The following is a 57,671-nucleotide window of genomic DNA, read 5'->3' as shown; positions in this document are numbered from 1 at the left end:
GCTCCTCCATTAGGATCTGCGGTATCATATGTTCCTGTTCCATTACTCCAAACACCTCCAGATTCTGGCCCTCCATCTAATTCATCAAATAAATTAATAATACCTGTTCTACCACATAGAAACATCGTTGTATTTAAACCTGGATTTGGCACCTCTTCTACTGTAACCGTTACAGTACTTCTCACTGAACCCGAAGAACCTCCATTAACAGTAACCGTATACGTTGTTGTTTCTAATGGTGTTTCTCGATAAAACGAACAAGAACCGTCACCACTAGGAAATGGACAGTTTCTTATAAATGTTGGATTAACTGTTTTTTCCCATTGAACATTATAAGTGCTCGTTCCTCCAGAAGGTCTGGGGGGATCTATATCTAAATTTAGTTGGATTTCAGTCCCTTTACATACCGTTTTTGCGGTTAAGCCGTCATCAGTCTGAAAAGTAACAGTCTGACCATAACTAAAAGTAAATAAAAGTAGGGCTAGGCAACTAGAAAATAGTGTCCGTGTCATAATTGTTGGCATTTATTGAGTTGGTTTTTATAAAAGTACCATCAACATATAAATACTGTAATCCACAACAAATTATCGAACTAAAGAAGTCCATAGGTATATTTAAAGAGATTTGGGTATTGGGTATGTTTTCACGTTTTATCCTATGTACTTTCCGAATAATCTTCGAATGCAATTGTTTTTTACACCATAAATGGGAAAAAAATAAATGCGGTACCCATAAGGATATATTTGTGTTCACGATGGTTAAGTTTAGTGTATAGTAATAGCATCGTAGTTTACTTCAACATAGGGTGGGCGGATTATTGAAACAGACTACCAAAAAAAGAATAACGCATGATTGTATACAATATTTCTACACTTCTAAAGTATTCGACATCCTGCTATCAAAAATCGTTATGAGCACAATTTTTCGATATTTATTATTTTTATTGGCAAAAAATCCTACACATTAACTAGGATATTTTAACGCAATAATCCTTTATCAAAAACCTATCAAAATATACACTGTTAAAGCAGTGATTACGGTTTATCAGTAATTTAATTTTTGGGTAAAACAATAATCAACTATATTTGAACACATTAAAACCACAACTCATGCCTTATATCAGTGATGATGAACTACTGGATTTTCAAGTTCAAATCGACAATGCTAAAGAAGAAAAGAGAGCTACTAACTATACTCATACCAAAGCTCTTAGAGAAGAACAAGAAAATAGTAGAAAATTTAAAATTGCTACAATAATTTTAGGAATTATTGCCCTTTTAGGAGTTGCAGGAACCATCTATTTCATGAAATTCAATACTCCTGACAACCTAATTGCTAAAAGTGAATCTAAAGCGAAATCCGACATACTTAAAAATAAGATTGCCGAACTCGAAGAAACTATTAAGAATTTATCCATGGATCAAGAGATCAATGCAGCAAATAGTAATACTGGTGAACAGCAAGAAAAAGCATCTTTACAAGGAGAGCTTGTTTATGCAGTTCAGATCGGGGCTTTTGAAGAAAAAGATTTATCATTATACTCGGATAAGTTTGTGAACTTTAAACAAATCAAAGCAGGAAGTTTTAATAAATATGCGCTGGGTAATTTTGCTTCTTTAGCTGAAGCTAAAAAATTCCGCAGAGAATTAGTTGGCCTAGGTTTTAGAGGTGCGTTTATTGCTTCTTACCAAAACGGAAAGCGTATAAAGATTGAAGAAGCTTGGTAATAAAAAACCTTGAGATTTTTTTATTAAACCTCAAGGAATTTTCTTAACTAAACTAACCAACTCAATCTAAAACTTATTACACATTTACTACTACAAAAGTTCTTCCCGATTTTTTGTAGAATACTCCTTTATGCTTATAGTACCGCACACCTCTTACCTTAACAATTCTATATCCAGTAGGCAAAGTACTTACACGCACACCAACTGGAGCTGTAACTTTCACATATCTTCTATTCTTTTTTACATACCAGACACCATTATTTCTATAATACCTTACATTTTTATGTACTACAACTCTAGGCTTATGAACCTTAGTCACCACTACATTATTCGCTGGACTAACTTTTAACGTAGTTGCACAAGAGGCAGTTAATGTAAATAACATAATGCCAATTACTAATGTTTTCAATAATGTCTTCATAATAATCTTCTTTTAATGTTTTTCATTAATATGACCCAGATTATGAAGAAAGGTTTAATCTAATTCCTATATTTTATTTTTCTACATATTCTTTTATAGGTATATCATCTATCAAAACATCTTTAAGAACCACATGATCATCTTTGATATACACTAAAGCATATATATTATTAGATAAGCTATCTCTATTTGCCTCTACATAGGCCACCTCCGCATCATATGCTTTTGTTTCTTCCATATAATAAGTATTGAATGGAAGTTGAAAATTCACTTGACCATTATAATAATATGTTACTCTAGCGGTCACATAATCTTTTTCAGTTTTTACAGGTACTTTACTTATCTGTGAGGCCTCAGCAAATCCTTCATTATCATTCTTAAGATACACGTAGATCTCTTCTCCTACTACATAGGTAGTATCTTTTGTGTCAAAGTGATTCATCTCATATTGCAATGTGATATACTTTCCTCTAAAAGGATCTGTAGGATCAACAGGTCTTGTTTTAAATTTATACTCTGTTCCTGAAATTAATACATCCTCATTATTTACAATCATATGAATTGGAACAAAAATCTGCGCCAATGCAATCACAATAAATAGGATAAATAAATAAATGATTTTCATAGGTTTAATTTTTATAAATTAGAATTTTTCTGTTGTTTTTTTAGCATCATATAATTGGTAAGGAAAAAACCTACCCCTACAATCACAAATAGTAAACCTTTTATAATAAAACTCATATCTGTATCAAAAAACCTACAAATAATAAGTATAGAAACAATCAATAGTCCATAGTTAAGGATTCCGAAATTAAACTTATCCGTTCCAATCTTAATTGCTGTAATCCCTAAAGCAAAAACCAATATATTAGTTAAAATCATAGGAATTACTTCTGCACCAGAAAGCAAGAAGAATAATCCCCAGAATATTAGAAATGAAATTTGAAATAGGTTTATAGATCTAACACCTTTTTTGACGACAATATATCCCAAGGTGGAAATTGCTATACCTACTAAAAATAATGAAACATAGAATTCTTGTGCTTGATACATAGTTGTATCATACATCTCTTTCCAGGTCCATTTAAATGTAAATATCATTAGTAAAATGATAGTCCCCAAAGAACCTATTATTAAGAATCCATTTCTAAGTGTCCTTAATTCTTTGAATATTGATAATCTACCAATATTATAGAAAACCCCAAAAAGAGTCACATACATCACAAAACCCAACTCCTCATTACCTCTAATAAAAGCCCCTAAACCTATAGTAACACTTAAAGGAATAATCCAATTAAAAATTGTCGTTGCATTACTTGATATATTATTCTTGATCTGTAGCCAATAGTGTGGTATGATTCCCAACATAAAAATAAAATACCACCAAGGAACACTGTAGTTTCTATAATTCCATATACCAACCTCAGCTACATAATATGTACCTGATAAAATTACTAGAAGTGTTACCGCATGGGATCTAAGCAAGTAAATTAATGGAAGACATAGTATAGTCCAAGTTTTTAGAAACGAACCTAGATCACCTGATATATTATAAATCTGGCTTACTAAAGAAATACTAGCTCCTACTGCAAAAAACAGGAAAGTTCCTGAAGCCTCTTTCCAAGTGCTACTTTTATTTTTTAAAATAGAAAAACCAACAATAGACTGACCAATAACTAAAGGAACAAATGCCAGTATAGTTTTTGTTAGCCTAGAAAAATCATCCCAATTATGAGCTAACATTAAAATAATACCCGCCCCAATTAGTAATGCACCAAAAACCCCAAATATGGTAAACAGTTTGTTAGGTTTAGTTCCTTCTTTCTGACCATAATATTGAGATATCTTATCTGCAATTTCTGACGAAATCACTTGATCACTGACCAATTCTTTTAATTCTTTATTAAATTTTGAACTCATATTTTGATGATTAAAAAGTTGTAATTATTTAAAAGGAATAATTAATTTTATAAAAAAATTACCTCCCTCAAAATGACCTTATTACTTAGATACTAATCTGTTGAATATTATAACAGAGTAGAATAATTAAACTAAAGATTAATTCTAAAATTGAAAGCTTGAGAGGCTTTATCTGCTTTACCAAAATTCGATCGATTATAAAAAAAGGAATAAAAAGAATAACTCCACTTAAAATTAATACTCCTCCTAAACTAGCACCGCCATTAAGAGTTAGTCCATAAATTCCAGAAGGTATTCCTAGGGCAAAAACAATAATCCCTATCATAAAAAACAAAGTTGGTTTATTCTTTAAATTCTGTTTGGAGTTCTGCATTATGAATCGATGAAAATAACTTATTCTTTACTCTATTTCTTTTTACAATAAATATAAATCAGGTCTTCAATAGAAGTATCACCTAAGTCTCTGGCTTTCTTTAAATCCTCACAAGCACTTTTTGTTTCTTCTTTTGAAGGCTGAATATTGCCGTTCCCGGTTAACAAATTAATCTTAGCAGTACCCCTATTCGCATATGCCTGAAAATAATTTGGGTAAAATTCTATCGCGTTTGTATAATCTATAATTGATTGCTCAAAATTTCCAAGTATATCATTGGCAGTTCCTCTAATAAAATAAAGCTCAGGGTCCGTAGAATTAACTTTAAAGTATTCATCACAGTTCTTAATCACTTCTTGATATTTTCCCTGGGAATAGTTAATTCTCGCTGTCCAATAAATTGATGCTTCCATCATTTTACTATTACTATTTTTATCAATAACATACTTGTAATCTTCTTTGGCTTGATCTAGATATCCTGCATGCATTTTAGACAACCCTCTATCAACAAAAGAAGCCATATCGGTACTATCAAGTTTTATAGCCTCTGTAAAATCGAGAATAGCAAGATCATATTCCTTTAACTTATCTCTTGATAATCCCCTATTAATATATCCCGTTTTCTTAACAAGATCTACATCAATTTTTTCAATTAACTGAGTATAATTTTTTATCGCTTTCTTATACTTCCCCTTTTTAAAATTTTCATTCCCTTTTAAGTATATAGCGGTCCCTTTATCTTGTGAAAAAACTGCTATTGACATTAAACACACAATTCCTTTTACTATATTTTTATACATTTCTAACTTATTAATTCATTATCGAACTATACTAAAAAAAGGCAGCTACAGCCGTAGCTGCCTTTTCTAATCATCAAAACAAGGAACTACAATATTGTAGTCCCTCCTTTTGATTTACTCTCCAATTACACTTCTTTTGCCTCAATGAATTTTTTATCTCTTGTATTTTTCTGTACCGCAATCGCTGCAAATAAACTTAGCGTAAATGACATTCCGTAGAAGCCCTTTTCACTCAGATCTAGATCTGCATTCCACAATCCTATAATTAATAAAACAATAGATGCTAACGCTGCAAACCAACTAATTCCATAATAGATCTCTGTTACCTGTAACCCCTCTAATTTATCACGCACATTTTTCTGAACGGATACAGCAGAAAATAATCCGAATAGTAAAATAGTAAAGTAATATCCTTTCTCATTTAATAACATATCAGCATTCCATAAACCAGTACAGAATGATACCATACCCGCAAACAATGCTACCCAAGATGCTCCTATAAAAGCTGGTGTCGGTTTTTGATCATACGTTTTGACTTCATTTTTATCAACATGATCATTTACAATTTCTTCTGTTACTTCGTTGCTAAACTTGTAATCCATAATAATTAATTTTGATGATTAAATTTTATTTCAATTATTTGTTTTGAACAGGACAAATTTGCGATGACTTGATGAGTTTAAAAACTCAATTTTTACAAAAAACTTACGATATAATTGTGATTTTTATTTAAATTAGATCTATAAAAAAGAGCATTATCTTTAAAATACTTACGATATAATGAATCCACTTTCTTCTATAATAGCTACTTTATCTACTGAAGAAAAAAAGAGTTTTATTAATTATCTAAAACATAAAAACAAAAGAAACGACACCAAAAACATTCAGTTATTTAAGATTCTGGACACATCATCCAATCATAAAGATTTAGATGTGAAAATATATGGAAAGAGTGCTAAAGGTGCTTATCACGCGCTTTGCAAAAGATTACATGATAGCCTTATTGATTTTATTGCTACCAAAAGTTTTGAAACCGAAACTTCTGAAGAAATGGAGATTTTTAAGCTGCTTCTGGCAAGTAGAATTTTCTTTGAACAAAAACAATACAAAATAGCCTTAAAGACAATAAAAAAGGCAGAACTAAAAGCCAAAACATTTGATCTTTTTAGTGTATTACACGAGATACATTACACAAAAATCCAATATGCACATGTAGATCCAAATACAACTTTAGCATCCTTAATACAAGATTTTAAAAGAAATCAAACTTTATTACAACAAGAGGAGAATCTAAATCTTTTTTATGCTAACATTCAAAATGAGCTTACACAGAACAGTAATAATATATCGTTGATTATTAAAAACTCTTTAAATCAATTCGATATATCTATTACTAATGATTTAACTTTTCGATCACTATTTAAGATTCTTGATATTACCAATCGAGCAGCAAATGTTACTCGAAATTTCTATTCACTCCTTTCTTTTGTAGAAAAAACATATCAACAGATTGAATCAAAAGAACAACTTACAGATAAGCATCTATTCTACCACATTCAGATTCTCTATTATGTTGCTAATTCTTATTTCAGAAATAAAAACTTTACCACCTCCTACAAATACCTAAAGAAAATGGAGGTACAGATGCTTAAACAGAAGAAAAAATATTACAAAAGATTTCTCCCTCAACTCACACTCTTAAGGGTACTAAATGATAATTATACTGGAAAAGCCAAGGAAGCCATAGTACCCTTAGAAAATTTTAACTATAAGCTTTTTAAAGATCAAACCACTTATATCTTAGATTTAAAATTAACGCTAATTGTTTTTTATTTTCAACAATCACGTTCCAAAGAAGCACTAAGACTTCTAAATGAATTGCATCATAGCGATGTTTGGTACACAGAAAAAGCAGGGATTATCTGGGTTATAAAGAAAAATCTAACGGAAATACTATTACACATAGAGTTAGATCATTTGGATTTAGTGACTTCTAGAATAAAAAGTTTTAGAAAAAAGCACCGTTCTTATTTAATTAATAATAATGAACACAGAGTTTTAGAATTTTTATCCTTAGCTACCAGCTTCTATTTTAATAGCCATACCATAAAAACCGACGAATTTATATTAAAAATAGAACATTCTTTAATTCAGAACAGTCCGGATCGAGAGGATATTTTTGCGATGAGTTTTTATGCTTGGTTAAAGGCAAAAGTATTACAATTAGATTTATATGATACTACGCTGCAAGTTGTACATCAATCTCAAAAAGACTCATCTTCGATTTGAATATGCTTTTTTGGTTTGATAATCAAATCTAATAACAACACAAACAATACTGGTAACATCCATTGGTGATATATTAAATATCGACCAATACTATGCTGCACAATACAAATTAACAACACATTACTAAATGTCAGTAACAAGAATACAAAAGCCAGTAAAGCAATTTTTTCTTTTCGTTTTATCCAAATATAAAGTGAACTTATCAATAATAAAAGTGATAACCATATCATGTAAAATCCTCCAAAAGCATTCACTACATTTTTATAAAAGAGATCAACACATTTCCAAAAATTATCAAACAACAACGGTAGCCACATACTCATTAACATCTTGTCATTTTCGATCAAAGCTTCATGAGAATTTGGATTAGATGGCATTAAAAACTTTCTACCTTCAATTGAAAATATGCCATAAGATATATTCACAAAATTATAATCAAAATGATGAAATACATTATCATTTACGGGCTTATAAAAATCATCCAAAAGTTTACGCTCAAAAGCTAAGGAATACATATGCTTGTAATACTCCTGAATTTTAAGATTTTCATAAATTTTATAATCACTTTGATCAGCTACAAAAAACGGCATAATCATTACCTGAAGTCCTGTACTAGAAATATTTATATATTTATCATGAACTATATAATTAAAGGTTTTCTGTGTCACAGAAACCAGTAGCGGCATCAACAACACAAATACTATTGGAATCAAATATTGCTTAATTTTTTTACTCACATACCCTCTATATACCAATATTAAAAATAGTACTGGAAGTATAAAGAAAAACTGAGTTCGTATTAACAATCCAACAAAAATACTTAGCAATAACATCATTATTACTCTTTTACTTTTCAAGAAAAGATATTGTATCAAAAATGAAGAAATCATCAAAAAACAAGGAAAAGCTAATCCTTGCGTAACAATACGATTTACGGTCAAATATTCCGGAATAACCACGGGAGCCAATAACATCACTTCGATCAACAATATCAATCGATAATCTAAATCAAAAACCTTTTTAATCGTTTTAACCAGATACAAACAAGAAACAAAACTTAAAATTAATTGAATAAATACTATAACATAGTAATAATGAGCTTCTCCAAACAATTTTCTAAAAACAAATAAGAAAGTTCCATATCCTGGCGGTGTTATTAAAGAAAGACCAACGTAACTCATCGTATCTGGTTCTACAACTACTCCGACCCAAACAACATAGATGCAAACAAATAGATACAAAAACATTCTTAGTAAACGATGAATCAAAGTGTACTGCATAAACAACTTTATAATTGAGGATTAAATGTAGTGCAATTATTCTAATTATAAGAAATAGAAATTGGCAATCTACAGAACACTAATTGCCTTGATTTTAGGCTTTAACTTTCCTTTCACTACTACGACATAGTTATTTCTTTATCTTCGGCCGATAAAAATTAACTCATGCTCAAAAATACACTATACCTCTTATTGGTATTTACAGTAACGTTTTCCAGTTGCTCTTCATTACAAAACAAAAAAAATAAAAAGCCTGCTACCGCAGCCGCTAAAAAACCTAGCAAAGACAAAAATGCTATTAAACCTTATAAAGAGGTTATTACAAAAAAAGCTAAAAGTGACCCAGGACTTTTCACTGTTCATAACATAGAGGACAAATACTTTTATGAAATCCCGGACTCACTATTTAACAGAGAGATGTTGATGGTAACCAGAATTGCCAAAACCGCTACAGGTATTGGTTTTGGTGGTGGAAAACAAAACACCCAGGTACTTAGATGGCAAAGAAAGAATAAAAAAGTGTTACTAAGAGTAGTATCACATCAGATTTATGCCGCAGATTCTTTACCAATTCATGAAGCAGTAGAAAATTCTAACTTTGAACCTGTTCTATTTTCATTTCCAATAAAAGCTTTTCATAAAGATTCTGTAAATAATGCCACAGTAATTGATGTTACAGACTTATTTAAAAAAGATGTGAAAGCCATTGGTTTTCCAGCTTCAAGAAGAAAGCGATTTAAGATCACTCGATTAGATGCTAGCCTTTCCTATATCGACTCGATAAGAAGTTATCCTCTTAATATAGAAACGCGACACGTAAAAACATACAACGCCGGAGCACCACCTTCTAATGCAAGTACTGGAACTATTTCTTTAGAAATGAGTAATTCTATGATTTTACTTCCAGAAACACCTATGAAACGTAGAATATTTGACCAACGAGTTGGCTGGTTTGCACGAGGACAAACGGATTATGGACTTGAAGCACAAGAAAGTAAAACGATACGCTATTTAGATCGATGGAGATTAGAAGTTCGGGATGAAGATATTGAAAAATTCAAAAAAGGTGAATTGGTTATTCCTAAAAAACAAATTGTCTATTATATAGATCGTGCTACTCCTAAAAAATGGGTGAAATATATTAAACAAGGTATTGAAGATTGGCAAGTAGCCTTTGAAGAAGCTGGTTTTAAAGAAGCCATTATTGCTAAAGATCCTCCAACAAAAGAAGAAGATCCAGATTGGAGTCCAGAAGATGCGCGTTACTCTGTAGTGCGTTATTTAGCATCTCCTATACCTAATGCAAATGGACCACATGTAAGTGATCCAAGATCCGGAGAAATTTTAGAAAGTGACATCAACTGGTATCATAACGTAATGACTCTATTACGTAACTGGTTTTTTGTACAGACTGCAGCAATCAACCCAGACGCACAAGGCGTAGCTTTTAAAGATGAAGTTATGGGTAGATTAATACGATTCGTATCTTCTCATGAGGTAGGTCATACATTAGGATTGCCTCATAATATGGGAAGTAGTGTTGCATACCCAGTGGAATCATTACGTGACCCAGCTTTTACTAAAAAATATGGAACTGCACCATCTATAATGGATTACGCTCGTTTTAATTACATTGCGCAACCAGGTGATGGAGATGTCGCGCTAATGCCAGAAATTGGAATCTATGACAAATATTCTATCAAATGGGGATACCGACCAATTCTTAATACAACTGCGGAAGAAGAGAAAAAAACTTTGGATAGTTGGATATTAAAACACGCAGATGATCCTAAATATCGTTTTGGGAGACAACAATTTGGAGTAATTGATCCTAGTTCACAAACAGAAGATCTTGGTGATGATGCGGTAAAAGCTAGTACTTATGGTATTGCCAACTTAAAAAGAATTATTCCTAATTTAATCAAATGGACTGCAGAAGACGGTAAAAATTATAGCGACTTACAGACTATGTATGGACAAGTATTAAGTCAATATAATAGATATATGGGACATGTTTCTTCTAATATTGGTGGTGTATACGAATACTACAAGACCTATGATCAAGAAGGAGCTGTTTATACACATGTAACTAAAGAAAATCAAAAACGTGCCATGAAGTTCTTACAAGAGCAGTTATTTATTACTCCAGACTGGTTATTAGATGCTACCATTTTTAATAAAATAGAATCTGCAGGTAGCGTAGAGCGCGTTCGTGGATTTCAAACTAGAACATTAAACAATTTACTAGATCAAGGCAGAATGGCGCGGTTAATTGAAAATGAAGCTCTAAACGCAAGAAATGCATATTCGTTAATAGATATGATGACAGAATTGAGATCTGGTATTTGGAAAGAGTTAAGAACGGGAGCATCAATTGATGTATATCGTCGTAATTTACAACGTGCATACTTAGAAAGATTGGAGTTTTTGATGACAAAAGAGCAAACTCCAATTCCTGCTAACTTTAGACGTTTTGTACGACGTACTAATGTAGATGTTTCACAAAGTGACATCAGACCTATTGTTAGAGCAGAATTAAAAAACTTACAAAGAAATATTAATAGTGCAATAGGTAGAACATCTGATAGAATGACACGTTATCATTTACAGGATGCAACAGAAAGAATCTCACTAATACTGGAACCTAAAAAATAAATGATTAATCCATCGTTTATAAAAACAAAAAGCCGATCTAGATTAGATCGGCTTTTTGTTTTTATAAACTACCTGCTGTAACGGAGACTGCTTTTATAGTAGTATCTAAATCTTCATAAGTTAATGCCTCTGTGATAAACCAAGTTTCGAAAGCACTTGGTGCGATATATACACCTTGGCTTAGCATTCCATGAAAGAATTTCTTGAAAGCATCATTATTACCTTCTGCAGCACTTTCAAAATCTACTACAGGATTCTCAGAAAAATGAACAGAAATCATCGAGCCTACTCTGTTAATCGTATGCACTATATTTTTCTCTATTAATACCTTAGCAATACCTTCATGTAAATACTCAGTCTTTTTTGCGATACTATCAAAAATATTTGGATTTTCATGCAACTCAGTTAGCATTGCCAATCCAGCAGCCATTGCCAATGGATTACCACTTAAAGTTCCTGCTTGATATACTGGTCCCAAAGGTGCTAGGTGATTCATTATTTCTTCTCTAGCAGCAAAAGCACCTACCGGAAGACCTCCTCCAATTACCTTACCAAAAGTTACAATATCAGCTTTGATTCCATACAATTCTTGTACTCCTCCTTTTGCTAATCTAAACCCAGTCATCACCTCATCAAAAATCAACAAAATATTATGAGCATCACAAAGGGATCTTAACCCCTCTAAAAAACCTTTGACTGGAGGAATACATCCCATATTACCAGCTACCGGTTCTATAATGATGCACGCTATTTCATTCTTATTAGAATTAATAATTTCTTCAACATTACCTAGATCATTATATCTAGCAAGCAATGTATCTTTTGCTGTACCTTCAGTAACTCCAGGACTGTTTGGACTTCCAAAAGTAACTGCACCGCTACCTGCCTGAATCAAAAAAGAATCGCTATGGCCATGATAGCAACCTGCAAATTTGATTATTTTATCTTTTTTGGTAAATCCTCTTGCTAATCGAACAGCACTCATACAAGCTTCTGTTCCTGAATTCACAAAACGTATTTTATCTATATTAGGAACCATCGATACCGCCAACTCAGCAATCTTAGTTTCAATTTCTGTTGGCATTCCAAAACTGGTTCCTTTCTTAGCTTTTTCGACTACAGCATCTACAACTGGCGGATGCGCGTGACCAAGAATCATTGGCCCCCAAGAATTGATATAATCTATTAATCGATTACCATCTTCATCATACAAATAAGCTCCTTTTGCTTCTTTTACAAAAATTGGATCTCCCCCAACTGCTTTAAATGCGCGAACAGGAGAGTTAACTCCACCCGGAATTACTTTTTGAGCCTCTCTAAATAGAGCGCTACTTCTTTTATAAATCATATTGAATTAAAATTCTTCAGAATCATCATCAGGTTCTTGTACTTTAAGCACTTGCCCTATGGCGATTGCATTATCTTTTAAATTATTATATGCTTTTAACTCTGTAACTTTTAAATTGTACCTTCTCGATATGGAATATAATGTATCTCCTTTTTGCACGACATATTCTCCATTTTTCGATTTAGTAGTTGTTCTAACATTAGGTTTCTTCTTCTCTGTTACAGTATACAATTTTCCTAAAACCTCTGCATCGTATTTATCCAATTCATACCGCTCTATAATACTTATAAGTTTAACCGGATATTTCTTATCTGTTGCATAACCAGCAGCACGTAATCCATATGCCCAAGATTTATAATCATCTTGCTTGTAGGTGAAGAGTTTTGCATAGCGTTTTCTATTCTTTAAAAACAAAGAATGATCTCTGAAAGAGTGACTTGCTTCATCATATTTTCTAAAACACTCCTGGGATCGATCATCATCGTGATACACTCTATCACCTGTCCAATCATGGCATTTAATCCCAAAATGATTTTTTGCCTTACTGGTAAGATCTCCGTAACCAGCACCTGATTCTAAAATTCCCTGAGCCAATGTTATACTTGCAGGAATACCGTACTGAATCATCTCGTGCTTGGCAATACCTACATACTCAAATATATAATTCTGAACTTTTTCTTTGTAAGAAACTGTAGTAAGTGGTTTTTTCGGTTTAACTACCTCTTCTTTAACCTCTTTTACCTCTCTTTTTACTTCAGTTTTTCTAGAAGCAGTTTTGGTTCTTCTAGAAGTAGTTGCTTTTTTACTACCTCCACAAGAAACAATGAATGTAGCTATACAAAACAACGTTATAATTCTCCTCACGTTCATATCAAATTCTAATAAGCGGAAGCTTCTTTTTACCTAGCTTCTTATTCATACCCGAAATACCTTGCAACCCTCCAGTATGAATGGCTAAAATACGAGTATTTTTTGTAAAAAACCCTTTCTGTATTTTATCAAAAAGGCCATACATCATCTTTCCTGTATAGATTGGATCCAAAGCAATATTTTGTTCTTTGTAAAATCTATTAATAAACTCAATTAATGATAGATTTATTTTACCATATCCCCCAAAATGATACTCTTCTGTTAAACTCCAATTTGTTTTATGAGTGTATTTTTTAATTTCATCAGAAAGGAAATCTCCTTTTAACGCAGGAAATCCAATAATGTTCTGATGCTCGAGGCTAGCATTGATAATCCCAGAGATAGTTCCTCCGGTTCCCACCGCACAACATACATAATCGAATATCTCATCCTTACCAGTTAAAATTTCTTTACACCCTTCTATTGCTAACTCATTTGTACCTCCTTCTGGAACAGAGTAAAAAGAGCCAAATTCTTTTTTCAACATTTCCAAAAATGGTTCTGATGTTTTTTCTTTGTAATCTTTTCTGCTAACAAACTTTAGTCGCATACCATTATGTGATGCTAAACGTAAGGTATCATTCTGCGATAGCGTATGTGATAAATTTTTTGCTAATTCTTCTCCTCTAATAACCCCAACTGTATCTAACCCCACTAATTTACCTGCAGCTGCAGTAGCAGAAATATGGTTACTATAAGCTCCACCAAACGTAAGTATCCTATTAAAACCCTTTTTTTTAGCCTCTAAAAGATTGTATTTAAGTTTTCTGAATTTATTTCCCGAAATATGATCATGAATAAGATCTTCTCTTTTTATGTGAATAGACACTCCTGCTTGTTTTAAAATAGGATGCACTATTTCTTCATTTTTTGATTCTCTTACTACCGAAGAAAAAAAATTCATAGGGTATTATAAGTATTTAGTAAAACTCCAGAGTTTTCGGTTTTTTAGATAAGAAAGCTCAGCTTCCATTTCATACGCTTCTCTTTCAAAAGAAATATTACGGTAAGCTTCTCTAGAATTTTTATACTGAAGTAATCGGACAATATACTCTATTAGATACAAGAAGTAAAATGGTAATACCAACAACTCCAACTGCTGTTTTAGATGAATCTTCTCATGATTTATAAAAACTGCATCTTCCTTTAAATGGTGATTTTTAACCACAATAAAAGGCCAAAGTGCGATTCCCACAAAATGACGACCTATCAAATATTTGTTAACTACAATTGGCATCTTAGCGCAAGATAGTATTTTTGTATCGATGAGCAATCCAAAAAGAATACTAAAACCCGAAGAAGGAGACTATTATCTTACTCCAGAAGGGTACCGATGTTTTACGGAACAATACCATTTAAAAAGAGGTTATTGTTGCGAGAGCGGTTGTAGGCATTGTCCCTATGGCTATGACAAAAAAACAAATAAGTACACTAAAGAGTAACTCTATCTTACTCATGGTACGATTGTTGTGCATATTTTTAAAAAAATATTGTTGAACATTTAATACACAGGATTATGAAATTTTTCTCTCTTTTATCACTGATCCTTATCATTACACTTGGTTCTTGCTCTACTGTTAGAGTAGCATCTGATTATGATAAGCAAACTAATTTTAATGGTTACAAAAGCTATGCCTTTTTTAAACCAGGTATAGATAAAGCTGAAATCAGTGACCTAGACAAAAAACGCATTTTAAGAGCTATTGAATCTGATATGACCGCTAAAGGTTTTACAAAATCTGAAAACCCGGATGTATTGGTTAGCATCTTTACAAAAACAAAGGAAAACGTAAATATTTATCAAAATAATTTTGGATTTGGTTACGGCTGGGGCTGGAATCCTTGGTTTTGGAACAGCGGTTTTAATACTGTATCTAGAACGACAGAAGGAACATTATATATAGATCTTATTGATGCTTCAAAAAATGAATTAATTTGGCAAGGAATGGGAACAGCAGCCTTAACCGAAAAAGTAGACAAAAAACAGGAAAAAATGAATCAAATTGTATCTGCAATACTAGAGAAATACCCTCCAGAATTTAAATAATCATTTTATCCTTATTGATATCATAATAGCCTTTCTATCATGGAGAGGCTATTTTTTTATGTATTTTTATAAAAAACCTGACTTATAAAAATATGCGTAATTTTCTTCTTGGTGCCTTAATTGCTGCATTCATAGCAGTTGGCATTAGTTATTTTATCAATCAAGCTACATCCCAAAAAACTGAATTAGAGTCTTCTGATCTTATACTTGACCAGATAAAAAATGTTGGGAAATTAGTTGTTACCGAAGGGCATTTCTCCGAAGTTATTACCTATAAAGATGCCAAAAAATATTACTTGGATATTTTAACTGCTGAAAAAAAGGCTATTGTTGTGGTAAATGCTGGTGTTACCGTTTCCTATGACTTAAGCAAGATCAAACACCAAATCGATCAAACTAATAAGACACTTACAATTACCAGTATCCCTGAAGCTGAGATTAACATCAATCCCAACATAAAATATCACGATCTAGAAGAAGATTTTTTTAATCAATTCAGTCCTGAAGATCATAACCTCATACAAAAAGAAGTTACGAGACAGCTTAACAAAAAGATAGAAGCCTCTACACTAAAATCTAATGCAGAAAATCGTTTAATTAGTGAGCTACAAAAGATTTACATTCTTACCAATTCCTTAGGATGGAAACTAGTTTATAAAGGTAATTCTATTACTGACTCGGAGCAATTGATCCTCTAATAGTACTTTTAAGCATGGTTGGAACAATGAGTTTATGAAATGGTTTTACAGGTAAAAAATACAATTTCCCAAACCAATTATTAAAATTTACAATTGTCGAAATAGTAAGATTTTTACTCGAATTAGGTTTTGAATTTAAGAGTAGAGAAACTCTAAAATTAAGATGCGTATCGTCTTCTCCCAGAATAATTTCATTCTCCGATTTATCAAATACTTTAAAAATCCCTATTTTATCTCCGATCTCTCCTTTAAAATTATTTAATGTTTCTTTTCTCTTATCCAGGCTATCTCCAGTTTTAAGTCCAAAAACTGCAACTATCTGATTTCTTAACACAAATAGTTTTTCAATCCATTTAGGAGAAGTAGAAAAAAAGGATTTAGTGATTACTAAGATATCTACGACATCCTCTTTATCCGTAAACTCACTTTTAAAACTGTCAGAATAATCATACTTGTTTTTAAGTAGTAATGAAGTCTTAGGTAAACTTACTTTTTCAACTTTCATAGATTCTTAAATTTTTATAAGTACAGGATTAAAAGCTTTAGAAGCTACAACAACTTTATCTCCAATAGTTAGACTACTAATTTCCGATTCCTGTGCGATGACCTTAACTACATTATTACCAATAAGAACTGTAACTATGAATACAACATCTTCCGATTCTATGTTAATCACTTCTCCTGAAAACTGATATTTACCACTTAGTTGATTATCCGTAAAAACGGATAACGAATCTCCTACTTTAGTTATCTTACCATCTTCAAGACAATATACTTTATCAGACATCTTAATAATTTCTCCAATATCGTGACTTACCAAAATTGTGGTTAGCTCATATTCTCGATGTACTTTTAGTATATAATCCTGCAATTTGCTACGCATTTTTATATCAAGCGCAGACAAGGGTTCATCCAACAATAAAACCTTTGGTTTGCGAACCAATGCCCGAGCCAATGCCACTCTTTGCTGTTGACCTCCTGATAACGTATTTGGTTTTCTATTCTTAAGTTTATCCAAAGCTACTATAGAAATCAATTCTTCAATAACACTTTTGTCTTGACCTTTTCCTAAGGCAAATTCTAGATTTTCTTGCACTGTCATATTTGGAAATAAGGCATAATCTTGAAAAACATATCCAATTCTACGTTGTTGAGGACTAAAACTGATCTTTCTATTATCATCTAACCAATATGTACCGTCTACTACAATCTGTCCACTATCTGCCGAAAGCAACCCAGCGATGATTCTAAGAATTGATGTCTTTCCTGCTCCAGAAGCCCCATATAAAGTAACCAATTGCCCTTTCTCTATACTCAATCGAATATCAAGCTTCATATTTCCTTCAGCCGTTTGGAGCTTCTTATCAATGGTAACTTCTATCATTTCCAAAACCGTTTTAAATATCCTCCGTTAATTAAATACACCAATAATAAAATCACAAAGGTTACTATAAACAATAGCAATGAATACATATTTGCACCGCTATAATTTAATGCTTCAACTTCGTCATATATTGCTATTGAAACCACTTTCGTTTTATCAGGAATATTACCCCCAATCATTAGAACAACCCCAAATTCACCAACAGTATGAGCAAAAGCCAATACAATCCCTGTTAATATAGAAGGTTTTATATTTGGTAATAAAACACTAATAAGTGTTTTCATTTTAGATTTACCTAACACATAGGAAGCCTCCTGTAGAGAACTAGGTAAACCAGATAAACCAGATTGAATAGGTCCAACCATAAAAGGAAGGCTATAAATAACTGATCCTATCACTAATCCTGAAAATGAAAAAATTAATCGAATTCCAAAAACATCTTGTAGCCAACTACCAAAACTGTTTCCCGGACTAAATACCATTAATAGATAAAACCCTAATACAGTCGGCGGCAATACCAACGGCATACTTACTAGAGTTTCTACAATCGGTTTAATCCTTGATTTAGAATATGCTAACCAATAGGCCAATGGAATTGAAATTACTAGCAAAACAACTGTCGTTACTAATGCAAGTTTAGTAGTTAGTATGATTGGTGCCCAATCTATCATTTAGAAAGCATTATTTCGTTTGCCTTAATCATCACAATTACTGCTAAATTTTCTTTCAACTCGAGTTCATTTAAAATTTCTGTAGTAATTATGGCGACAATATCTCCTATTGCTGTATGTAAAACTATCTTACTTAATAAAACTCCACTGTCACACTTTTTTATTGTCGCGGGAATTTTATTTTGAATGCTAATTAAAGATGAATCATCTTTACTAATGATTACTTCGGTTTCTTTAAACAATAACTTTACTGAGTTCCCTTTGTGCAGATAAGAAGCAGTATCAGGAGTTTCAACTAAAATAGTTTTGAGCTTTGTATGCTCATTTATTTCAATAGAAACCATCGATAAATTTTTGCTTACCTGTATATCTGATATATGCCCCGAGAAAACATTCATTATTCAGCTACTAAATATCCGAAATCTTCTAGTATTTCTCTAGCATCTTTAGAAAAAAGAAACTCATAAAATTTTCTACTGTTTGTAGAATCTTGAATTTCTCTTTTAATCAAAACGACTCCTTGTTCGATTGGAGTGTACTCTTTTTTATCAATAGGAATCCATCGACCTTTATCTTTTATCTTTTTAGATAACACTACCGACATTGCGGTAAAACCAATTTCGGAAGATTTAGAAATAATAAATTGGTTCGTTTGAGAAATACTTTCTCCATAAACCAATTTGTCTGCTACAGCATCATATATGTTATTTTTGTTTAGCACCTCTACCGCGGATTGACCATATGGTGCTGTTCTAGGGTTTGCTATGGCAATGTGAACAACACGGCTATCAGTTAACATCTCCAATGAAGGTACTAATTCTTGATCCATAGACCATAACACTAATTGTCCATGGGCATAAACTTTGGGAGCTTCAAGGGCTAATTTATTCTCATAAATTTCATTTGGGTATTTCATATTTGCAGAAACAAAAATATCATAGGGAGCGCCTTCTATTATTTGCGCTGTCAATTTTCCTGAAGAACTAATTACTAATTCACAAAGTACTCCTGTTTTTTCTGTAAATGCATTAGAAATCTCCTCAATTGCATATTGCATATTAGCCGCAGCAGCAATTGTAATCACATTTTTTTTTGGTTGTTTACATCCGCTTACAATCAAAAGAATAATTACAAAAACTTTAAACTTAAAATTCTGAAATTCTATAAAAATAACTTTTAGCACTTTCTAATTTTTATCATAATACCTTTCTAATATTTCATCGATAGTATCTACTACTTCTTTTGCATTTTCTTTAGTAAAACACAAAGGAGGTTTCGTTTTCAAGACACTATCATCTGGTCCATCTGTACTAATTAGTATAAACTTATTTCGCAGTTCGTTCTTAATATGATGTGCTAATGTCTTATTCGTTTCGCTATTTTCTGCTTTTATAATTTCTATACCTAAAAACAATCCTGACCCTCTTACATCTCCAATGCAATCATATTTATTTTGAAGTTCGCATAGTAGAAATTTATAGTAATCTCCTACTTGTTTAGCATTATGCTGTAATTTCTCTTCTTCTATAACATCTAAGACTGATAATCCAATTGCACAAGAAACAGGATTCCCCCCAAAAGAACTAAAAAACTCTACTCCTTTGCTAAAAGATTCCGCTATTTCATTGGTTGTTATCACCGCTCCCATTGGATGACCATTAGCTATGGGTTTACCGACAATCACCATATCAGGAACAACATCCTGTGACTCATATCCCCAGAAATAGTCTCCTAAACGTCCAAAACCTGTCTGCACCTCATCACTGACACAAACTCCTCCTTGTTTTCTAATTGCTGGATATACTTTTTTTAGATATCCAGCAGCAAGAGGTACTTGTCCTCCGCACCCCACAACTGGTTCTGTTATAAAAGCCCCAATCGGAGTACTAGAATTTTCTATTTGTTTCACTGCATCTTCTGCATATAACTCACCTGCATTTTGTCCAGTATATTTCCCTCTATACGTATCAGGAATTGGAGTTTTTAGAATATTTCCTTTCTGTCCTTGACCTTTTGGGTTATTAAATTTATAATCACTTATATCAATAGAAATCTGCGTATTACCGTGATACCCATGTTCCATAACCATTGTTTTTTTATATCCCGTATGAGCATATACCATTCGCATTGCTAAATCACTAGCTGCACTTCCTGAGTTTACAAAAAATACTTTAGTAAGTGAATCCGGAAATTTTGACAATAACTTTTCGGCATAAGTAGGTAGCAAATCATATAAATACCTCGTATTGGTATTCAATCTCGCCATTTGTTTCTGTCCTGCTTGCACTACGCTTGGGTGTGAATGTCCAACATGTGGAATATTATTATATGCATCCAAAAAGGTATTCCCATCGGTATCATACATATACTGAAAAGCGGAACGACTCATCGAGATAGGTTCTTCATAACTTAAACTGACGATAGGACTTATATTGGCATACCTTCTTTTTACTTGTTCTTCTGTAGTTAAGGGTTTTTCAATAGGTAAAAGACCTATTGCTTTTCTAAAAACATTCTCCGCCTTAATAGGATTAATTCTTATCCATTTATATAACATTTGCCAAGCATACTTTTCGCTTACAGTAGCATATATATTCTCTGGATTTATTTTTCGGGAATGCGCAGAGTTACATACACTAGTACAAAGTCTAGTAGCAATAAGATAATACAGCGCTTTTATTTCTTTATCTTTTAAAGGAAAAACGCTATGATATCCCTTTAAAATAAAAGGCATCCAATCCAAAGGATTTTCTTTATCATAACACGCATAAGTAATTGCAATTGCCAATTCATTTATTAGTTGTGAATATGCCAAATCACCAAAATCAATAACTGCTGAAACTTTTCCTTTTTCCGTTAGGATATTCCATTCATTTGCATCATTATGTATTACCTGCTTTCTTAATTCTGGTAGTAACGGAATTACGTTTTCTTCAAATTGTTGAAAAAAATAACGAACTACATTTCGATTATGCGGATCAACGATATCATTTAGATATTTCTTGTTCAAGTGCGCATACTGAATATCCCACTCCCATTGTCTAGCTTTTAGGACATAACTATCAAATTTTTGAAACTTAAGATTCATTTCAGCAAGAAAATTTCCTAAACTATAAAATAGTTCTTCTGTAGCTTCAACATCACCTAAAAACTTTCCATCTAGAAACGAAAGCATCCGGCAAATAGTTTTAACCCCATCAACCTCTATTACTTTTATAAAAGTACCATCCGTAAACGGAATAGGGTCAGGAAACATATCTACATCTTTACCCTTAAGATGAAGAAGTAATTCATTTTCTGCTTGAAGAATAGAAAACAATTCTTTATCATAAGAATATGTTTTAAAAATATATTTCGTGGAATTATTCTTGACTATATAATTGACGTTATCGTAGCCATTCAACGTTTTAACTTCGGGCTGATTAAAAGAAAATTCAGCTTCTAAGAGTTTATCTATCATTGTGTGAATGAAAAAAAAATTTCTTGGACATCTATTTTTAAAACCTTATGATAAAGATACTGTATCTGCCCTGCAATCCCACAAAGAATCAATTATAAATTTTGATACTTTTAATCACTTAAGAATTATTGTTAAACGATAGTTCCATTAGATACAGATCCAATCCTAGTCCCCAATAATCTTTCTCTATTTTATCCAATACAAATCCAAACTTCTCAAAAAATTTATACGCGAGTTGAGATGTAGTTACTACTACTTTTTCTAATTCCGAACTTAATTTCAAGATAGATAATGAATGCTCTATTGCTTTTTTTCCTAATCCCAATCCAGTATATTTTGGATGAAAAAATATCCATGTTATTCTACCTATTCTATTTTTACCCTCTAAATAACATCCTACTCCTCCTACTATTTTCTTTTTATAAAAGATTGTATAATAATAGGCACTATACTTTTGTAAGTAATCTTGAAAATCTTTTACCTCTTTGAGGTCAAAATATGTTGGTATATTTTGCTTAAAAACATCAATTAATTCTTTTTTATCCTTCAATTTATAGGGTCGTATCATTGAGGTAGTTTAATTGTTTTTTTTAGGTTTTATTCATAATAGCAAAAACCTTCACTTAATTCTAACAAATTAATCATATAATCTTTCTACAATCATTGATGAAAAATAATTTACTCCTGTTTTAATACAGCTCTCATCAATTGCAAAATTTGGAGCATGAGGCATCGAGATAATTCCTTTTTCAAAATTAGACCCTCCTAAGAAAAAATATACTCCAGGTACTCGTTCTTGAAAATACGCAAAATCATCACCTCTTCCATCTGGCATTTCTCCATATAATCGAATTACATTTTGTTGACCATAAAGTTTAGAAATAGAATTCATAACCTCATTAGTTAACTTTTTATCATTCATTAGGTTTGCACGGTCTCCAGAATACGATACATTTATCAACTTCGTTTTATATTTTGATGACTTGATTTTCTGCTGCACTAGAGGTAAAATCTTATCTAATTCATTAAAAATACTAGAGCCCACATACGTTTTAATTGATATTAAATCACTTATTTCTTTAACACTGAAATTATCACTTACCGTTGTATAATCTTTAAAAATAGTATTGGGATTTGCTAAGCCGATAGTTGGGCTTAATAAACTTTGCGGATCAAAAAATTCACTACCTGATTTAACATTCTGAAAACTTTTAAGCAATGTTTTGGTATACTCAATCATTGCATCATCATCAGTTGAGTTCATATACACCACTTCTATCATTTTATAATCAGCAAATAACCATTCTGGCTTAGTGGAAATCATTGTTGCCGGCAATGGTGCAATATGCGCTCCATATATCTCATCTGGTTTGATCAGATCAAACAAACCATCTTTTATCATTGCTTGAGCTCCTTTATAATTCTCTTCTGAGGGTTGAAAAATAAAATAAACTGTTCCTTCTAATTGTTCTTTTTGGCTTGCTAATACGTTAGCAATTCCTAATGCAATTGTAGTGTGTACATCATGCCCACATATATGGCGTACACCTTCTGTCTTAGATTTAAAATCTACCACATCAGGTATTTCTGAAGGCATTGCATCAATATCAGCTCTCCAAGCTATTTTCTTTCCTTCTTTAGCTCCCTTTAAAACACCAACTACACCATTTCCTCCAATATCAGTTTTAACTTCTAACCCTATAGAAAGTAAATATTCTTTGATTTTCTGCGCTGTTCTTTTTTCCTGTTCCGAGACTTCAGGATTCATATGAAAATCTCTACGAATTTTCACAAGACTATCAAAAATATCATCTGTTCGTTGTTGTATGCCTTTATGGATAGAAGATGTAATTGATACTTCTTGTCCAAAAGCTACCAATCCACAAAAAAGAAATACTATAAGGAATGTTATATTCAATACTGCTTTGTAACAAATCATTTTTACTGTGTTTAAGATTATAATGTAAAAATGAGATATAATTAAATGATGTACCTGACACATATGTGACAAAAACTATCTTTTCGCAATTTTACTTCTAATTCTGCTTAATGATTGACGTTCAATCCCTAAATAGGTAGATAAATGAGATAAGCTTATCCTATTGATAATATCTTTATTGTGTTCTATAAAATCTAAATATCTTTCTTCAGCATTTTTGAATAAAAAGCTTTCTACTCTATCTGTCTGAAAGGTCAATACATATTCTGCGATTAGCCTTCCATACATTTCACTTGTCTTATACTTTTTATACCCTTCTTGAATTTTATTATATGGTAACTTTATAATTACTGATGGTTCAAGGCATTCAATAAAATACTTAGACGGTATTTGCCTAATAAAAGCAGGATAATCTGTTGCATAATTATTTTCACTTACGAAACCAGTAGTTATCTTATTTCCTTTTTCGTTAATATAATAACGTCTTAAAAGACCTTTGCACACAAATCCAACTTCTTTTTGAACTTCTCCGCTTTTAAAAAGAAATTCTTTCTTTTCATACGTTTCTATTGTAAGGTATGATTCTAAAAACTCTAATTCTTCTGAGTTTAAGTCAGGAAATGTTTCGAGATATGATTCATAATATTTTTTTAACTCTTTTTCTGAATTCACGTATTTGTAATTATTATGTTTTGTAAAAATGCATCTTCATACAAACTAATTATTATCTACAGTTAATACTTAATTGAACTTCTTTAAGTTGTTTCCAAATTAGATGATCCATATCTTTTGGTGATAAATAAAACCATACAAAATGTTGTTTTCTAGTAGTACAATATTCATATTGGATATCAGCATTTAAGGTAGTCATATCTTTAGCAAAAAACTCATCATACATTTTTATAGAACCTCTATACATATGATCATTTAATTGCCGTATTGAAGACTGGGTTTCTGGAATATTTTTAAAAAAACTAAAATTGGTGATGGCACCTGTATTCATAAGTCCGTCAAAATAGACATCCATAATGTTTTCTAGTTCCGTAGCATTCAATTTTGGATCTTCTTCTAAAACCCATAAAAAAACATATGAAAAATAATCTTCACTATTGGTATCTCCCCAACCTGGTGCAAATCGTATATGTTCTTCTCCATTGTACTCTAAATCTCCAGCAAATATCAATGGAAATTCTAAAACCTCGCTTCTCCAATCATCTTCAGCTTCTAAAACATTATCTATATTATTATGTAATCTAAAATAAAGATACCCTGCACCAATCCCTACAAGGATTATCAAAACAAGTATTATTTTCAATAGTTTTTTTAACATTTCCGGTTGGATCAGGTGTCAGGTTATTATCAATTTAAACATCTAATATTCTTCTATGATAATTGATTTGGCCTAAATGGTACGTTAAATGAGTTGCCAAGTGCACCAGAAATCTATGGGTACTAGGGTTCTTATCCATAAGTATTCTAGGATATTCTTTTTGTAAATCTTCTTTAGTTATCATATCTAATGAATCCATTACAATCTTCATCGTATCATCTATCATAGATAGTAGTTCTATTCTAGAAACATTTTTTAAAGAAAATTCCTGTTCTCTTTGCCTTATGTATCCAGTTTTACCGAATTCTGCACCAATATAGGTATTGAGATTCCCGACAAGGTGTAAGCAAAGATTCCCTGCCGAATTACTTATATCTGGTGTTTCAATCCATATATGTTCTTCTTTAGTATAAGATTCTATTTCCGTTTTTAATTTTGTTAAATCTCTATCGAATATAGTTTTTAATATTTCTATGATTGAATCATTCATTAGATAACATTTTTTTAATTAAAGTAATTTGACCTAAGTGATAATAACTATGCTCTATCATCGCTTCAATATTTCTCTGATAGGTACCATATTTTTCATCTACAAAATAATTATCCAATTCTTCGTCTGACATAGTATCGATCAGGCTTGCAAATTCTTCTGCATTATCCAATAAGCTGTTCAATAATATTTTCCAATCTTCCTCGGAGGTTATTTTAGGAGCATCAAAACTATATTTATCTCTTATTTCCAAGGCTCCCCCCTTTAACACATTCAAAACTCCTTCTATATAATAATTAATATGAAAAGTAAGCAATGCAATTGTATTTAATGATTCTACTCTAGTAGTGGCTTGTTCCCAAGTTATATTTGATAATTGATCTTTATAATTGGTATTAGCTATCCAAACACCGTTTAATATCACTTCTCTAAATCGATTTGCTATCTGTTTTGTTCTCATTGACTATCATTTAGTAAACCATTGATACACTATTAGTTTTAAAATTATTATTTAAAAATAGCTTTTTAAAATCATATTTCACAATACGATAAAACCATCTTTTAGTCAAAAACAAACGACTACAAACGTTTACAACCGAAAATAAACACTTCCTAACCGAATCTTATTTGGAACTGCATCTATGTTTGCCTTGTCGAAATAAAAGAAAAATCGATACCAAAAAATTGTTTCATCTACCTGTAAAAAACAGGAACTAAAATTAAAAAACATGAACACGTTAAAAAACAAAGTACAGTTAATAGGAAACTTAGGACAAGAACCAGAAATCGTTAATCTTGATTCAGGGAAGAAACTTGCAAAATTCTCTATCGCTACTAACGACTATTACTATAATAAAGCTGGTGATAAAATTACCGATACTCAATGGCACAATATTGTAGCTTGGGGTAAAACCGCAGAAATTATTGAGAAATACGTAAACAAAGGACAAGAAGTAGCTATAGAAGGAAAACTTACATCTCGCAGTTACGATGATAACGAAGGAAACAAAAGGTATATTACCGAAGTAGTTTGTAACGAATTCCTGATGCTGGGAAATAAATAAATTTATTTGGAATACCATTATTAAATTAATCTAGAGATTGGTTTCTCTAGATTAATTTATCTTCATATCTATTAACAATTCATTTTAAAAACTACTCGCTATCAGTTCTAAAAACGTATTATTAAAGTGTCTCCTTCGGAGTTATGCCACTGGTATGATATTAATCGATTACTAAAAATAGTAGCGGTATAAAGAAAAAGGATTGTAATAAAAGAAATTTTAAAAACGCCTAAAGAGGATAGAAGAAATAATATCGGATTATCAAAAGTCCTGAGAAGATTTAAAAATGTGGAGTACTAATTTCAATATATTCTCATAAACTTTTACGACCTATTCCAGTAAACCGATAACTACCTATAAACTGTAAGAAAAATCTATAATTGTCGTCTAAAGTAACTTCTCATAATTTATTAATAATGAGTACTATTAAAAATCCTTACATTTAACAATACTAACTAAACTCACACTTCATTGAACACATATACCAAATATTGGTTTTTAGAAGGTTTTAATTTATTTAATAAACTTGGTAGAATTACCATGATGCGAATGTGTGAAATTCTTGAGATGAAAAACATCGATAAAGGATCAACTGTTGAACTAATTAATAATGATCATAAAAGTATCTTTTTTCTAAAAAAAGGAACCGTTAAGATTATCGATACTACTACAGATAGTGTTAAATACATTGTTAAAAAGGGACACATCTTTGGCGAGCTATCACTCTACGATGAACATGATAATATAGAAGAACAAGCTATTGCACTCGAAGATTGTATTGTCTGTTATATAGAATCTTTTAGAATGAAACAAATTATGGAGAAACATAAATCTCTTAAAAACGGTGTTCTAAAGATATATGGTTTACGAATCAAAAAACTAGAGAGACGATTACAAGATTTATTATATAAAGATAGTACAACTCGAATCAAAGAGTTTGTAATAGATTATATCAAAGAGTTTGGAGAACGAACAGAAAAAAATATAATAGCAAAAAACCTGTTAACGCATAAAGACATTGCCAATTTAACCAATACTTCTAGACAAACAGTTAGTAACACTTTAAGCATTTTACGCAAAGAAGGTATTATAGATTATAACACACAATCTATTTCTATACTTAATACAACAAAGCAACACACAATTCAAAATTAACATACACTCATGAAAAAACCAGTAGCAATTGCTCAGATTAGTAATTTAGAAAACAAACAACCTACTCATGCTTTAGTAAATGGATTAGATTTAGTTATTGTAAAATTTGATGAAGAAATTTCGGTCCTATATGGTAGATGTTTACATCGAGGTGCATTGATGTCCGATGGACATGTAGATGGTCATAACTTAATATGCGGTGTTCACGGTTGGGATTACAGAGTAGACACCGGTGTTTCTGAATACAATAACAAGGAGGTTTTACATAAATTTAGCACTAAAATTGATGGAGATACTTTATATGTAGATGAATCTGAAATTGATGATTACCTTCTTGATCAACCGCAACCATTTAATAGAGATGAATATTTAGGTGCTTATGCAGATACACATCCAGAAGATACAGAACCATACACTGGATACATTAAAGAGCTTGCTAAAAATGGATTAAAAAATCTTGGACATCACGGATTTTCTGCTTCTATGGGAGTTGATAGAAATACATTACCCAAATGGAGTGACATCCAGTTTTTACCAGCTCAGCTAGCAACTAGACCATTATTAGATAACGAAGAAGTAGCTACTAAAGTGGTTATTGGAGCCAAAGCAAAAAAGCCTTTAGAACTGGATATTCCTTTGTTTGTAAGTGATATGAGTTTTGGGGCCTTATCTAGAGAAGCCAAAATTGCTTTATCCCGAGGAGCAGAAATGGCAGGCACAGGAATATGTTCTGGAGAAGGTGGAATGTTACCACAGGAACAAGAAAACAATACCAAATATTTTTATGAGTTAGCTTCTGCTCAGTTTGGTTTTTCCTGGGATAAATTAGATAATGTACAAGCATTTCATTTTAAAGGAGGACAAGGAGCAAAAACGGGTACAGGTGGCCACTTACCAGGCAGTAAAGTGAGTAAAGAAATAGCAAGTGTTAGAGGTCTAAATGAAGGAGAAACTGCTATCTCTCCAGCAACATTCCCTGATTTTCATGGAGTGAAAGATTTCAAAGCTTTTGCAGAAAAAGTACGAGATCGAACTGGTGGGATTCCAATTGGTTTTAAAATTGCTGCCAGTCATATCGAAAAAGACATCCAGTTTGCTTTGGACGTTGGTATAGATTACATCATCCTAGATGGTCGCGGTGGTGGGACAGGATCTGCTCCTACAATTTTACGTGATAATATTAATGTACCTACAATTCCAGCTTTAGCAAGAGCAAGAAAATATCTTGATAAAGTTGGTGCTGCAGATGTTACTCTGATTATTACTGGAGGATTAAGAATCGCAGAGGATTTTGCAAAAGCAATGATGCTTGGCGCTGATGCTATCGCAGTATCTAATTCAGCATTACAAGCTATCGGTTGTTTAGGGATGCGTGCATGCGGAAGTAACAACTGTCCAGTAGGTATCGCAACGCAAAAAGAATCTTTAAGAAGCAGATTGATTATAGAATCTTCGGCAAAGCAATTACATAACTATTTTGATGCAACTAATAACTTAATTAAAGTTGTTGCTAGAGCTTGTGGGTACGATGATGTTTCAAAATTCAATCATGATGATTTATCAACTTTTGATCGGGATATGCATAAATTAACTGGAATTAACTACGCCGGAGTATTATAAATCATAATACTTTAAAAAAAATAAAATAATTATGTCTAATCAAATACATCTAGCAGCTCAATATTTAGCTACAGCAAGTATAAGCTTTTTACCAAAAAAAGACGATGACAGTCATACGAACTTAGGGTTTAATAAAGAAAAAGGATATCTAGAAACCTGGCCTTTAAATGATAGAGGATGTAAGATAACTTTTGATTATCTAAATTTTGCGCTCCATTGGGTTGCTAATAATACGGTTAGACTAAGCCTTTCATTAGATAAAAAAACACATAGAGAAATTCTTAACTGGTTAGAATCATTAACTACTTCGTTAGGAATCAAAACCCCTTATACTTACAAACTACACTATGAACTTCCTTACGATACATTAACGGATGACTACGTTTTCGAAAAACCTTATGATAGTATACTTCAGGAGCTATTACAAAATCGAACCTTAGCACATAAAGTACTAGAAAAAACATTAAATACTTCGTCACTCGAATCTGATATTCGGATATGGCCACATCATTTCGATTCGGGAGCATTTGCTCAATTAGAAGATAAAGCTGGTGTTGCTATTGGATTAGGAATGGCAATTCCTGATAGCACCCATAATAACTATTATTTCTATATCAGTGGGTATAAAGGTCACGATAGTTTAGATACCGCTACGTTTGGACCTTTATCATTAGGTGAATGGAAAAATGAAGGTTTTAAAGGAGCGGTTTTACCAATTTCTGGCATTGATGAAGAAAAAGGAGTTACTTTCTTCAAAGAAGCTATTTCTACTTATAAAAATTAGAACCTATGGAACATTGGTATCTACCTGCTACTATTATTCCCGGGATTGGACTATTGATATTATCTACCTCTAATCTTTTGGTTAATCTCAGTACAGAGATTAAAACATTGATTACAGAAGATATAATAAAAGAACAATTGATTGAGCGAAAGTTAAGACAACTTAAGCTACTAAATAGCGCTATGGTTTTCTTATATATTGCTGTTGCTTGTTTTGTGATTTCTGCATTAGTTTCAGGAATTTATAAGAGTATTGATACCGATTTCAATGCTACCATTTATATTACTATTGCCGGAATTACCAGCGCCCTGTTAGGTTTAATAGCCTTAATTATATACTCATTTAGGGCTGTAAAAATAAGACAAGATCAATATCACAACAAATTCTAACATCTTAAAAAGCAATCATGACTTCAAAAAAAGAAACTATTTGGTATAAAGTACTAGATAATAAAGATAGACTCCCAGAAGGAAGGGTACAAACTGTTACCGCTGGTCACCAAGGTGTTTGTCTCACTCATTATAATGGTAAATTTTCTGCTTTAGATAATAAATGTCCACATCAAGGAGGTCCTCTAGGAGAAGGCTCTATAGAAAATGGTTTGTTACGATGTCCTTGGCACGGTTGGGATTTTGACCCTTGTACAGGATTGCCTCCAGGAGGTTATGATGATGGAGTTACCACTTTTGAGGTAAAAGAAGATGGGAATGCAATCTTAGTTGGTATTCCAGAAGAACCTAAACATCAGGATACTATTTCTGATGTTATGATACAAACTATGGTTAACTGGAATGTTGATACCGTTTTTGGAATGGTAGGTCATTCTAACCTTGGAGTTGCAGATGCTATGATGCGATTAGAAAAACAAGGAAAGTTACAATATTTTGGTATTCGTCATGAAGGCGCTGCCGCCTTTGCTGCTTCGGCTTATGGAAAATTAATGGGCAAACCAGCTGTATGTTTTGGTATTGCAGGACCTGGTTCCACTAATATGTTTACAGGTATGTGGGATGCTAAGGTAGATAGAGCCCCTTTATTAGCATTTTCCGGACAAGTAAATACCCAAGTGATGGGTACCGGTGCTTTTCAGGAAGTAGATTTGGTCAAGGCATTCCAAACTGTTGCTGATTTTAATCATTCTGTCCAACAGAATTCTAAACATAGTGAATTAATGAGTTTAGCCATAAAAAGTGCAATACTCAATAGAAATGTATCACATATTACTTTCCCAGATGAAGTGGCTTTTATGCCAAAAACTATGGGCGAAGAAGCACAAACTCCTGAAGGAAGAATAACTCCGATGAATATTTCACCTCCAAAGCAAATGGTTGCAAAAGCAGTTTCGATGATTTCAGAATCAAAAAAGCCTGCTATTATTGTTGGTCATGGAGCAAGGTTTCATATGAAAGCCATTGCAACTTTTGCGGATAAGCTAAAATGTCCAGTAATTACAACCTTTAAAGGGAAAGGACTTATTCCTGATGATCATGAATTGGGTTGCGGAGTATTAGGTCGTAGTGGAACTCCTATTGCTTCCTGGTTTATGAACGAAAGTGACTTACTCATTGTATTTGGAGCATCCTTTTCCAATCATACAGGAATCACTCCTAAGAAACCAATTATTCAGGTAGATTATGATCCAACAGCATTAAGTAAGTTTCATAAAATAGATGCTGCGCTTTGGGGAGAAATTTCGGAAACGCTATCTCTCATAGAGGAACAAACAGAAAATAATATTGATACTATCGATAGAAGATCAGAAATTGCTGAACGTTGGGATATTTGGAAAGAAGAAAAAGCGAATCGATTAAAAGATCAAGGTGATAATGGAATAAGTTCCATTGCAGTTTTTGAAGCAATGAATAAAGTCACTCCAGAAAATGCAGTAATCGCAGTAGATGTTGGAAACAACACCTACTCATTCGGACGTTACTTCGAACCTAAAAATCAATCTATATTAATGTCCGGATATCTAGGTTCCATTGGATTTTCGTTACCTGCTGCTATGGGAGCTTGGGCTGCCAAAGGAAAAGAAAGACCCATTTGGTCAGTTTCTGGAGATGGTGGTTTTGGTCAATATTTAGCAGAAATGATGACGTTGGTGAAATACAATATGAATATCAAACATGTATTGCTCAACAACTCCGAATTAGGAAAAATTTCTAAAGAACAAAAAGCCGCCGAATTAGATGTCTGGCAAACTTCATTACATAATGTAAGTTTTGCTAAATATGCCGAAAATTGCGGTGCTTTGGGTATCAAAGTGACTAAAAAAGAAGAACTAATTCCCGCATTAGAAAAACTAAGAGATCATAATGGTCCAGCTCTTTTAGAAATCATAACGGATGTGAAACTTATTTAGCTAAACATCTGCTTGAAAAATCCCAAAGCCCTTCTGTTATGCAATACAGAAGGTTTTATAGAATCACCATGTTTAAAAACTTATACGCAAATTATAATCTTAAGAACCATGTTACAATCCTTCAGTATTATTTTTTCGATTGCTGCTTTTTTTAGTTTTATAAACTACAAATGGTTAAAAATGCCTGCTACAATTGCTCTGATGCTATTGAGTTTAGTAACTGTTGTAATCATTACATTAAGTAAAAATATTGTTCCTGACTTCTATCAGTTCTTTTGTGATATTGTTGCTAATTCTGATTTTAGGAGTTTGTTATTAGATGGGATTTTAAGCTTCCTTTTGTTTGCAGGAGCCTTACACGTAAATATTGAGGAACTAAAAAAAGAAAAATGGCCCATCATCTTATTTGCAACGTTGGGAGTTTTGATTTCTACATTTTTGGTAGGTGGTTTGACTTTTGGTGCTGCTCAATTAATTAATATTCAATTACCTTTTTTAGATGCTTTGCTATTTGGCGCATTGATATCGCCTACTGATCCAATTGCTGTGATGGCCATTCTGAAAAAAGCAAATATTGCCAAAAGCTTAGGAATAAAAATTGAAGGAGAATCCTTGTTTAATGATGGTATTGGAGTTGTTGTATTTTCTGGAATATTAATTCTCACTGGAATGGGAGAACATCATGGAGAAGGTTCTGTAACCGCAGAAATTGGTAAATTATTTGTAGAAGAAGCTATTGGTGGAATCGTCTATGGAGCTCTTTTAGGATTTATAGGATATCAGAGTATAAAATCCGTAAAAGAAAATCCACAATTATCAGTAATGATCAGTCTGGCAACTGTAATGGGTGGATATGCATTAGCATCTTTGATCCATGTATCAGGACCATTAGCTATGGTAGTTGCAGGAATGTTAATTGGTAACAAATTAAATGTGGCATCCAATCAAGGTCCAACAAGAAAACTGATCAATGATATATGGGAAGTACTCGATGATGTTTTTAATGGCATCCTGTTTGTTCTGATCGGTTTAGCCATACACCTATTAAAATTTGATGTAGGACATCTAACCTTAGGAATTATCGCAATTTTTATAGTGCTTTTTTCAAGATTTATTTCTGTATTACTTCCTTATTCATTACTAAAGCATACTGAGATGAGCCCCATAAAAACTGTTTCTATACTAACTTGGGGAGGATTACGAGGTGGCATTTCGCTAGCTTTGGCGCTAAGTTTAACAGACAACCCTTCTTCAGAAGTGATACTATATATCACCTATGTAGTTGTATTCTTTTCAATACTCGTACAAGGACTTAGTATCGGAAAACTGGTAAAAAAGTTATATCAATAATTATTAATTACTATTTGTACTTGTCTAAAGCTCGTTTTAGCTTTCCATGAATTCTGGTTCGTAATCGATCTGGTGCTAACACCTCTATCGTATCACCAAAACCTAAAATCACTCGTTCTAACTCAAAATTAATCTGAACCTTAATCGTAAAAGTCGTACCTAGTTCATCTTTTGATATTGTTTGCTGAGATGTATGAAATGGTTTGGTGATTACATAAGGGGCATTTCTATTATCTATTCTAAACTTTACAAGCTCTGGCACTACATTTTCTGAAACCGTCACTCCTATTACATCCTTATAATATACATCACCATCAATATGCTGATCGATATAAAGAATATCTTCTTTAGAATTATGAATACTAACAATCCTATCCAATGCAAAAGTAGTCAAGAGCTTTCCTTTATTGCCCAACGCTAATAAAAACCATCGATTATTAAATTCCTTTAATAATTGTGGATGAATAAGAATTTCACTTTCACTTCTAGCTTTAAAAGACTTATACACCATTTTTAGAACCTGCTTATTCTGTATCGCGTGGTATAATCTATCAATATGCTCTAGCCCTTTTAGTAGGTCATTCTTTTCGAGATGGATAATCGGTATATTATCTTTTTCATTTGCATATACAGAATCTTCTAACCGTTCTATAACTCCATTCATCTCCTTAAACAGCGAAAAGTCTTTAAACTGGCGTAGTATCTGGATGGACTCGTTCATAATTTTAATATCATGATCTGTTACCGGGATATTCATAATACTATAATCTTCTTCTGCATAACGGTAATATTTACGTTGATATACTTCTATCGGAGCATTATACCCTAATTTATCACTGCGCATCATCTGTATATCTAATTGTACCGTACGCTTACTTACATATACATCTTTTCCTTCATATTCATATAATGCATCAGAACATGCCTCTATAAGATCATCCAACATCCACCTCCTAAAGGTATTGCGCAAACATTGATCAATCGTTTTATACCGTATTAAAGCATTTTTATTAGAAGCCATTTAAAAATATTTTAGAAAAAATAGTAAATATTTTTTACTACGCAAAAAGAATGCGTACTACTTACAGACATTTGTACTATAAATAACAAAACAATAAGAAACTTTAGAATTAAAAATCTTGCAATAATGCAGGGTATATTCAAAAAAAGAGTTTCAATTAATTAACAACAAAAAAATAAAACAATGAAGTTTAATCAATTTTCTAAAAAGGAGCAGGAGATCAGAAATTATCTGTTAGCCGATGCATTTGCAGGCTTCGACGGATTAGGGTTACACACTTCGATTGTTAATCCTACTCCAGTAAAAATGCCAAATGCAAAAGGTACAGAAATACTGGAAAAAGCCTTGAATTTCACTAGTATGAACATTCGTGAAGTGCTAGTAACAGACAGCTTTACTTCGCATATAGTTTAGATGTTGTAAGCTCTCGATAAGTGGATTTGTCTTCGTCGACAAATCAAAAAAGGTATCAAAAACCTTAAAGTGTTCACATAGTACTCACGATAAGCTAATGGTTAATCGACAAACTAATAGACACACAAGGCAGATTATATCAGACACTTATTGTTAGATAACAACATTCATATATCGAACGTATCTAGGTATACATTTCTATGACGCTTATTAAAAAAAGGTTACAAAACTCGTTTTGTCTACCGATCTACATCAGTCTGAGCTAAACAATCAGTCTAATCGTAGCCGAAAAGATGTCTAAGTATTTAGACAAACTCCATCGAAGACAAAACCCATCCAAACTGCAGTTTGCCGCTACCTGAAAAGGGGAAAGTAAGGTATCGCAACTGCACTAGGATCACTTTCCCACCTTATTGATCATTTCCCATAGGTATTAGGTATGTGGGCACATACCAACTGGGGTTGCAACCTATGGGCGTACCCCAACAATTGGAATATCAAACAACTAACAACATGAAAACTTTAAAATTTTTACTATTAGCCGTATTATTAGGTCTAAACTTCGTTTCTTGCGACCCTCCTTCTATCAATGAAGAGGTTGGAGTTGAGCAAGTAGAGAAAACTTCTTTTACTGAAGATGATGATGAAGAAACTGTTAAGAATTAAAACATTCTATAATCTAAAGGATATTCAATCAAATGAATATCCTTTTTCTACTTAGATTCCATAACTTTATAGCATTATCTTATTGTGTTAACAATATTTCATTAATACTAGTTTTATAATTTTATGAGAAAAAAAGTATATTTTTTATTTATTATTTTTATTTCGTTTTACAATTGTTCTAAAGAAATTAACAATAATCCAGAAATTCCTACGAAATCGAATAAAATTGAAAAGTATCTTAAAAAAGCGTCAAACAAAAACTTATCTATAAATGAAAGGAAAAACAATTTAAAAAAAGCTTATTCAATATATAAAACCATAGAAAACAATATTTATAAGAGAAATAAAATTCAAAAAATTTCTGCAATCCATTATGAATTAAAAAATTATGAAGTTTCCAAAAATATGGATAGGGAAATGCTACAATTGTCAATTTTATCAAATGATTCAATAGGTATTGCTAAATCATATTTAAACTTAGGAATTCATTATAGAAAAAAACAAGTACTGGATAGCGCTTACTATTTTTTCTATAACTCAAACAAAATTTATACTGCTTTTGGGAATCAAAAAAAAATAAATAAAGTTGATTATATACACGATCAAGGAACTGCATTAATAGATCTAGCCAAATTATCCAGAAAAGTAAAAGATTATAATGAAAGTGAAGCACTCACAGTTAAAGCTATTGAAAAATTTGAATTATCCGGAAATGCCTCATATATCCCAATATCCTATATCAACTTAGGAATAATTGCCAAACAATTAGGTCGTTTTGATGATGCAATAAAATATCATTTAGAAACCATTAAGCATTCTAAAGGCACTTCTAAAGATACTTTATATAAAGCTATTTCATATAACAACATAGGTACAACATATAAATCTCAACAAAAATATGATCGTGCAATAGAATACTACAAAAAAGCACTCTCATATAAATATTTCTTAAGCACCAGACCTAAAAGATATGCTCTTTATACTGATAATTTAGGATATGCTAAATTTCTAGCCAACAAAGATAATGACAGTGCTTTCTATCTATTAAATAAGGCATATCAAATTAGGGATAGTTTAAATGATCTGAAAGGATTAACTACAAGCTACCTTCATCTATCCGAATATTACCAATCTAATAATAATAATTCGTCAAAAGAGTTTGCCGAAAAAGCCAAAGAATCAGCTACTACAATTAATGAAAATACGGAACTCCTGCAGGCCTATGATTTATTGGCACAAGTTTCTCCTCCAGAAGAAGGAAGAAAATACGCGATGGAGTATATCAAACTAAATGATAGTTTAACTAAAAGAGATAATCAATTTAGAGATAAATTTGCCAGAATCCGATTCGAAAGTGAAAATTTAGAAAAAGAGAACCAACAGAAAAGTGAAGAAATTCAGGAAGTACAAAACCAAAACACCGTTTATCTACTTGGGATTTTACTACTTGCTACATTCATTGGATTTATCATCTATTTCTCACGGCAGCGAACCAAGTATTTAGCGCAACAAAACAAAATCGTAGAGTTCCAAGCAGCGTATGAAACCGAAACACGTATTTCTAAACGGTTACACGATGAAATAGGTAATGATATTTTTCAGGTAATGATGCAATATCAAAACGATCCACACGATCCGCAGATTACCAAAAAACTCAATACCGCCTATACCAAGGCTAGAGACATCTCTAGAGAAAATAGTGAATTCGAGGTAGATGAAACCTACTTAGAGGAGTTAACCGATATGCTAACCAACTATACCAAAAATAATATTAGACTTGTTCTAAGGGGTATTGATAAAATTGGTTGGGATACCACAGACAAAAATCTAAAAATTACCATCTATCGAGTTTTACAGGAGTTGATGACCAATATGCAAAAGCATAGTAAAGCAGATTTGGTCGCTGTGGTCTTTAAAAATGAAAAAAATAAAATATTAATTAAGTACTCTGATAATGGTGTAGGCATCCAAAAAGAAGAAATTAAATCAAAAAATGGACTCCGTAATACGGAAAAGCGTATTCTAGCTATCAACGGAACTATTGTCTTTGACTCAGAAAAAAACAAAGGCTTTAAAGCGGAAATTGTTATTCCTAAATAAGCAATAAGAATCACATTATCAATATACTATATATTTTTATGTATAATAAAATGACAAACACTTTATCTAAATATTTCCATTCTCATTCTGGTGCAGACCAGAATCCATTTTCTGATAAAATCACGTGAGAATAGTCTACAATACGGAAAAACGTAATCAAGCTATAAACAGAACTATTATCTTTGACTAAGAAAAAAATAAAGGCTTTAAAGCTGAGATTAAAATCCCGTGTTAAAAAGGATCGAATATGTTTACAAAAGTATTGGTAGCAGAAGATTATGAAATTGCCAATCAAGGTATCGTAAAAGTACTTAATGACCAAGTAGGTATCCTAGATATAGAGGAAGCAAAGTATTGCGATGATGCGTATATTAAATTTAGAAAAGCGCACCAAGAAAATACTCCTTTTGAGTTACTGATAACTGATCTTTCTTTTAAAGAAGATCACAAAGTACAAACCAGAACTTCTGGTATAGAACTCATACAAGACATTCGGAAAATAGACCCTACCATTAATGTAATCGTATACTCACAAGAAAGCAGACCTGATAAGATAAATATGCTATTCCAAAAACTAGATATCAATGGCTATGTATGCAAAGGCCAACATGCAATAAAAGATTTAGTAAACTGTATACAAGGTGTATATAAAGGTGAGACTGTTCTTCCATCTGAAGTAACGGATGCTAATACTGATAATATTATCAACTTAGATGATTTCGATATTATGTTATTAGAAGAACTTGCTCTCGGTTTTACTAAAAAAGAAATTGTACAGAAATTAAGAAAACAAAAAATATCGCCAAATAGCGAAAGTACTATTGACAAAAGAGTAAGTAAACTCTTTGATGATTTTAAAGCAAAAAACACCACACATCTAGTTGCAATTGTAAAAGATTTGGGGTTATTATAGTATTCTTCAACCTTATTTAATTTATAACCTTTTCTTATACTTTGGATTCTGGCTTTCGCCAGAATGACAAATAAAAAAGTACTACAAAAGAACTTTTCATTCCAATGAAAACTGGAATCACTTACTATACTTCGAAAACAAAAATTAAATAAGATCATCGAGAAATATTTCTTTCATTTTTAAAAAAAATTCCCTTTGATTACGGAAATCTGTAAGGACTTCCGCGCTAGTAAATTTATTTTTGTACCATCAAAAAAAAGTAAAATTCTATTTAAGTATTCTAATCAAAAAACGAACGGTATAAACAAAAAAAGTAATGGGAAAAATGAATACAGATCAGGCAATAATATCCGGAATCATTAAGGGAGATCAACGGACATTAAAAATTTTCTATCGAGATAATGTAAGATATATCCAAGGGTATATTTTACGAAATGATGGTAATATGCAGGATGTAGAAGATGTTTTTCAGGATGCGTTAGTGGTATTGTATCAAAAACTAAAATCTGGAACTTTAGAAATAAACGTTCCATTGACCACCTATTTTTATGGGATTTGCAAAAACACTTGGAGAACTCGATTGCGCAATAAACATAAGGTAGTTCATGATGAGACAAAATTTATAAGTGCAGAACATGTAACTGAATCCGTAATCAAGGATATCGAAAACCAAGAACGTGAGCATTTATACCGAAAACATTTCCAGAAATTAAGTAGTGATAATAAGAATTTAATGCTTCTATATTTTGAAGGAAAATCTGCCAAAGAAATTTCTAAAATCACTGGGTATACGGAGGGATATACTCGAAAAAAGAAATTTGATGTCAAAAAACAATTATTAACGATGATCGAAAAAGATCCATTATATCGTGAACTTAGAATTACCGCATAGCTAATTACAAAAGTTATTTACTTTAAAAAGATATAGCTAAGAAAATTTAAGAATAGCTAAAAAAAGAAAACCAGGCCGGGATCCTGGTTTTCTGCATTAAAAAAGTAATCACTGACGACTGACTTGTCGCTTATGAAAAAACGAGAATTAACTCATATTCTTCCTTATAGCCATTTTTTATACTATAAACAGCCAACTCCAGAAAAACCCTACATTTTAATGTTTAAAATTATTATTTAATGTTACACAACCGGATATTGAGCATAAAAATAACTTTGAGCCTAATAAAAAATCACCTATCATTACATCACTAAAACTAAACAACATGAAAAAAATAATCCCGCTATTACTTCTTGTTATTTGTCTATTCGCCTGTAAAGACGAGCAAAAAGAAAAAACTTTGGATACTGAGAATAAAATAGAATCCACTGATGATAATCAAGAAAAAGAAGCAGAAAAGAAAAATAATAATTATCAAACATCTTCGGTAGTTAAACCAGCTAATATTGATCTGGACAAAGAAGTAGAGAATTTTATCATTTGCAAAAAAGCAGCTACGGAACGAAATGATTGCAGAAATAGTATCTCCAAAACGATTACCAAAGTCTTTGAAGTAACAGAATTTAAAGATCAAAAATCGGGCTATGTTATATATGACAGTATTCGTCCTATTGCAGAACGATCTAAAAATTGGTTACAATTAGGAACTGTAACTCAGCAAACCATAGATCAAGCATTAGAGCATACCAATAGAGGTGGTTTAGCACTAATTATTGATACTGCAGAAACATATGGTCACGTAGTTGTGATTGTTCCAGGAGAAAGTAAAAAATCTGGATCTTGGGGTATGAAACTACCCAATGTGTTATCACTAAGCAATTATAAACCCGAAAAATCATTTAGCAACAAATCACTTTCTTATGCGATGAGAAAAAGTGATGATTTAAAAGTTTTTGTTAGGCAGTAAAAAATATCTAGTTTAATAGTATCTAAATCCTCAATTGGTTATATTTCTTTTGAGGATTTTTTTTGATTATTAATTACACTACGCAAAACTGTTGCGCAATACAATCTAATCTTTGCTTCATTAATTAGAAATACAATGAAAAATAAAATTAACATTACCGGAAAGACATTGATTGATTTAGGATTTAGATCTGGTAAATGGTTCCCAGAAGCTATTGAACATATCAACACCCATCAATTAGCTGATGAAGCAATGCATACCTATTTAGAACAATATAAAATGCCTCCTATCCAGGAGTTACATAAAACTGCTATAGACTTTAAAATTAATATTAAAGCAGAGAACGAGTTAGAGCAAGATAATGTTACCAAAGTAACTGACTCCATGAAGGAATTGATGAAAACTCCAACCATTATAAACGGTGCCGTGATGCCGGATGCATGTCCATCTGGTCCAAAAGGTACTATTCCTGTAGGTGGCGTAGTAGTCGCTAAAAATGCAATTCATCCAGGAATGCACAGTGCAGATATCTGTTGTTCTGTGATGTTAACGGATTTTGGTAAAACAGATCCAAAAAAAGTATTGGATGCTGCACATACCAGCACACATTTTGGACCAGGAGGTAGACCGAGAGGAAATCAATATAAATTAACTGATGAGCTACTAGCAGAATTTAAATCTAATTTCTTCCTTAGAGAGGATAAAGATATCAGTATGGCTAGAGAACATCTTGGTACCCAAGGAGACGGAAATCATTTTCTGTTTGTAGGAACTTCTACGAAAACTGGTAATACCATGATGATTACACATCACGGATCTAGAGGTGTCGGAGCCAGATTGTTTAAAAAAGGAATGCATATTGCCAATAAATTTAGAATGGATATTTCTCCTGATACTTTAAAACAAAATGCATGGATTCCTTTTGATACCGAGGAAGGACAAACCTATTGGTCGGCATTACAAACGATCAGAAAATGGACAAAATTAAATCATGAAGTGATTCATGATGCAACTTTGAAAGCGTTAGATCTAGAAGCAGAAGATAGATATTGGAACGAACATAACTTTGTCTTTAAAGAAGGTGACTTATTCTATCATGCAAAAGGAGCAACCCCTTTAGATAAAAAGTTTATGCCAGATATCACAGGTCCAAGATTAATTCCGCTAAATATGGCAGAACCTATATTAATTGTCGAAGGAGCAACCACTGAGAATAATCTTGGATTTGCACCTCACGGAGCTGGTAGAAACTTAAGTAGAACACAACATAAAAGAAACAAAGAAGGACAGACTAATGAAGAAATCTTTGCCATTGAAACAGAAGGTTTAGATGTACGTTTTTTCTCTAAAGAAATCGATATTTCTGAATTGCCAAGTGCTTATAAAAATGCCAAAGCTGTACGAAATCAAATGGAGGAATTTGGATTGGGTGCAGTAATAGACGAAGTGATGCCATATGGTTCTATTATGGCGGGAGATTTTAGTATCAATGCTCCTTGGAGAGTAAAGAGAAGAAATAGAAATAAGTAAATATAACAATTGATTAAAAAATAAAAATGCAAATTAAAAAAGGAACCCTGTATTAAGTTTTTAATTTAAAAATTAATACAGATGAAATCTTATGACAACAAGAAATTTTATAATTACAAAACAAGTCATAAAAGGAAAAAGAGAACCAAAAGTGCCAAAATCTGGTGGAAAAGTAATTCTTGGGAATATCGTCGATATTTACGTGGAAAATATCGTAACCAATGTAAAACAATTCTTCGTAGAAAAGTAGAAGGAGAAAACATAGAATTTCCATTATATAAAAAAACACTTTGGTGGGAAGCCTAAAAGAATTTAGAAACAAAAATGAATTTATTTTCAATTTTACAAAACAGCAAACAGTTCCTTTCAGATTCCTGGAAGGAACGCTATGCTGATTTTTTACAAGAAGAACATCTACAGGTTTTCTCCCAAAATCTGGAACACTATCATCAGTTTGGAGTCCCTGATAAACATCCACTCCCCCATTTTGAGGAAGAAATAACATCTTCACTATCCGAAGCGTTCAAGAATTTTAAAACAATTCTTGCTGAAAACAACACAACTCCAAAAGATTGGGCAGCGATTATTGAAAACACACCTTTTGAGCATCTTTTATTGCTTATTGGTCAACGATGTACCTCAGCCACGTTACAGAATGAAGAGGCGATTCCGCCATTAAAAGAAACATTACTAGCTAGTTGTTTTACTCCTTTTAATCATCAAATCTGTATAGCTACCAGAGCTTGGGAAAAACATATCGGAAGATCTACTGATAATTTTTGGGGAGAAATAAAAGGTAACCCTACTCAGAAAGAAGAAAAAGTAAGAAAACGTATTCTAGAAATTATAGAAAATAAAACTTGGTGGAATATCTTTTATCATTATCAACACGAATATGTATATGAGATTAGAGTACCAAGCGGTCATGGAATCCGATGGAGTTCGGATGGAACAAAATTAATAGGTTTTTTAGAACCTTTTCTATAGATTCATATATCGTAGTAACTTCTTTCTTTACTTTTGTAATAACCATTAACCAACATAATACGTATATGATTCACACTATAGAAAACGACCACCTAATTGTTAGTATTGATAGTATTGGAGCAGAATTAACAAGTATCAAAACCAAAAAAGATAATAAAGAATTTTTATGGCAAGGTGATCCTACTATATGGGCAAGTCGGGCTCCTGTGCTGTTTCCTATCGTTGGAGGATTAAAAAATGGAACATATACTTATAAAAAGAAAAGTTATTCTTTACCAAAACACGGATTTATCCGACACAATAAAAATGTAATAGGAACGCAAAACAATCCTACTAAAGTTTCATTTTCGCTATCTACTTCAGAAGAAACACTGAATAGTTATCCGTTTACATTTGATTTCGTCATTAGTTTTGAACTTGTCAACGATCAAATCATAATTTCGCATAGTATAAATAATAATGGTTCGCAACCCATGTTTTTTTCAGTTGGAGGACATCCAGCTTTCAATTGTCCTATACACTCGTCAGAAAACTATGAAGATTATTATATTTTATTAGAAAAAATGAACAATACTGATTGTTACGTACTTACATCAAATGGATTGATTAGTAATCAAACTATATCTGTCATAGAAGATCACAAAATCTGGCTTACCGATTCTCTTTTTGATAATGACGCACTTATTTTTAAGAACATCAAAGCAGAAAAGGCCACTCTTGTTCATAAAGAAAAAGGGGCAGTACTTTCTATGGATTTAAAGGATTTTCCCGATCTTGGTATATGGGCAAAACCCAAAGCTCCTTATGTCTGTATAGAACCTTGGTTAGGATATGCTGACGTAGAAGATACCACCCAAAACATCGAAGAAAAAGAAGGGATCCAAAAACTCGATGAAGGAAAAACGCATAACAGTAGTTATACAATTACCATAACCGATTGCAAATGACACAAAGTGAATATTAGTATCAACTAATGCTAAAATTGCTTTAAAATCTTCTAGTATTCGTATAAAACAGTTTGGTCAGAATTTGTAATATTTAGCAAGACTTGATTCCCTTCAACTTGTAGATTCGAAATATCGAAATCCAATTCTTGGCTAATAAAAGCTTGACAAGCTTCTTCATTTTTCAATGACAATCTTAAATTTCTTTGTGGCGGATTGGATTCAAATACACTCTCGGAATCAATTAATTTTAGTTCCCAAGTATTTCCATCACAACCCGATGCACCAAAATTGACTTTTAAACAATTATCAGCTATTGCTACACTATTAATGGTTACTTGATCTGAAGGCGCATCCGCATATTCTGAAGCATCTACCAAAGTTGTAAAATCACAATTAGTTGGGTTTGCAACATCATCATCATTCGAACAGCTCAAAATTGTAACTCCGATTAAAAGAAGGACAAGTATATTTTTCATGATTAAAGTTATATGTTATTTCATAGATGAAACTCTTACCTAATGGTTGCGGTGAATTATACAAAATTTTTATAAAAGCTATTGCTATTTTTCAATCCAAACTTCAATACAACTAAACACCTAACGATTGCGCTGTTGTATTCTTCTGTAAGGAAAATCTTCTTTAGATTGAACAGCATTTGTCTTTTCATTTTTCATATAACTTTTATGGATCCACCTTTTCTTATCAGTATCTTCCGTAGTAAAAATTATATTCCCTTTGTTATTCTGAACGGTTCTGAAATTGGTTGTTTTATTAACGTTTTTAACCACACCTTTATTTTCAGTTTTAATTGCATCCATAAACTTCGTTACATCTTTTACTGTACAAGCCTCATAATCCTTATCATTTTGTTCGCTAATAGCTTCGACAATAATCGATTCTAATATTTTATCCCACAAATTCTTAAAAAGACGTTGATTATTATAGATCTCTACTGCATAAACTTTACCGTTGATTGCGTATCCATATCCAATCGTATTGTCCGTTGTTAGTAAATCCTTAAACTTATTGTAGTATTCTTTTTTTGCACTATCCAATTCGTCACTCTCTAGCGCTAATTGCAAGCTCGTATTGGATGCGTTATTGGCTACATTTACCATTTTTCCATTTTTTCTGGAAAGATTATCATTTAAACGATCCTTCTGTTCCGCTACTTTTCCCCAAACCTTACTCTGATTTTTTTCGTGTCTTGCAGCAAGTTTTAATTCTCTAGATGATAACATTTTGGTATTAGACGCAAAAGAAGAAAGAGTTTCATTACCACGTTGTCTCCATCTACCTTGTTCCACACAAAAACTTTGTAATTCTACATTCTTCGCTTTTGGAGGAATAATTACATCATAACTTATTGTTCTATCCTGTTTTCCTCCTTTTACAATATCTCCAGAATGAATAAATATATAATCATCGCTATTATTATCCAATAGCAATTGATTTACATTTCCTGTTTCTTTTACCGTCACTTCCTTTGTATTCATTGCTTCAGATAAGGTTTTATAAATATCACCAGATATTTTTTCTTCACCTGTAATCATAAATAACGTAAGATTCTGAACACGTATTCCTTCCTTAATTTTAATTTCTTCTGTAATCTGTTCATTACTTGGATCATCAGTAATCTTTTGGTCATCAGAAACTTCGCCCTTTTTGAAACCAAAAAATAGAATACAAATACTAAAAACGGATAAAATAATTGAGTATACCTTCATGATTGTTTTTTTTCAAAAGTATCTAGTTGAATGACGATTCTCAATACGTATCGAGTGAGATGACCTTTTCATTTAGGGAATTACTTTTACGATTTAGGTAACTCATAAAAGAAATACATTAAAAAAATAATCCACATTCTTTTGTAAGTTTTATTTCTTTATCTTGACTGAGTATGACAATTAATACCTTAAAGCACCTTTTTGATCTGTAATAAAAAAAATATTGCAATTCTAGTTTTTGCACTTTCGCAAGAAGAGGAAATTAAAAGAAAACCTTTTCTAAAGAATAGTTCATTACAATCAGATCTTACTTCTAGAACGATTACTTTAGTCAAAAAAACAAGATTAGATTATTTTGTATATAACGAACAACAACAATCCGGTACTGGTTTTGGAGAACGCTTTTCGAATGCAATCAGTGATATTTATAAAAAAGGGTATCATGCGGTAATTACATTGGGAAATGACACACCTAATCTTAGTAAGACCCATCTTCTAAAAGCAGTTGAGGCTATACAAAAAGGACACTCTGCGATTGGTCCTTCTTATGATGGAGGTTTCTATCTTTTAGGAATTCATAAAGAGACTTTTCATAAAAAAGAATTTGCTCAATTTTCTTGGAACACTTCTAATGTAAGAAATGAACTTTATGCATATCTACAGTCTTATAATAGGTCTTTTTCTCAATTAGATTTTCTATATGATCTGGATCATTTTTCCGATATTACAAACATATATAAAACACTTCCATTTCTGTTAAAAAAATTACGAAGTGTATTACAAAGAATATTTCAAAAAAGGGAAAAAACAACTTCTTCCGGACAAATACTCCTATTACATATTTCATTAAAAATATATTATAATAAAGGGTCTCCGCATCTTATCTACTAATATGTAAAAAAGATGTTTTTTTAGACATCATATCCTCTTATTTTATTAAAAAAACACTAATCAACCTATGGATGATATCGTGTATTGATGCGTCTAAGTAATCTTAAACGTTTCGATAAACGTCTTACTATGTGGTTAATGATACGCTCAATTATATTATAATACATGAAACTCTTTCTTAAAGTCATTTTTATTTTTTTTACACCTTATCTAATCATTTCTCAAGAAACCACAGGAACACTTCAGGGAACACTTACCGATACCGAAAATAACCCAATACCATTTGCAACTATTCAATGTATTGATGTTTCTACCAATTACAAATACGGAACTATTTCAGAAGAAAATGGTTTTTATAATATCACCAACCTATCTCCATCTAACACTTATAAGTTACAAATTTCATATGTTGGCTTTCAGACCGTCATAGAAGAAAATGTTAGGATTCAATTGGGAAATACCACTATTAAAAACTTTGTGATGTCTGAGGATAGTGTATCCTTAGAAACTGTTGTAGTAACAGGTTCTTCTAAAAGTCAAAAAAACGGTAATGAAACCTTACTAGGAAAACGAGAACTTAGAACCACTCCAACTATCAACAGAAGTATTCAGGATCTTACTAAAAATCTAACAGAAAATAACCTTAATTCTTTTGGTGGTGCTAGTAATCGTTTTAACAATCTTAATATCGATGGTATTGCCAATAATGATGTGATCGGTTTTCAGGAACCTGCAAGTGGAGCGGCAGGATCCTCTGCCAACGGAACCCCAGGAAGTCTCTCTAGAACCCAACCAATTGGATTAGGTGCAGTAAAAGAACTTTCCGTAAAACTAGCTCCGTTTGATGTAAGTATCGGAAATTTTAGCGGTGCTAGCATTAATTTAGTAACTAAAAATGGGACAAATACCACAAAAGCAGAAGTATATGGATACGGAAACAATCAGCTTTTATTAGGTAACTATGCAGATGGTATCAAGCAAGAAAGTGCTAACTTCTATGATGTTCAGTTTGGAGGTGGAATCGGAGGACCGATTATAAAAGATAAATTATTTTATTATGTAAATGTGGAACAGGCACTTTCTGACAATCCTGTATTAAATGCTCCTGGTAGTGCAACCTCTAATATTTCTTCAGAAGATGTACAATTAATTGCTGACCGTCTAATTTCTGAATACAATTATGATCCAGGTTCTTTTACCAACGCTTCTATTAAAACTGCAAGTACCAAAATATTTGCTCGATTAGATTATAATCTATCAGATCAGCATAAAATTACAGTACGTAATAACTATGTAAACAGTTTTGCTGATAATTTAGAATGGAGCTCTTCTATATTTAACTTTGGGAATCAAGGATATCGACATAACAGTATTGCCAATAGCTTAGCATTGGAGTTAAAATCCAATCTTACTAATGGAATTACGAATCAACTTACATTAGGATACAATACGGTAAAAGAAGACAGAGATTTTGATGGACGTGTATTTCCACATATCCAGATAGCTTCTAATTCTAGTAATCGCATATTTGCCGGAACCTATAGAGAAGCTTCCGTGTATAGCACTGATTTCTCTACACTGCAATTAGCCGATAAAATATCGTACACTTCACAAAAACATACAATTACCGCAGGCGGATTAGCGCAGTTTCATGATGTAGATTATGGGTTTTTATCTGCTTGGAACGGGCGTTGGGAGTACCGATCTGTACAAGATTTTTTAGATGATAGCCCTAGTCGAGTGCGTGGCGTCTACAATATTAACAATAATGATTTTGATTTTGTAACTAGCCGACCATCCGCAACCGTTTCGGTTATAGAAACAGCGCTTTATCTACAAGATCAATTCAGAATTTCTAACCGATTTTCTGTTACCGCAGGTATTCGACTCGACGCTCAATTCTTACCAAGTGACTTACCGATAAGTCAAGAAGTATTGAACACACCAGAATTTAGTCAGTTTGATAACAAAATTTCCAATGCACCTCAATTTAATCCTCGATTAGGATTCAATTATTCATTAGATACTAATAATAGATATAGATTACGTGGAGGTACTGGACTATTTTCCGGTAGAATCCCATATTTATGGTTTGCTTATGTAGAATATATATCTGGAACAGAATATTTTAACATCGACTTACGTCCCACAGATGCTACTCCACTTACCGAGAATCTGGCAGATTTGCGCAGTGTACAACCTAATCTTACCGAAATTAATTTAATTGATAATGATTTTACATTACCTAGAGAATGGAAAACTAATGTAGCTTTTGAAGCAAAATTACCTCATCAATGGAATGTAAATCTCGAAGGAACGTATACCGAAGTATTAAATGGATTATTTTTTCAATCCATCAATCGCAGAAATGAACTTGGGAATTTTGCTGGTGCAGACAATCGTCCTTATTTTCTGCAAACAGGTGAGGATATAAAAATTAATCAAAATTTTACCAATGTATTCCTATTAACCAATACAGATAAAGGATACCGTTACAATATAACCGCAAATGTTTCTAAAAGAATAGGAAATTATAGAGGAACTGTTGGATATACCTATGGTAAAAGTAAAGATATCTCCAGTACTGTAAGAAGTTCTCCTGCAGCCAACTTCGAGTGGAATCAGGCTATTTTCGGGAATGAACCTGCTATTTCTTTTTCTAATTTTGATCTAAGACATAAGATAGTATCCACACACTCTTACGATATTAATTTTGGAAAAACCAATACTGCATCTATTTCATTTTTATATAATGGTCGTTCTGGAAGCCCTTATTCCTTTGTATACCAAGGAGATCCTAATCGAGATGGTTCCTCTAGAAATGATCTCATATATGTACCTAGAGACCAATCAGAAATACAACTAGTAGATATTGTAGATAATAATGGCATTGTTACGAGCTCAGCAAATGAACAATGGCAACAATTAAACAACTATATTGAGAACAATTCTTATTTAAGAAGCAGAAGAGGTAATTATGTAGAAAGAAATGGAGCCAAAACTCCTTGGAATCACGAATTAGATATGAAGTTGCAATATGGAAAACAACTAAAAAATGGACATAGTATCACAGTATCTTTAGATATGTTAAATGTATTTAACTTTATCAATCGTGATTGGGGACGTTTAGTATTTGTACCTAATGTAGTTAATTCAAGTTTTAGTTTACTCAATTTTGTTGGAATAGAAAATGAACAACCGCAATATCAATTTAATGTCGATCCAGATGAGCAACCTTGGAACATAGATTTACAAAATTCTAGATGGAGAGCACAAATTGGGATTAAATATGGTTTCTAGAAATCTTACTTATCTTATTCAGAATCAAAATGAATTATTCCTAAAATTTGGAACTTATTTAAGAATAAACTGATATTTGCAATATAAATAAGAACAAAAAAACAAGTTTAAAATATCTATGAATCTATTTTGTACACATAAAAAAGGACGCTGTAAAGCTGTTTTCGAATCGAAAGCATAGATAAAAAACTAGAGAAATATATATTCTAAAGGGCGTCCAAAAAAAATGGACGCTTTTTTTATGTATTATTTTTTAGAAACTATGAACATTCAATAAAATGTTGTTTGAACGATACTCATAAGAACTACAGTTAATTAGCAAATAGATCAATATTCGTTACTAAACGAACAGGAATCCTTTTGCCTAAAAATAAACACAAATCACTGATAGTCAATAAATTAAATTGAAAAATAATTTGCATACTTAAAAAATAGATTTCATATTTGCACCGCAATACAGCAACAAAAATAATAACTATTAATAACCGAAGTAATATGACATTTAAAAACATATATACATATACACTAAGAGAACCAGGTTCTTTTATGCGTATGCTTCGAGACTTCTATAATTCATAAACTGATCCTATCAGTTTGATTTAAAGTCCGAAGCCTGAAAAAGTTTCGGACTTTTTACTTTCAATAACTTAAAACATATTCAATTCTTGGATTGGACTCTTTCAACGAGTTTAATACAGTACCACTGAAGTATTGTTATGAATAATTCTTTCCGAAAAACAAAATAAACAAACATTAACCTAAACAATAATCAAATGAAATTTTATAACCAAAATAGTTAGGATTTCAGATATCAAAAGGTATGCTGGAATCATTATTAAGACAATTATGAATTAAATAAAAATGTCTAATGAAACCGGCACATATTAAAAGCCAAAGACAAAAAGAGATTCGTCGTATTCAAAAAAGGCAGCGTAAAATCTGGGAAGAACAACGAAATCTAGGGTATATAAAATTAGAAAAACCTATTCGTCATGGTTGGTTTAAAGAATCTGTAATTACCAAAAATGTAGAAAAATATAAAAATCAAAAATACATTGAAGAATTACACAAAAAGTTAGAAAAATCATTTTGGGGAAGAACCAAAGAAGAAGCTGATAAAAAATGGCTTCAGGAAACTTCAAAATATTTAATTAACAAAGAATTGCCAACCATAAGTCGTAGGTCCTTTAATAAGCTTAGTGATGGTGCACAAAGAATGTGTGTTCCCTTCAGGTATTATACTAAGGAAAAGAGATTAAAACTTCGGTTTTATGTCAATCTACCGAAAGGTACATATAGGATCAAATTTACGAAAGCTTATGTAACACATAGCAAACGAATAGATCCAAAACTGGAAAGTGAAGATGCATTACTAGACCAAAGGTTGTTAAAAAATGGATACTTCGAGGAGGTACAAAAACAATACAACTGGAAAGATTATTGGCAGATTTCAAAAGGAAGAAAAGAAAAGCTCAAAACGAATAGCAAATTAAGGGGTCTTAAAAAACATAAGATCCAAGAAATTATAAAAGAAGAAATATCATGGGAAAGAAATTAAGCGGAAAAGACTTAATCAAATTAGGCTTTCCAAAAAACAATAGTATTAATGTGACGTTGGGTCAGATTAATCGATATCAAAAAAGAGTAAAAAAAGAACACATATTAATAGAAGCTAAAAAGGTATTATTAAATCCAGAAGCCTATCAAGGTGATGGCGTATGGGGCAAGATTGCTGAGAGTTTACTAAAGCCAGTGGAAGTAAAAAAGCACGCTTTAAAAACTACCAGATCACCATTTCAGATTTATGGCGAAAATGAAATCGATGAGCAAGCAAAATACCAATTGTATGATGCACTCAAGTTACCAGTAGCAGTTGCGGGAGCTTTAATGCCAGATGCACATAGTGGATATGGTTTGCCTATTGGCGGAGTGCTTGCCACAAAAAATGCCGTGATTCCATACGGTGTTGGGGTAGATATCGGATGTAGAATGTGTCTAACAATTTATCCGATTGCTATCTCCTATTTAAAAGGGAAAAAGCATCAATTGGAAAACATATTGTCTGAGCATACCAAATTCGGGATGTATGAAACCCATAAAATAAAGCATGATCATGAGATCTTTGAAAGAGAAGAGTTTAAGAACATACCTCTAGTAAAAAGATTGAAGGACAAAGCATATAAACAATTGGGAACATCTGGTGGTGGTAATCATTTTGTAGAATTTGGAACTGTAGCTATTACAGATATAGAAAATGAATGGGGATTGGATGTAGGTACATATATAGGTGTGCTATCACATAGTGGTTCCAGAGGATTGGGAGCCAATATTGCAAAACACTATACTTATTTAGCAACCAAACAATGTCCATTGCCAAAACACGTACAACAATTAGCTTGGCTAGATCTAAATACGCATGATGGTCAGGAATATTGGTTAGCAATGAATCTTGCTGGAGATTATGCGCAAGCATGTCACGATGATATTCATGCCAGAATCGGAAAATTATTAGGATCACGACCTGTTGCAAAAATTGAAAATCATCACAATTTTGCTTGGAAACAAGAAGTAAATGGCGAGGAGTGCATCGTGCATAGAAAAGGAGCTACTCCTGCTGCAAAAGGTGAGCTAGGAATTATTCCGGGATCTATGACAGCTCCAGGATTTATAGTGAGAGGATTAGGGAACCCAGAAAGTTTGCAATCTGCATCACACGGTGCTGGAAGATTACATTCTAGAAGAAAGTGTAAAGAGAAATTTACCAAGAGTGATATCAAAAAAGAATTGAAAGCAAATGATGTTACATTAATTGGTGGAGGAATTGATGAAGCACCCATGGCGTACAAGGATATTACTAAAGTAATGGCGAATCAACAAGAGTTGGTTGAGGTAGTTGGAACATTTACACCAAAAATCGTGCGAATGGATAAGTAAGATATTGAGGAGTTTAATGAATCAAAAAACTCCTCAATACTTAAAAAAAAATATAAAAATGAAAACTAAAATAATTCAAATAACCGCTGGACGAGGACCCGCAGAATGTTGCTGGGTAGTAGCGCAGGTATTAAAACTATTTCTTGAAGACATTAAAAATAGCGGATATACATACAGCATACTACAAAGAGAAAAAGGTTTTGAAAATGGAACCTTACAATCTGCAACAATACAAGTAAAAGGAAAAGAACTAGACCTTTTTATAGCGTCGTGGATAGGAACCATTCAATGGATTGGGACCTCTAAATTCCGGAAGCATCATAAAAGGAAAAATTGGTTTATCGGGATGTATGAAGTAAAACAGGAACAAACCATAGCTATTAAAGAAAAAGACATTTCTTTTCAGGCAATGCGCAGTTCAGGTCCTGGCGGCCAAAATGTAAACAAAGTAAATTCTGCAGTACGTGCTACCTATCATCCTACAGGAGATCAAGTAGTAGTCATGGATAGCAGATCGCAACATCAAAATAAAAAAATCGCTATAGAACGATTAAAAGAAAAAGTACATCAAAGTCAGCTTTCCAAATTACAACAGTCGCTAAGCGACCAATGGGAAAATCACTTGAATATACAGCGGGGTAACCCAATTAGAATATTTAAGGGTACTGATTTTAAGAAAAAACATAAGAAACAATCGTATGCGTCGAATCGACAACAATTAAAAAAAGATTTGCGCAACGAACTAAAAAATTAAGATCATGGGGAATTTACTAGACAAATATCTATTTCAGGCATTGGATGCATATCCATATAACTTAGAAGAAGCTGTAGAATCATTGAACTATGCGTTGTCATATGATGAAAAAAATCCAATGGCGCTTTGTTTAATGGGGCAGATTTATGCTGAAAACCTTAAAAATTATGAAACCGCAAAAGAGTATTACCAACAAGCACTGGCAGAAGATATGTATGCATTAGATGTATATCCTAAATATATCAATGTCTTGCTATGGAACGAAGATTATAATGAAGCAGAAAAACTTATTGATTTTGCGGTAACCTTAAAAGGTACAGACAAGGCACTTCTATACCTTAAAAAAGGAATTCTTTTTGAACAGCAAGAAATGTACAAAGAAGCACTTGTCTCTCTTGAAATTGCCAAAGAATATACCTATAACAATTATTTCATGAGTGATATCGAAGGTGAAGAAAAAAGGATAAAAGACAAAATGCCCAAAAAGAAGAAAAAAAAAGGTAAAAAGACCAATACATCTTCTAAAAAAGCGAAGAAGAAAAAGAAATAATAATCATCTGTCATTCGCGAGTAGGTTGGAATCCAAATAAGGAATTACCTTATCAAATAACAATGGATCCTGGGCTACAGCGTGATGACAAAAAATAAAAAAGAAATATGGGAGCTCCACATAACAAAAAAAGATATGGAGAACTATGGCCTAGCTATAGAATCCAATATGCATTAGAAATATTAGTATCTCTCAAAGATGTAGTGATATTATCTGGAGGTTGGGCCTGGCATTTTCTATCGCCATTAGACCACACGGAATATAAACATGCACACGATCATAAGGATATTGATCTTTTTGTTGATCCAAAAAATGTTGCCGAGGTAATGAACATATTACTGGAAAATAATTTCCAAAAGGTATGGACGCGATATGATCAATTACCAAGTGATGAGAATTTTAGAAGATACGAAAAAACTATACTTACAGAAGATGAAAAATCCGTGAGAGTCACAATTGACTTTTTTGTAAAATCTAATATTCCTAATCGTATGGCAAAAGGATGGAGTATTGTGGAACCTTCTTATCTACTTGGGCTATATTCTAATATTCATTCTAGTGACAAATGCTGGGCAGTACAATCAGCAATCAAACTATTGGATCAAAACATTGACCCTTTAGATAGAGGAGAATTAGTAACAATTCCGAAAAATTAAAAACAACAGGACCTTACATCTGTAACAGCAGACTGTGAGGTCCATAATTATAAAGACTAAAATGAAAACAATAAATACAATCATAATCATTGACCTGGAAGCGACATGCTGGAATGGCCCAATACCAAAAGGACAAGTACATGAGATCATAGAGATCGGTATCTGTTTATTGAATACAGAAACTGGAGAGATTTCTAAAAATGAAGGAATCCTCATCAAACCAGAACGATCCGAAGTAAGTCCTTTCTGCACAGAATTAACTACGATTACGCAGGGCCTATTAAATAAAGAAGGTATATCATTTATTGAGGCTTGTGAAATTGTAAGAAATAAATATCAGGGACACCAACATACTTGGGCAAGTTATGGTCAATATGATTTAAATATGATGAAAAAACAATGCAGTTTTAGAGAAATAGAATATCCATTATCTCAAAATCATATCAATGTAAAAGAGCTTTTTACTAAAACTAGAGGCCTTCGAAAAAAAGTTGGAATGAATGGAGCATTAGAGATCTTAAATATCTCTTTAGAAGGAACCCATCATAGAGGAATTGATGATGCCAGAAACATAGCTAAAATTTTGGACTGGTGTATAAGTCAAAATTAGGGCTAAATTATGTCCGGGGAAAATTCAAAAAAATACAAATTGTTAAATTTTTATAAAGTTATGTTAATGGTTTTACAGTAATGTAGTTACAACCTTACAATAAATTGTAAGAAATTACGTGTATTTCGTCGAATTTTTACATCAAATACCTGTTTTTAGCCCAATTTTTAGGTAACTTATCTAACTACTAACAAAAAAACCCCTAAAATAACTTCAAGATGAAAGCTCTTAAAACCCCTTTATTTTTTTTAATTTTATTGTCATTTTTCAACATTAATTCACAAGAAATTGTAGATCATAATGCATGGGATCAGATTCTGGTTCTTAACGTGACCGACGAAGGTTTGGTTGACTATGATGGTGTTACAAATGACGTATTAGTATTTTATAAATACTTTAGATATCTACAAAACATTTCTCCAGAAGATCATTGGAGTAAAGAAGAAAAATTAGCCTACTGGCTCAATGTTTACAATGCTACTGTTATGAAAATGATTATTGATGAATATCCTATAGCATCCATAAATCAAATAGAAAATCCATGGAAACGTAAAGCATTTAAATCAAAAGATGTTCGATATAGTTTAGATGACATTGAACATAGTATCTTAAGAAAATTTGGAGATCCTAGAATTCATTTTTTACTTAATTGTGGATCTATGTCTTCGCCAAGGTTATGGAATAGAGCATACACTAGTAGTAACATAGATTATGCCTTAGAAGAAAGAACTCGAGAATTTATCAATGATCCACAGAGAAATCAAATTAATTCTAAAACAGTTAGAATCTCTCAATTATTCGAATGGTACGAAGATGATTTTGCCAGTAATCATATGGATGTAATTGATTTTATAAATGAATATTCAACCATTACTATCGATAAGCAAATAACTAAAAAGTATGTTACCTATGATTGGAGCCTTAATAAAAATGACAAAAAGACTCCAATAACAAGCAACAATTAGCCTCTTTAATTTATCAAATTTTTATCCTTTTTAGCCAAAAACAATATTCATATAGTACTTTAGGTAGTATCCAACTTACTCATCTTTAGAACAAGATAAGAGTTTTAGATACTATCACTTTATACCAAATATGTAATCACTTTTAAAACCTAAATACACCTAATTATGATTAACATTACCAACCTTAAAATGACAACAGTAATATGTTGTTTAATGTTTTTTTCATCGGTATCTGCACAAACTATTATAAATGGATTTTTTCCACAAAAAAACGATTTTACTTTAGCTTCCTCTTATTCCTATAAAAGTTATGACAATTTTTTTCGTGGTAGTGATCAAACCAACTCAAACCCGATGAATATGGGAGAAATCTCATCAACTGTTATAAGTGTATATGGTGAATATGGCATACTTAATTGGTTATCTACTACGGTAACGCTACCTTATATTTCTACTCAAAATGAAACAGGAGTTTTAGATCCTGTGTCCCAAACCGATGAGGTAAATGGAATACAAGATTTAAGTCTTTTCTTAAAAGCAAAAGTTCTAGAAAAAAATCTGGATGCTGCAAAAGTAGCAATTGGAGGCGCTGCTGGCGTTTCTGTTCCTGTAGGAGGGTATGAAGAGGCTGGGATACTTTCTTTAGGCAATGGTGCGACTGCTGTAGATGGTTGTGGTTTTATTCAACTTAGTACCCCTTCCAATCTTTTTGTCGAATTACAGGCTGCATATAGTTTAAGAAATAATTCAGATTTTGAAATTCCAAACGCT

Annotated in this window: 60 protein-coding genes (2 of these 60 cut by a window edge); 33 read left to right on the top strand and 27 right to left on the bottom strand. The window is 32.2% G+C overall.

The genetic code is table 11. The features are described from left to right. Positions 1-512, bottom strand: the start of a protein-coding gene (locus H526_RS0124490; protein ID WP_162144513.1) for a T9SS type B sorting domain-containing protein. 3,886 nt of this gene lie to the left of the window's left edge; 512 of the gene's 4,398 nt are visible here — the first part of the coding sequence; it begins with the start codon at positions 510-512; its stop codon lies beyond the left edge, outside the window. Between the two features lie 597 nt (positions 513-1,109). Between H526_RS0124490 and H526_RS31245 the strand changes: the two genes are divergently transcribed. Beyond that, positions 1,110-1,727: an SPOR domain-containing protein gene (locus tag H526_RS31245; protein ID WP_051336320.1), complete on the top strand. Its 618-nt coding sequence runs from the start codon at positions 1,110-1,112 to the stop codon at positions 1,725-1,727. A gap of 76 nt (positions 1,728-1,803) precedes the next feature. On the opposite strand, the gene H526_RS0124480 is transcribed toward H526_RS31245, so the two are convergent. From H526_RS0124480 to yiaA, 6 genes are all read right to left on the bottom strand, one after another. Beyond that, positions 1,804-2,148 carry a DUF6515 family protein gene (locus H526_RS0124480; RefSeq protein ID WP_035086359.1) on the bottom strand — a complete coding sequence of 115 codons (345 nt, stop codon included), beginning with the start codon at positions 2,146-2,148 and terminating at the stop codon, positions 1,804-1,806. Positions 2,149-2,221: 73 nt separating this feature from the next. Then, positions 2,222-2,773, bottom strand: coding sequence for a GDYXXLXY domain-containing protein (locus H526_RS0124475; protein ID WP_027395363.1), 552 nt, complete (start codon positions 2,771-2,773; stop codon positions 2,222-2,224). An 11-nt stretch (positions 2,774-2,784) separates the two neighbouring features. Further along, on the bottom strand, positions 2,785-4,068 hold the full coding sequence (locus tag H526_RS0124470) for a DUF2157 domain-containing protein (RefSeq protein ID WP_027395362.1): 1,284 nt from the start codon (positions 4,066-4,068) through the stop codon (positions 2,785-2,787). Positions 4,069-4,153: 85 nt separating this feature from the next. Then, a complete protein-coding gene (locus H526_RS0124465; RefSeq protein WP_035086358.1) occupies positions 4,154-4,393 on the bottom strand; it encodes a hypothetical protein in 240 nt (79 codons plus the stop codon). Between the two features lie 80 nt (positions 4,394-4,473). Next, positions 4,474-5,241, bottom strand: a complete 768-nt coding sequence (locus H526_RS0124460; protein WP_027395360.1) for a tetratricopeptide repeat protein — start codon at positions 5,239-5,241, stop codon at positions 4,474-4,476. A 125-nt stretch (positions 5,242-5,366) separates the two neighbouring features. Then, complete coding sequence (gene yiaA, locus H526_RS0124455) at positions 5,367-5,843, bottom strand: inner membrane protein YiaA (RefSeq protein ID WP_027395359.1); 477 nt, start codon at positions 5,841-5,843, stop codon at positions 5,367-5,369. Positions 5,844-6,021: 178 nt separating this feature from the next. Between yiaA and H526_RS0124450 the strand changes: the two genes are divergently transcribed. Continuing rightward, positions 6,022-7,530 (top strand): hypothetical protein, encoded by a 1,509-nt coding sequence (locus H526_RS0124450; protein WP_027395358.1) that lies wholly within the window; start codon positions 6,022-6,024, stop codon positions 7,528-7,530. Here H526_RS0124450 and H526_RS0124445 read toward each other — a convergent pair. After that, a complete protein-coding gene (locus H526_RS0124445; protein ID WP_155839772.1) occupies positions 7,506-8,810 on the bottom strand; it encodes a glycosyltransferase family protein in 1,305 nt (434 codons plus the stop codon). The two genes, H526_RS0124450 and H526_RS0124445, sit on opposite strands and share 25 nt — an antisense overlap. Before the next feature lie 165 nt (positions 8,811-8,975). On the opposite strand from H526_RS0124445, the gene H526_RS0124440 reads away from it, so the two are divergent. Next, positions 8,976-11,465 (top strand): zinc-dependent metalloprotease, encoded by a 2,490-nt coding sequence (locus H526_RS0124440; protein WP_027395356.1) that lies wholly within the window; start codon positions 8,976-8,978, stop codon positions 11,463-11,465. A gap of 61 nt (positions 11,466-11,526) precedes the next feature. On the opposite strand, the gene hemL is transcribed toward H526_RS0124440, so the two are convergent. Genes hemL through H526_RS0124420 form a run of 4 tightly spaced genes read right to left on the bottom strand, consistent with a single transcriptional unit; the run spans position 11,527 to position 14,959 of the window. Continuing rightward, positions 11,527-12,813, bottom strand: coding sequence for a glutamate-1-semialdehyde 2,1-aminomutase (gene hemL, locus H526_RS0124435; RefSeq protein ID WP_027395355.1), 1,287 nt, complete (start codon positions 12,811-12,813; stop codon positions 11,527-11,529). Between the two features lie 6 nt (positions 12,814-12,819). Next, a complete protein-coding gene (locus tag H526_RS0124430; protein ID WP_027395354.1) occupies positions 12,820-13,683 on the bottom strand; it encodes a glucosaminidase domain-containing protein in 864 nt (287 codons plus the stop codon). Position 13,684: 1 nt separating this feature from the next. Beyond that, the gene (locus tag H526_RS0124425) at positions 13,685-14,626 is read right to left on the bottom strand and encodes a 1-aminocyclopropane-1-carboxylate deaminase/D-cysteine desulfhydrase (protein ID WP_027395353.1); all 942 of its coding nucleotides are present in this window, start codon (positions 14,624-14,626) and stop codon (positions 13,685-13,687) included. 6 nt (positions 14,627-14,632) lie between these two features. Beyond that, positions 14,633-14,959 (bottom strand): hypothetical protein, encoded by a 327-nt coding sequence (locus H526_RS0124420; protein WP_027395352.1) that lies wholly within the window; start codon positions 14,957-14,959, stop codon positions 14,633-14,635. A gap of 28 nt (positions 14,960-14,987) precedes the next feature. Here H526_RS0124420 and H526_RS32135 point away from each other — a divergent pair, with 28 nt between their 5' ends. The 3 genes from H526_RS32135 (at position 14,988) to H526_RS0124410 (ending at position 16,467) form a co-directional block, all read left to right on the top strand. Continuing rightward, a complete protein-coding gene (locus H526_RS32135; RefSeq protein ID WP_158594409.1) occupies positions 14,988-15,164 on the top strand; it encodes a C1orf53 family protein in 177 nt (58 codons plus the stop codon). Between the two features lie 74 nt (positions 15,165-15,238). Then, positions 15,239-15,769 carry a DUF4136 domain-containing protein gene (locus H526_RS0124415; protein ID WP_027395351.1) on the top strand — a complete coding sequence of 177 codons (531 nt, stop codon included), beginning with the start codon at positions 15,239-15,241 and terminating at the stop codon, positions 15,767-15,769. A gap of 92 nt (positions 15,770-15,861) precedes the next feature. Continuing rightward, a complete protein-coding gene (locus tag H526_RS0124410) occupies positions 15,862-16,467 on the top strand; it encodes a DUF4230 domain-containing protein (protein WP_027395350.1) in 606 nt (201 codons plus the stop codon). On the opposite strand, the gene H526_RS0124405 is transcribed toward H526_RS0124410, so the two are convergent. The 12 genes from H526_RS0124405 to H526_RS0124345 all read right to left on the bottom strand — a co-directional run bounded on the left by H526_RS0124405 (position 16,439) and on the right by H526_RS0124345 (position 26,201). Next, the gene (locus H526_RS0124405; protein ID WP_027395349.1) at positions 16,439-16,972 is read right to left on the bottom strand and encodes a DUF2867 domain-containing protein; all 534 of its coding nucleotides are present in this window, start codon (positions 16,970-16,972) and stop codon (positions 16,439-16,441) included. The two genes, H526_RS0124410 and H526_RS0124405, sit on opposite strands and share 29 nt — an antisense overlap. Positions 16,973-16,978: 6 nt before the next feature. Beyond that, positions 16,979-17,851 carry a sulfate/molybdate ABC transporter ATP-binding protein gene (locus tag H526_RS0124400; RefSeq protein ID WP_027395348.1) on the bottom strand — a complete coding sequence of 291 codons (873 nt, stop codon included), beginning with the start codon at positions 17,849-17,851 and terminating at the stop codon, positions 16,979-16,981. Further along, positions 17,848-18,522: a molybdate ABC transporter permease subunit gene (gene modB / locus H526_RS0124395; protein WP_027395347.1), complete on the bottom strand. Its 675-nt coding sequence runs from the start codon at positions 18,520-18,522 to the stop codon at positions 17,848-17,850. Before modB ends, H526_RS0124400 begins: the two co-directional genes overlap by 4 nt. Further along, the gene (locus H526_RS0124390; RefSeq protein WP_027395346.1) at positions 18,519-18,920 is read right to left on the bottom strand and encodes a TOBE domain-containing protein; all 402 of its coding nucleotides are present in this window, start codon (positions 18,918-18,920) and stop codon (positions 18,519-18,521) included. Before H526_RS0124390 ends, modB begins: the two co-directional genes overlap by 4 nt. Next, positions 18,920-19,705, bottom strand: coding sequence for a molybdate ABC transporter substrate-binding protein (modA, locus tag H526_RS0124385; protein ID WP_245591234.1), 786 nt, complete (start codon positions 19,703-19,705; stop codon positions 18,920-18,922). The genes H526_RS0124390 and modA overlap by 1 nt, the downstream gene beginning before the upstream one ends. Positions 19,706-19,708: 3 nt before the next feature. Continuing rightward, positions 19,709-21,982 carry an aminotransferase class III-fold pyridoxal phosphate-dependent enzyme gene (locus H526_RS0124380; protein WP_027395344.1) on the bottom strand — a complete coding sequence of 758 codons (2,274 nt, stop codon included), beginning with the start codon at positions 21,980-21,982 and terminating at the stop codon, positions 19,709-19,711. A 118-nt stretch (positions 21,983-22,100) separates the two neighbouring features. Then, a complete protein-coding gene (locus tag H526_RS0124370) occupies positions 22,101-22,550 on the bottom strand; it encodes a GNAT family N-acetyltransferase (RefSeq protein ID WP_027395343.1) in 450 nt (149 codons plus the stop codon). A 69-nt stretch (positions 22,551-22,619) separates the two neighbouring features. Next, positions 22,620-23,921 carry a M20 metallopeptidase family protein gene (locus H526_RS0124365; protein ID WP_051336319.1) on the bottom strand — a complete coding sequence of 434 codons (1,302 nt, stop codon included), beginning with the start codon at positions 23,919-23,921 and terminating at the stop codon, positions 22,620-22,622. A gap of 75 nt (positions 23,922-23,996) precedes the next feature. Beyond that, positions 23,997-24,593, bottom strand: a complete 597-nt coding sequence (locus H526_RS0124360; RefSeq protein WP_027395341.1) for a Crp/Fnr family transcriptional regulator — start codon at positions 24,591-24,593, stop codon at positions 23,997-23,999. 52 nt (positions 24,594-24,645) lie between these two features. Then, positions 24,646-25,236 (bottom strand): hypothetical protein, encoded by a 591-nt coding sequence (locus tag H526_RS0124355; RefSeq protein WP_155839770.1) that lies wholly within the window; start codon positions 25,234-25,236, stop codon positions 24,646-24,648. Between the two features lie 49 nt (positions 25,237-25,285). Beyond that, on the bottom strand, positions 25,286-25,741 hold the full coding sequence (locus tag H526_RS0124350; protein WP_027395339.1) for a DinB family protein: 456 nt from the start codon (positions 25,739-25,741) through the stop codon (positions 25,286-25,288). Then, positions 25,734-26,201, bottom strand: coding sequence for a DinB family protein (locus H526_RS0124345; protein WP_027395338.1), 468 nt, complete (start codon positions 26,199-26,201; stop codon positions 25,734-25,736). Before H526_RS0124345 ends, H526_RS0124350 begins: the two co-directional genes overlap by 8 nt. A gap of 268 nt (positions 26,202-26,469) precedes the next feature. On the opposite strand from H526_RS0124345, the gene H526_RS0124340 reads away from it, so the two are divergent. The 7 genes from H526_RS0124340 to H526_RS0124310 all read left to right on the top strand — a co-directional run bounded on the left by H526_RS0124340 (position 26,470) and on the right by H526_RS0124310 (position 34,076). Then, a complete protein-coding gene (locus H526_RS0124340) occupies positions 26,470-26,805 on the top strand; it encodes a single-stranded DNA-binding protein (RefSeq protein ID WP_027395337.1) in 336 nt (111 codons plus the stop codon). 471 nt (positions 26,806-27,276) lie between these two features. After that, positions 27,277-27,960, top strand: a complete 684-nt coding sequence (locus H526_RS0124335; RefSeq protein ID WP_027395336.1) for a Crp/Fnr family transcriptional regulator — start codon at positions 27,277-27,279, stop codon at positions 27,958-27,960. Positions 27,961-27,969: 9 nt separating this feature from the next. Further along, positions 27,970-29,580, top strand: a complete 1,611-nt coding sequence (locus H526_RS0124330) for a glutamate synthase-related protein (RefSeq protein ID WP_027395335.1) — start codon at positions 27,970-27,972, stop codon at positions 29,578-29,580. A 31-nt stretch (positions 29,581-29,611) separates the two neighbouring features. Next, positions 29,612-30,364 carry a hypothetical protein gene (locus tag H526_RS0124325; protein WP_027395334.1) on the top strand — a complete coding sequence of 251 codons (753 nt, stop codon included), beginning with the start codon at positions 29,612-29,614 and terminating at the stop codon, positions 30,362-30,364. Positions 30,365-30,369: 5 nt separating this feature from the next. Continuing rightward, the gene (locus H526_RS0124320) at positions 30,370-30,753 is read left to right on the top strand and encodes a DUF2721 domain-containing protein (RefSeq protein WP_027395333.1); all 384 of its coding nucleotides are present in this window, start codon (positions 30,370-30,372) and stop codon (positions 30,751-30,753) included. A gap of 17 nt (positions 30,754-30,770) precedes the next feature. Beyond that, the gene (locus tag H526_RS0124315) at positions 30,771-32,726 is read left to right on the top strand and encodes a thiamine pyrophosphate-dependent enzyme (protein ID WP_027395332.1); all 1,956 of its coding nucleotides are present in this window, start codon (positions 30,771-30,773) and stop codon (positions 32,724-32,726) included. A gap of 108 nt (positions 32,727-32,834) precedes the next feature. Continuing rightward, a complete protein-coding gene (locus tag H526_RS0124310) occupies positions 32,835-34,076 on the top strand; it encodes a cation:proton antiporter (RefSeq protein ID WP_027395331.1) in 1,242 nt (413 codons plus the stop codon). A gap of 10 nt (positions 34,077-34,086) precedes the next feature. Here H526_RS0124310 and H526_RS0124305 read toward each other — a convergent pair whose 3' ends face one another. After that, positions 34,087-35,097 carry a helix-turn-helix transcriptional regulator gene (locus H526_RS0124305; protein WP_027395330.1) on the bottom strand — a complete coding sequence of 337 codons (1,011 nt, stop codon included), beginning with the start codon at positions 35,095-35,097 and terminating at the stop codon, positions 34,087-34,089. 183 nt (positions 35,098-35,280) lie between these two features. Between H526_RS0124305 and H526_RS0124300 the strand changes: the two genes are divergently transcribed. The 10 genes from H526_RS0124300 to H526_RS0124255 all read left to right on the top strand — a co-directional run bounded on the left by H526_RS0124300 (position 35,281) and on the right by H526_RS0124255 (position 44,513). Beyond that, positions 35,281-35,511 (top strand): hypothetical protein, encoded by a 231-nt coding sequence (locus H526_RS0124300; RefSeq protein ID WP_027395329.1) that lies wholly within the window; start codon positions 35,281-35,283, stop codon positions 35,509-35,511. A 513-nt stretch (positions 35,512-36,024) separates the two neighbouring features. Then, on the top strand, positions 36,025-36,177 hold the full coding sequence (locus tag H526_RS31990; protein ID WP_155839769.1) for a hypothetical protein: 153 nt from the start codon (positions 36,025-36,027) through the stop codon (positions 36,175-36,177). 123 nt (positions 36,178-36,300) lie between these two features. After that, complete coding sequence (locus tag H526_RS0124290; protein ID WP_027395327.1) at positions 36,301-38,277, top strand: tetratricopeptide repeat-containing sensor histidine kinase; 1,977 nt, start codon at positions 36,301-36,303, stop codon at positions 38,275-38,277. Positions 38,278-38,524: 247 nt separating this feature from the next. Then, positions 38,525-39,190 carry a DNA-binding response regulator gene (locus H526_RS0124285; protein WP_027395326.1) on the top strand — a complete coding sequence of 222 codons (666 nt, stop codon included), beginning with the start codon at positions 38,525-38,527 and terminating at the stop codon, positions 39,188-39,190. A gap of 316 nt (positions 39,191-39,506) precedes the next feature. Continuing rightward, positions 39,507-40,082 carry an RNA polymerase sigma factor gene (locus H526_RS0124280; protein ID WP_027395325.1) on the top strand — a complete coding sequence of 192 codons (576 nt, stop codon included), beginning with the start codon at positions 39,507-39,509 and terminating at the stop codon, positions 40,080-40,082. A gap of 325 nt (positions 40,083-40,407) precedes the next feature. Continuing rightward, positions 40,408-41,049, top strand: coding sequence for a hypothetical protein (locus tag H526_RS31240; RefSeq protein ID WP_051336318.1), 642 nt, complete (start codon positions 40,408-40,410; stop codon positions 41,047-41,049). A 135-nt stretch (positions 41,050-41,184) separates the two neighbouring features. Beyond that, the gene (locus H526_RS0124270; protein ID WP_211237858.1) at positions 41,185-42,579 is read left to right on the top strand and encodes an RtcB family protein; all 1,395 of its coding nucleotides are present in this window, start codon (positions 41,185-41,187) and stop codon (positions 42,577-42,579) included. A gap of 81 nt (positions 42,580-42,660) precedes the next feature. Beyond that, positions 42,661-42,885: a hypothetical protein gene (locus H526_RS0124265; protein WP_027395323.1), complete on the top strand. Its 225-nt coding sequence runs from the start codon at positions 42,661-42,663 to the stop codon at positions 42,883-42,885. An 18-nt stretch (positions 42,886-42,903) separates the two neighbouring features. Beyond that, the gene (locus H526_RS0124260) at positions 42,904-43,566 is read left to right on the top strand and encodes a hypothetical protein (protein WP_035086354.1); all 663 of its coding nucleotides are present in this window, start codon (positions 42,904-42,906) and stop codon (positions 43,564-43,566) included. A 65-nt stretch (positions 43,567-43,631) separates the two neighbouring features. Beyond that, the gene (locus tag H526_RS0124255) at positions 43,632-44,513 is read left to right on the top strand and encodes an aldose 1-epimerase family protein (protein ID WP_027395321.1); all 882 of its coding nucleotides are present in this window, start codon (positions 43,632-43,634) and stop codon (positions 44,511-44,513) included. Positions 44,514-44,563: 50 nt separating this feature from the next. Here H526_RS0124255 and H526_RS0124250 read toward each other — a convergent pair whose 3' ends face one another. Next, complete coding sequence (locus tag H526_RS0124250) at positions 44,564-44,989, bottom strand: hypothetical protein (protein ID WP_027395320.1); 426 nt, start codon at positions 44,987-44,989, stop codon at positions 44,564-44,566. Positions 44,990-45,109: 120 nt separating this feature from the next. Continuing rightward, positions 45,110-46,240 carry an ARPP-1 family domain-containing protein gene (locus H526_RS0124245; protein WP_027395319.1) on the bottom strand — a complete coding sequence of 377 codons (1,131 nt, stop codon included), beginning with the start codon at positions 46,238-46,240 and terminating at the stop codon, positions 45,110-45,112. Positions 46,241-46,441: 201 nt separating this feature from the next. Here H526_RS0124245 and H526_RS0124240 point away from each other — a divergent pair, with 201 nt between their 5' ends. The 10 genes from H526_RS0124240 to H526_RS0124195 all read left to right on the top strand — a co-directional run. Then, complete coding sequence (locus tag H526_RS0124240) at positions 46,442-47,131, top strand: TIGR04282 family arsenosugar biosynthesis glycosyltransferase (RefSeq protein WP_027395318.1); 690 nt, start codon at positions 46,442-46,444, stop codon at positions 47,129-47,131. Between the two features lie 165 nt (positions 47,132-47,296). Beyond that, on the top strand, positions 47,297-50,431 hold the full coding sequence (locus H526_RS0124235; protein ID WP_027395317.1) for a TonB-dependent receptor: 3,135 nt from the start codon (positions 47,297-47,299) through the stop codon (positions 50,429-50,431). A gap of 868 nt (positions 50,432-51,299) precedes the next feature. Beyond that, the gene (locus H526_RS0124230) at positions 51,300-51,989 is read left to right on the top strand and encodes a hypothetical protein (RefSeq protein WP_027395316.1); all 690 of its coding nucleotides are present in this window, start codon (positions 51,300-51,302) and stop codon (positions 51,987-51,989) included. Then, a complete protein-coding gene (locus tag H526_RS0124225; RefSeq protein WP_027395315.1) occupies positions 51,974-53,365 on the top strand; it encodes an RtcB family protein in 1,392 nt (463 codons plus the stop codon). The genes H526_RS0124230 and H526_RS0124225 overlap by 16 nt, the downstream gene beginning before the upstream one ends. 58 nt (positions 53,366-53,423) lie before the next feature. Beyond that, a complete protein-coding gene (gene prfH / locus H526_RS0124220) occupies positions 53,424-54,119 on the top strand; it encodes a peptide chain release factor H (RefSeq protein ID WP_027395314.1) in 696 nt (231 codons plus the stop codon). A gap of 4 nt (positions 54,120-54,123) precedes the next feature. Beyond that, complete coding sequence (locus H526_RS0124215; protein ID WP_027395313.1) at positions 54,124-54,669, top strand: hypothetical protein; 546 nt, start codon at positions 54,124-54,126, stop codon at positions 54,667-54,669. Between the two features lie 107 nt (positions 54,670-54,776). Beyond that, on the top strand, positions 54,777-55,325 hold the full coding sequence (locus tag H526_RS0124210; protein ID WP_027395312.1) for a hypothetical protein: 549 nt from the start codon (positions 54,777-54,779) through the stop codon (positions 55,323-55,325). A 61-nt stretch (positions 55,326-55,386) separates the two neighbouring features. Beyond that, positions 55,387-55,935, top strand: a complete 549-nt coding sequence (locus tag H526_RS0124205; RefSeq protein ID WP_027395311.1) for a 3'-5' exonuclease — start codon at positions 55,387-55,389, stop codon at positions 55,933-55,935. A 218-nt stretch (positions 55,936-56,153) separates the two neighbouring features. Beyond that, positions 56,154-56,900 (top strand): DUF547 domain-containing protein, encoded by a 747-nt coding sequence (locus H526_RS30070; protein WP_051336317.1) that lies wholly within the window; start codon positions 56,154-56,156, stop codon positions 56,898-56,900. A gap of 165 nt (positions 56,901-57,065) precedes the next feature. Beyond that, on the top strand, positions 57,066-57,671 hold the 5' portion of the coding sequence (locus H526_RS0124195) for a hypothetical protein (protein WP_118387456.1). The gene runs 297 nt beyond the window's last position; only the first 606 of its 903 coding nucleotides appear in the window; it begins with the start codon at positions 57,066-57,068; the stop codon falls past the right edge of the window.

The sequence above is a fragment of the Aquimarina latercula DSM 2041 genome, assembly GCF_000430645.1.
Classification (GTDB): Bacteria; Bacteroidota; Bacteroidia; order Flavobacteriales; family Flavobacteriaceae; genus Aquimarina; species Aquimarina latercula.
Note: the sequence above shows the minus strand (reverse complement) of the source record. Positions and strands in the feature narration are given on the sequence as shown.

Coding starts and splice junctions, on each gene's coding strand:
- H526_RS0124450 (WP_027395358.1), top strand. CDS start 6,022: ATGAATCCACTTTCTTCTATAATAGCTACTTTATCTACTGAAGAAAAA.
- H526_RS0124250 (WP_027395320.1), bottom strand. CDS start 44,989: ATGAAAAATATACTTGTCCTTCTTTTAATCGGAGTTACAATTTTGAGC.
- H526_RS0124390 (WP_027395346.1), bottom strand. CDS start 18,920: ATGAATGTTTTCTCGGGGCATATATCAGATATACAGGTAAGCAAAAAT.
- H526_RS0124255 (WP_027395321.1), top strand. CDS start 43,632: ATGATTCACACTATAGAAAACGACCACCTAATTGTTAGTATTGATAGT.
- H526_RS0124245 (WP_027395319.1), bottom strand. CDS start 46,240: ATGAAGGTATACTCAATTATTTTATCCGTTTTTAGTATTTGTATTCTA.
- H526_RS32135 (WP_158594409.1), top strand. CDS start 14,988: ATGAGCAATCCAAAAAGAATACTAAAACCCGAAGAAGGAGACTATTAT.
- H526_RS0124270 (WP_211237858.1), top strand. CDS start 41,185: ATGAAAAATAAAATTAACATTACCGGAAAGACATTGATTGATTTAGGA.
- H526_RS0124380 (WP_027395344.1), bottom strand. CDS start 21,982: ATGATAGATAAACTCTTAGAAGCTGAATTTTCTTTTAATCAGCCCGAA.
- H526_RS0124290 (WP_027395327.1), top strand. CDS start 36,301: ATGAGAAAAAAAGTATATTTTTTATTTATTATTTTTATTTCGTTTTAC.
- prfH (WP_027395314.1), top strand. CDS start 53,424: ATGAAAACTAAAATAATTCAAATAACCGCTGGACGAGGACCCGCAGAA.
- H526_RS0124430 (WP_027395354.1), bottom strand. CDS start 13,683: ATGAACGTGAGGAGAATTATAACGTTGTTTTGTATAGCTACATTCATT.
- H526_RS0124325 (WP_027395334.1), top strand. CDS start 29,612: ATGTCTAATCAAATACATCTAGCAGCTCAATATTTAGCTACAGCAAGT.
- H526_RS0124460 (WP_027395360.1), bottom strand. CDS start 5,241: ATGTATAAAAATATAGTAAAAGGAATTGTGTGTTTAATGTCAATAGCA.
- yiaA (WP_027395359.1), bottom strand. CDS start 5,843: ATGGATTACAAGTTTAGCAACGAAGTAACAGAAGAAATTGTAAATGAT.
- H526_RS0124445 (WP_155839772.1), bottom strand. CDS start 8,810: ATGCAGTACACTTTGATTCATCGTTTACTAAGAATGTTTTTGTATCTA.
- H526_RS0124210 (WP_027395312.1), top strand. CDS start 54,777: ATGGGAGCTCCACATAACAAAAAAAGATATGGAGAACTATGGCCTAGC.
- H526_RS0124400 (WP_027395348.1), bottom strand. CDS start 17,851: ATGATAGAAGTTACCATTGATAAGAAGCTCCAAACGGCTGAAGGAAAT.
- H526_RS0124405 (WP_027395349.1), bottom strand. CDS start 16,972: ATGAAAGTTGAAAAAGTAAGTTTACCTAAGACTTCATTACTACTTAAA.
- H526_RS0124470 (WP_027395362.1), bottom strand. CDS start 4,068: ATGAGTTCAAAATTTAATAAAGAATTAAAAGAATTGGTCAGTGATCAA.
- H526_RS0124205 (WP_027395311.1), top strand. CDS start 55,387: ATGAAAACAATAAATACAATCATAATCATTGACCTGGAAGCGACATGC.
- H526_RS0124305 (WP_027395330.1), bottom strand. CDS start 35,097: ATGGCTTCTAATAAAAATGCTTTAATACGGTATAAAACGATTGATCAA.
- H526_RS0124280 (WP_027395325.1), top strand. CDS start 39,507: ATGGGAAAAATGAATACAGATCAGGCAATAATATCCGGAATCATTAAG.
- H526_RS0124315 (WP_027395332.1), top strand. CDS start 30,771: ATGACTTCAAAAAAAGAAACTATTTGGTATAAAGTACTAGATAATAAA.
- H526_RS0124235 (WP_027395317.1), top strand. CDS start 47,297: ATGAAACTCTTTCTTAAAGTCATTTTTATTTTTTTTACACCTTATCTA.
- H526_RS31990 (WP_155839769.1), top strand. CDS start 36,025: ATGAAAACTTTAAAATTTTTACTATTAGCCGTATTATTAGGTCTAAAC.
- H526_RS31245 (WP_051336320.1), top strand. CDS start 1,110: ATGCCTTATATCAGTGATGATGAACTACTGGATTTTCAAGTTCAAATC.
- H526_RS0124300 (WP_027395329.1), top strand. CDS start 35,281: ATGAAGTTTAATCAATTTTCTAAAAAGGAGCAGGAGATCAGAAATTAT.
- H526_RS31240 (WP_051336318.1), top strand. CDS start 40,408: ATGAAAAAAATAATCCCGCTATTACTTCTTGTTATTTGTCTATTCGCC.
- H526_RS0124415 (WP_027395351.1), top strand. CDS start 15,239: ATGAAATTTTTCTCTCTTTTATCACTGATCCTTATCATTACACTTGGT.
- H526_RS0124260 (WP_035086354.1), top strand. CDS start 42,904: ATGAATTTATTTTCAATTTTACAAAACAGCAAACAGTTCCTTTCAGAT.
- H526_RS0124350 (WP_027395339.1), bottom strand. CDS start 25,741: ATGAATGATTCAATCATAGAAATATTAAAAACTATATTCGATAGAGAT.
- H526_RS0124230 (WP_027395316.1), top strand. CDS start 51,300: ATGAAACCGGCACATATTAAAAGCCAAAGACAAAAAGAGATTCGTCGT.
- H526_RS0124420 (WP_027395352.1), bottom strand. CDS start 14,959: ATGCCAATTGTAGTTAACAAATATTTGATAGGTCGTCATTTTGTGGGA.
- modB (WP_027395347.1), bottom strand. CDS start 18,522: ATGATAGATTGGGCACCAATCATACTAACTACTAAACTTGCATTAGTA.
- H526_RS0124465 (WP_035086358.1), bottom strand. CDS start 4,393: ATGATAGGGATTATTGTTTTTGCCCTAGGAATACCTTCTGGAATTTAT.
- H526_RS0124480 (WP_035086359.1), bottom strand. CDS start 2,148: ATGAAGACATTATTGAAAACATTAGTAATTGGCATTATGTTATTTACA.
- H526_RS0124475 (WP_027395363.1), bottom strand. CDS start 2,773: ATGAAAATCATTTATTTATTTATCCTATTTATTGTGATTGCATTGGCG.
- H526_RS0124310 (WP_027395331.1), top strand. CDS start 32,835: ATGTTACAATCCTTCAGTATTATTTTTTCGATTGCTGCTTTTTTTAGT.
- H526_RS0124340 (WP_027395337.1), top strand. CDS start 26,470: ATGAACACGTTAAAAAACAAAGTACAGTTAATAGGAAACTTAGGACAA.
- H526_RS30070 (WP_051336317.1), top strand. CDS start 56,154: ATGAAAGCTCTTAAAACCCCTTTATTTTTTTTAATTTTATTGTCATTT.
- hemL (WP_027395355.1), bottom strand. CDS start 12,813: ATGATTTATAAAAGAAGTAGCGCTCTATTTAGAGAGGCTCAAAAAGTA.
- H526_RS0124265 (WP_027395323.1), top strand. CDS start 42,661: ATGAAATCTTATGACAACAAGAAATTTTATAATTACAAAACAAGTCAT.
- H526_RS0124410 (WP_027395350.1), top strand. CDS start 15,862: ATGCGTAATTTTCTTCTTGGTGCCTTAATTGCTGCATTCATAGCAGTT.
- H526_RS0124330 (WP_027395335.1), top strand. CDS start 27,970: ATGAAAAAACCAGTAGCAATTGCTCAGATTAGTAATTTAGAAAACAAA.
- H526_RS0124440 (WP_027395356.1), top strand. CDS start 8,976: ATGCTCAAAAATACACTATACCTCTTATTGGTATTTACAGTAACGTTT.
- H526_RS0124370 (WP_027395343.1), bottom strand. CDS start 22,550: ATGATACGACCCTATAAATTGAAGGATAAAAAAGAATTAATTGATGTT.
- H526_RS0124425 (WP_027395353.1), bottom strand. CDS start 14,626: ATGAATTTTTTTTCTTCGGTAGTAAGAGAATCAAAAAATGAAGAAATA.
- H526_RS0124345 (WP_027395338.1), bottom strand. CDS start 26,201: ATGAGAACAAAACAGATAGCAAATCGATTTAGAGAAGTGATATTAAAC.
- H526_RS0124320 (WP_027395333.1), top strand. CDS start 30,370: ATGGAACATTGGTATCTACCTGCTACTATTATTCCCGGGATTGGACTA.
- H526_RS0124285 (WP_027395326.1), top strand. CDS start 38,525: ATGTTTACAAAAGTATTGGTAGCAGAAGATTATGAAATTGCCAATCAA.
- H526_RS0124365 (WP_051336319.1), bottom strand. CDS start 23,921: ATGATTTGTTACAAAGCAGTATTGAATATAACATTCCTTATAGTATTT.
- H526_RS0124215 (WP_027395313.1), top strand. CDS start 54,124: ATGGGGAATTTACTAGACAAATATCTATTTCAGGCATTGGATGCATAT.
- H526_RS0124225 (WP_027395315.1), top strand. CDS start 51,974: ATGGGAAAGAAATTAAGCGGAAAAGACTTAATCAAATTAGGCTTTCCA.